General features: G+C 72.5%; 44 protein-coding genes, 1 tRNA gene and 1 pseudogene (2 of these 46 only partly in view). 16 read left to right on the forward strand and 30 right to left on the reverse strand.

Translation table 11 applies throughout. The annotated features are described in order from the left end of the window. The 6 genes from E7744_RS08325 to E7744_RS08350 form a co-directional block, all read right to left on the reverse strand. A protein-coding gene (locus tag E7744_RS08325; RefSeq protein WP_137773714.1) for a LuxR family transcriptional regulator crosses the window boundary here: on the reverse strand, positions 1-366 show its 5' end (the start). It extends 2466 nt beyond the left edge of the window; only the first 366 of its 2832 coding nucleotides appear in the window; it begins with the start codon at positions 364-366; the stop codon falls past the left edge of the window. A gap of 59 nt (positions 367-425) precedes the next feature. After that, the gene (locus E7744_RS08330; protein WP_137773715.1) at positions 426-1253 is read right to left on the reverse strand and encodes a 1,6-dihydroxycyclohexa-2,4-diene-1-carboxylate dehydrogenase; all 828 of its coding nucleotides are present in this window, start codon (positions 1251-1253) and stop codon (positions 426-428) included. Further along, positions 1253-2827, reverse strand: a complete 1575-nt coding sequence (benC, locus tag E7744_RS08335; RefSeq protein ID WP_137773716.1) for a benzoate 1,2-dioxygenase electron transfer component BenC — start codon at positions 2825-2827, stop codon at positions 1253-1255. Before benC ends, E7744_RS08330 begins: the two co-directional genes overlap by 1 nt. A gap of 174 nt (positions 2828-3001) precedes the next feature. Further along, the gene (benB, locus tag E7744_RS08340) at positions 3002-3538 is read right to left on the reverse strand and encodes a benzoate 1,2-dioxygenase small subunit (protein WP_137773717.1); all 537 of its coding nucleotides are present in this window, start codon (positions 3536-3538) and stop codon (positions 3002-3004) included. 34 nt (positions 3539-3572) lie between these two features. After that, a complete protein-coding gene (gene benA / locus E7744_RS08345) occupies positions 3573-4979 on the reverse strand; it encodes a benzoate 1,2-dioxygenase large subunit (RefSeq protein ID WP_137773718.1) in 1407 nt (468 codons plus the stop codon). A 501-nt stretch (positions 4980-5480) separates the two neighbouring features. Further along, positions 5481-6830 (reverse strand): benzoate/H(+) symporter BenE family transporter, encoded by a 1350-nt coding sequence (locus tag E7744_RS08350; protein WP_246858362.1) that lies wholly within the window; start codon positions 6828-6830, stop codon positions 5481-5483. Between the two features lie 335 nt (positions 6831-7165). Between E7744_RS08350 and E7744_RS08355 the strand changes: the two genes are divergently transcribed. After that, positions 7166-8155 (forward strand): helix-turn-helix domain-containing protein, encoded by a 990-nt coding sequence (locus E7744_RS08355; RefSeq protein ID WP_246858363.1) that lies wholly within the window; start codon positions 7166-7168, stop codon positions 8153-8155. On the opposite strand, the gene E7744_RS08360 is transcribed toward E7744_RS08355, so the two are convergent. The 3 genes from E7744_RS08360 to E7744_RS08370 form a co-directional block, all read right to left on the reverse strand. After that, a complete protein-coding gene (locus E7744_RS08360; RefSeq protein WP_137773719.1) occupies positions 8140-9351 on the reverse strand; it encodes a metallophosphoesterase family protein in 1212 nt (403 codons plus the stop codon). The two genes, E7744_RS08355 and E7744_RS08360, sit on opposite strands and share 16 nt — an antisense overlap. A gap of 145 nt (positions 9352-9496) precedes the next feature. After that, positions 9497-10366 (reverse strand): SOS response-associated peptidase, encoded by an 870-nt coding sequence (locus E7744_RS08365; protein ID WP_137773720.1) that lies wholly within the window; start codon positions 10364-10366, stop codon positions 9497-9499. Positions 10367-10426: 60 nt separating this feature from the next. Next, on the reverse strand, positions 10427-12310 hold the full coding sequence (locus tag E7744_RS08370; RefSeq protein WP_137773721.1) for a glycoside hydrolase family 15 protein: 1884 nt from the start codon (positions 12308-12310) through the stop codon (positions 10427-10429). Positions 12311-12511: 201 nt separating this feature from the next. Between E7744_RS08370 and E7744_RS08375 the strand changes: the two genes are divergently transcribed. The 4 genes from E7744_RS08375 to E7744_RS08390 all read left to right on the forward strand — a co-directional run bounded on the left by E7744_RS08375 (position 12512) and on the right by E7744_RS08390 (position 15499). Further along, positions 12512-12898, forward strand: a complete 387-nt coding sequence (locus tag E7744_RS08375) for an ester cyclase (RefSeq protein ID WP_246858365.1) — start codon at positions 12512-12514, stop codon at positions 12896-12898. Between the two features lie 184 nt (positions 12899-13082). Then, positions 13083-14174: an S-(hydroxymethyl)mycothiol dehydrogenase gene (locus E7744_RS08380; RefSeq protein ID WP_137773723.1), complete on the forward strand. Its 1092-nt coding sequence runs from the start codon at positions 13083-13085 to the stop codon at positions 14172-14174. Further along, on the forward strand, positions 14174-14821 hold the full coding sequence (locus tag E7744_RS08385; RefSeq protein WP_137773724.1) for an MBL fold metallo-hydrolase: 648 nt from the start codon (positions 14174-14176) through the stop codon (positions 14819-14821). Before E7744_RS08380 ends, E7744_RS08385 begins: the two co-directional genes overlap by 1 nt. A gap of 42 nt (positions 14822-14863) precedes the next feature. Further along, entirely contained in the window at positions 14864-15499 is a 636-nt protein-coding gene (locus tag E7744_RS08390; protein WP_137773725.1) for a uridine kinase, read from the forward strand. A gap of 6 nt (positions 15500-15505) precedes the next feature. Here E7744_RS08390 and E7744_RS08395 read toward each other — a convergent pair whose 3' ends face one another. The 9 genes from E7744_RS08395 to E7744_RS08435 all read right to left on the reverse strand — a co-directional run bounded on the left by E7744_RS08395 (position 15506) and on the right by E7744_RS08435 (position 30669). After that, positions 15506-16318, reverse strand: a complete 813-nt coding sequence (locus tag E7744_RS08395) for a lipoate--protein ligase family protein (RefSeq protein ID WP_137773726.1) — start codon at positions 16316-16318, stop codon at positions 15506-15508. Further along, positions 16311-17201 (reverse strand): thioesterase family protein, encoded by an 891-nt coding sequence (locus E7744_RS08400; RefSeq protein WP_137773727.1) that lies wholly within the window; start codon positions 17199-17201, stop codon positions 16311-16313. The genes E7744_RS08395 and E7744_RS08400 overlap by 8 nt, the downstream gene beginning before the upstream one ends. An 84-nt stretch (positions 17202-17285) precedes the next feature. After that, positions 17286-20060: an S-layer homology domain-containing protein gene (locus E7744_RS08405; RefSeq protein ID WP_137773728.1), complete on the reverse strand. Its 2775-nt coding sequence runs from the start codon at positions 20058-20060 to the stop codon at positions 17286-17288. 472 nt (positions 20061-20532) lie between these two features. Continuing rightward, positions 20533-24069, reverse strand: coding sequence for an AAA family ATPase (locus tag E7744_RS08410; RefSeq protein ID WP_210417092.1), 3537 nt, complete (start codon positions 24067-24069; stop codon positions 20533-20535). Between the two features lie 426 nt (positions 24070-24495). Then, positions 24496-25470, reverse strand: coding sequence for a class 1b ribonucleoside-diphosphate reductase subunit beta (gene nrdF / locus E7744_RS08415; RefSeq protein WP_137774945.1), 975 nt, complete (start codon positions 25468-25470; stop codon positions 24496-24498). Positions 25471-25621: 151 nt separating this feature from the next. Continuing rightward, positions 25622-27790 carry a class 1b ribonucleoside-diphosphate reductase subunit alpha gene (nrdE, locus tag E7744_RS08420; RefSeq protein WP_246858366.1) on the reverse strand — a complete coding sequence of 723 codons (2169 nt, stop codon included), beginning with the start codon at positions 27788-27790 and terminating at the stop codon, positions 25622-25624. Further along, a complete protein-coding gene (gene nrdI, locus E7744_RS08425) occupies positions 27787-28254 on the reverse strand; it encodes a class Ib ribonucleoside-diphosphate reductase assembly flavoprotein NrdI (RefSeq protein ID WP_137773730.1) in 468 nt (155 codons plus the stop codon). Before nrdI ends, nrdE begins: the two co-directional genes overlap by 4 nt. 16 nt (positions 28255-28270) lie before the next feature. Beyond that, positions 28271-28516, reverse strand: coding sequence for a glutaredoxin-like protein NrdH (nrdH, locus tag E7744_RS08430; protein WP_137773731.1), 246 nt, complete (start codon positions 28514-28516; stop codon positions 28271-28273). A gap of 455 nt (positions 28517-28971) precedes the next feature. Further along, the gene (locus tag E7744_RS08435) at positions 28972-30669 is read right to left on the reverse strand and encodes a thiamine pyrophosphate-binding protein (protein WP_137773732.1); all 1698 of its coding nucleotides are present in this window, start codon (positions 30667-30669) and stop codon (positions 28972-28974) included. A gap of 74 nt (positions 30670-30743) precedes the next feature. Here E7744_RS08435 and E7744_RS08440 point away from each other — a divergent pair, with 74 nt between their 5' ends. Together E7744_RS08440 and E7744_RS08445 are read left to right on the forward strand one after the other, a co-directional pair. Continuing rightward, on the forward strand, positions 30744-31541 hold the full coding sequence (locus E7744_RS08440) for a cyclase family protein (protein WP_137773733.1): 798 nt from the start codon (positions 30744-30746) through the stop codon (positions 31539-31541). 52 nt (positions 31542-31593) lie between these two features. Then, entirely contained in the window at positions 31594-31815 is a 222-nt protein-coding gene (locus tag E7744_RS08445) for an NINE protein (RefSeq protein WP_168199786.1), read from the forward strand. A gap of 35 nt (positions 31816-31850) precedes the next feature. On the opposite strand, the gene betT is transcribed toward E7744_RS08445, so the two are convergent. Continuing rightward, complete coding sequence (betT, locus tag E7744_RS08450) at positions 31851-34187, reverse strand: choline BCCT transporter BetT (protein ID WP_137773735.1); 2337 nt, start codon at positions 34185-34187, stop codon at positions 31851-31853. 198 nt (positions 34188-34385) lie between these two features. Next, positions 34386-35180 (reverse strand): IclR family transcriptional regulator, encoded by a 795-nt coding sequence (locus tag E7744_RS08455; RefSeq protein ID WP_137773736.1) that lies wholly within the window; start codon positions 35178-35180, stop codon positions 34386-34388. A 49-nt stretch (positions 35181-35229) separates the two neighbouring features. Between E7744_RS08455 and E7744_RS08460 the strand changes: the two genes are divergently transcribed. Further along, positions 35230-36570 carry an MFS transporter gene (locus E7744_RS08460; protein WP_371415332.1) on the forward strand — a complete coding sequence of 447 codons (1341 nt, stop codon included), beginning with the start codon at positions 35230-35232 and terminating at the stop codon, positions 36568-36570. A gap of 163 nt (positions 36571-36733) precedes the next feature. Here E7744_RS08460 and E7744_RS08465 read toward each other — a convergent pair whose 3' ends face one another. From E7744_RS08465 to E7744_RS08490, 6 genes are all read right to left on the reverse strand, one after another. Then, entirely contained in the window at positions 36734-37717 is a 984-nt protein-coding gene (locus E7744_RS08465) for a ribonuclease Z (RefSeq protein ID WP_137773738.1), read from the reverse strand. A gap of 88 nt (positions 37718-37805) precedes the next feature. After that, the gene (locus tag E7744_RS08470) at positions 37806-38390 is read right to left on the reverse strand and encodes a GTP pyrophosphokinase family protein (RefSeq protein ID WP_137774947.1); all 585 of its coding nucleotides are present in this window, start codon (positions 38388-38390) and stop codon (positions 37806-37808) included. A gap of 349 nt (positions 38391-38739) precedes the next feature. After that, positions 38740-40236, reverse strand: coding sequence for a deoxyribodipyrimidine photo-lyase (locus E7744_RS08475; RefSeq protein WP_137773739.1), 1497 nt, complete (start codon positions 40234-40236; stop codon positions 38740-38742). Positions 40237-40270: 34 nt separating this feature from the next. Continuing rightward, the gene (locus E7744_RS08480) at positions 40271-40747 is read right to left on the reverse strand and encodes an SRPBCC family protein (protein WP_137773740.1); all 477 of its coding nucleotides are present in this window, start codon (positions 40745-40747) and stop codon (positions 40271-40273) included. Between the two features lie 66 nt (positions 40748-40813). Further along, positions 40814-42448, reverse strand: a complete 1635-nt coding sequence (locus tag E7744_RS08485; protein ID WP_137773741.1) for an alkaline phosphatase — start codon at positions 42446-42448, stop codon at positions 40814-40816. 151 nt (positions 42449-42599) lie between these two features. Continuing rightward, the gene (locus E7744_RS08490; RefSeq protein WP_137773742.1) at positions 42600-43334 is read right to left on the reverse strand and encodes an MOSC domain-containing protein; all 735 of its coding nucleotides are present in this window, start codon (positions 43332-43334) and stop codon (positions 42600-42602) included. A 115-nt stretch (positions 43335-43449) separates the two neighbouring features. On the opposite strand from E7744_RS08490, the gene E7744_RS08495 reads away from it, so the two are divergent. Both E7744_RS08495 and E7744_RS08500 read left to right on the forward strand, forming a co-directional pair. Continuing rightward, the gene (locus E7744_RS08495; RefSeq protein WP_246858367.1) at positions 43450-45123 is read left to right on the forward strand and encodes an alkaline phosphatase; all 1674 of its coding nucleotides are present in this window, start codon (positions 43450-43452) and stop codon (positions 45121-45123) included. Positions 45124-45152: 29 nt separating this feature from the next. Continuing rightward, the gene (locus E7744_RS08500) at positions 45153-46466 is read left to right on the forward strand and encodes an alkaline phosphatase family protein (RefSeq protein WP_137773743.1); all 1314 of its coding nucleotides are present in this window, start codon (positions 45153-45155) and stop codon (positions 46464-46466) included. 46 nt (positions 46467-46512) lie between these two features. Here the strand turns inward: E7744_RS08500 and E7744_RS08505 are convergent, their stop codons facing one another. Next, entirely contained in the window at positions 46513-46908 is a 396-nt protein-coding gene (locus E7744_RS08505) for a hypothetical protein (RefSeq protein WP_137773744.1), read from the reverse strand. A 205-nt stretch (positions 46909-47113) separates the two neighbouring features. Between E7744_RS08505 and E7744_RS08510 the strand changes: the two genes are divergently transcribed. Next, positions 47114-47620, forward strand: coding sequence for a hypothetical protein (locus tag E7744_RS08510; RefSeq protein WP_137773745.1), 507 nt, complete (start codon positions 47114-47116; stop codon positions 47618-47620). A 136-nt stretch (positions 47621-47756) separates the two neighbouring features. On the opposite strand, the gene E7744_RS08515 is transcribed toward E7744_RS08510, so the two are convergent. Continuing rightward, a tRNA-Met gene (locus E7744_RS08515) sits at positions 47757-47833 on the reverse strand. Between the two features lie 1915 nt (positions 47834-49748). Here E7744_RS08515 and E7744_RS08525 point away from each other — a divergent pair. The 3 genes from E7744_RS08525 (at position 49749) to E7744_RS08535 (ending at position 54159) form a co-directional block, all read left to right on the forward strand. Then, entirely contained in the window at positions 49749-50285 is a 537-nt protein-coding gene (locus E7744_RS08525) for a dihydrofolate reductase family protein (protein WP_246858638.1), read from the forward strand. Between the two features lie 682 nt (positions 50286-50967). Next, a complete protein-coding gene (locus E7744_RS08530) occupies positions 50968-52992 on the forward strand; it encodes a copper-translocating P-type ATPase (RefSeq protein ID WP_246858639.1) in 2025 nt (674 codons plus the stop codon). 387 nt (positions 52993-53379) lie between these two features. Further along, the gene (locus tag E7744_RS08535) at positions 53380-54159 is read left to right on the forward strand and encodes an SDR family oxidoreductase (RefSeq protein ID WP_371415333.1); all 780 of its coding nucleotides are present in this window, start codon (positions 53380-53382) and stop codon (positions 54157-54159) included. Positions 54160-54221: 62 nt separating this feature from the next. On the opposite strand, the pseudogene E7744_RS16580 reads toward E7744_RS08535, so the two are convergent. Further along, positions 54222-54929 (reverse strand): annotated as a pseudogene (locus tag E7744_RS16580) (phosphatase PAP2 family protein); the annotation flags it as partial. Between the two features lie 199 nt (positions 54930-55128). Between E7744_RS16580 and E7744_RS08545 the strand changes: the two are divergent. Both E7744_RS08545 and E7744_RS08550 read left to right on the forward strand, forming a co-directional pair. Next, positions 55129-55614 carry a DUF2975 domain-containing protein gene (locus E7744_RS08545; RefSeq protein ID WP_137773749.1) on the forward strand — a complete coding sequence of 162 codons (486 nt, stop codon included), beginning with the start codon at positions 55129-55131 and terminating at the stop codon, positions 55612-55614. Further along, a complete protein-coding gene (locus E7744_RS08550) occupies positions 55614-55835 on the forward strand; it encodes a helix-turn-helix transcriptional regulator (RefSeq protein WP_137773750.1) in 222 nt (73 codons plus the stop codon). The genes E7744_RS08545 and E7744_RS08550 overlap by 1 nt, the downstream gene beginning before the upstream one ends. A gap of 12 nt (positions 55836-55847) precedes the next feature. Here E7744_RS08550 and E7744_RS08555 read toward each other — a convergent pair whose 3' ends face one another. Next, a protein-coding gene (locus E7744_RS08555; protein WP_137773751.1) for a hypothetical protein crosses the window boundary here: on the reverse strand, positions 55848-57671 show its 3' portion. Its footprint extends 693 nt past the window's final position; the window shows 1824 of its 2517 coding nt (coding positions 694-2517); its start codon lies off the right edge, out of view; it ends in the stop codon at positions 55848-55850.

Here is a 57671-nt window from a genome sequence, read left to right on the forward strand (position 1 = left end):
CGCCTGGGCGGGGGTCAGCTCCGGCACGGGCGCGGAGGAGGGGACGGCGCCGGCGTCGTAGGCCTTGGCCGAGCGGATCGGCGCCGTCTGCATGAGCTGGGAGTAGCCGGCCAGCGCCAGCTGCCGCTCCCAGGGGTCGCCCACGGCGCTGAGCACGCGCACGCCGCGCAGCAGCTGGCGGCAGTGCTGCAGGAACACCTCGAGCACCGCGGTCTTGCCGGAGCCGGCGGGACCCGTCAGCACGACCGTGCGCACGTGGCCGCGGCGCACCTCGCGCAGCGTCTCCTCGAGGTGCGCGAAGACGGCGTCCCGGCCCACGAGCGGCTGCTCGTGGGCCGGGTCGCCGTCGAGGGCACCGGAGGACATGGCCGAGAGCCTATCCGAGTGCGTGGGCCACCAGCGCGGCCCGGCGACGACCACGGCGGTCAGCCCAGGTCGCCGCCCGCCACCGGCAGGACGCTCCCCGTGAGGTAGGAGGCCTCGCGCGAGGCCAGGAACACGATGGGCGCGGCCTGCTCGTCCAGGGTGCCGTAGCGCTTGACGAACGAGGAGTCCACGGTCTGGTCCACGATCGCCTGGTACCAGGCGCGCTCGGTCTCCGACTCCGCCTCCGGGCCCCGCTTGACCTTCCGCGGCGGCGCCTCGGTGCCGCCGGGGGCGGTGGCCACCACGCGGATGCCGCGCCCGGCCACCTCCATGGCCAGCGACTGGGTCAGGGCGTTGACCCCGCCCTTGGCCGCGGCGTAGGGCACCCGGTTCATGCCGCGGGTGGCCACCGAGGAGACGTTGACGATCACCCCGGAGCCCTGCTCCAGCATGGCGGGCAGCACGGCGCGGCAGGACCACAGCGTGGGGAACAGCGAACGGCGGATCTCCCGCTCGATCTTGTCCTCGTCGTACTCCTCGTAGGGCCGGGCCCAGATGGTCCCGCCGACGTTGTTGACCAGCACGTCGACCCGCCCGTGGGCGGCCAGGGCCGCCTCGACGGCCTCGACGGCACCGGCGAACGTCTCCAGGTCCGCGGTCACGGCGGTGGCCGAGCCCCCGGAACCGGACCGGCCGGCCTCGCGGTCGATCTCCTCGGCCACCTCCAGGACGAGCTCGGCGCGGTCCACGAGCACGACGGCGCCGCCCTCGGCCGCGATGCGCTCGGCCACCTTCCGGCCGATCCCCTGGGCCGAGCCGGTCACCACCGCGACCTGGCCGGCGAAGCGGCCCGGCGCGATGACGTCCCCGGCATACGGTGCCACCATCAGGCGACCCCCTCCTTGGCGTCGATCGCGGTGCTCATGGTGCCCTTGGCGTCGCGGGCGTGGTCCATGATGATCGCGCGCGCCCTCTCGCGGTCGCCCTGCTCGAAGGCGGTGACGACGTCCAGGTGGTCCTGGGCCACGCGGGAGAAGATCTCCGTGCCCTTCTCGAAGGTCGCGGCCATCTGGGCGTGGATGTCCAGGCGGCGGTAGGACTCGAGCAGGGTGGGGTTGCCGGAGATGGTGAAGAGGTACTCGTGGAACTCCTCGTTGGTGCGCACGTACTCCTCGGGGTCGCCGACCCGGTCGCCCTCGACGAACGCGACCGTGGCCTCCGCCAGGCGCCGGAACTGGGCGAGCTGCTCGTCGCTGAGCCGGCCCATCATCAGCTCGGTGATGGCCAGCTCCAGGCCCATGCGGGCGTCGAGGTGGGCGAAGCTGTCCTCCTTGCGGAAGTCCAGCCGGCCCGTCTCCAGGGAGGAGATCGCCTCGGCGGCGGTGATCGTGTCCCCCTCGGCCGCGACCTTCTCGGGCGAGGCGGGGGCGCCGGTCTCGGCGTCGCCGCCGGTGGTCTCCTTCGGGGCGAAGCGCTCGAAGTAGAGGTTGGCCGGCTCGATGCCCTCGGAGTCCAGCCACTTCGAGACGGCGTTGACCATCGGCGGCGGGCCGCACAGGTAGATGTCCACGTCGCCCTCGTTGACGTGGGTCGGCTCGATGACCTGGGTGACGTAGCCGGTGTGCGGGGCGGAGGTGCCCGGCTCGGAGGCGATGTAGTCCCACGTGAAGTTCGGCAGGCGGTCCTCGTAGGCGCGCAGCCAGTCCAGGCCCACGATGTCCGCCTCGCGGGTGACGCCGTAGACCAGGTGCACGGGGTACTCGGTGGGGCCCTCGCACAGCTTCTCGAGGATGGACAGCAGCGGGGCCAGGCCGGTGCCGCCGGCCAGCAGCAGCAGCGGGCGCTTGGGCTCGCGCAGGAAGAAGGAGCCGTAGGGGCCGGTGAACTCCACGGTGTCCCCCACCTGCGCGCGGTCGCGCAGGTACTCGGACATGGCGCCCTGCGGGGAGATGCGCACCATGAAGGAGGTCTCCTCCACGTCCGGGCCGGTGCTGAAGGAGTAGGAGCGCTCCGCGTCCGTGCCCGGCACCTTGATGTTGACGTACTGGCCCGGCAGGAAGGCGAGGTCCTCGCGGTTCTCCGGGGTCAGGGTGAAGGAGATCGTGGACTCGGAGTGCTTGTCCAGCTGGGTCAGCGTGGAGGTGAACGCGGCGGCCGAGGTCTTGGCGGACTCGGCGGTGGCCGGCACCTGGATGGTCATGTCCGACTCCGGGACGGCCTGGCAGGTGAGCAGGTAGCCCTTCTCCAGCTCCTCCTCGGTCAGGGCGTCGTCGATGAAGTCGCCCGGGTCGAACGTGCCGGAGTCGCAGAACGACTTGCACGTGCCGCACGCGCCGTCGCGGCAGTCGGCCGGGATGTTGATGCGCGCCTTGTAGGCGGCGTCCATGATGGTCTCGAAGTCGCCGACCTTGACGACCTTCGTCACGCCGTCCTCGAAGCTCAGGGCTACCTTGTGTCCCATGGGTCCTCCTTGGTCCGGGCCGCGTCCTCGCGGCCCGCTGAATCGGTGGTGGTGGCCGGCCGCGCTCCGGCGGCCGCCAGGGGTGGTCCGGGCGGGCCCGGCGGGCGGGCCGATAGGGGCCCGCCCGCCGCGGATCGTCCGTGCCCGGCGCGCGCCGGGCGGTCCCGGAGGACCTCAGATCATGTAGATGTCCACCACGTGGTGGATGTAGTCGTTCTTCAGCACGACCTTCTTGCTGCGGATGACCGGCTCGGCGCCCGAGAGGTCGATCGTGTAGAAGCTGGTGCCGAAGTAGGTGTCCGTGGACTGGTACCGGTAGTACAGGGTGAACCAGTTGAACCGGACCTTGACCTGGTCGCCGTCGCGCTCCAGCAGCTCCACGTCCGTGATGTTGTGCCCGGTGCGCGGGTCCGGCAGGGAGGTGGCGGAGGAGCGGTCGGTCTTGATGCGGAAGACGCGGTCCTCGATGCCGCCCCGGTTGTCGTAGTAGATCAGGGAGATCTCGGACTGCGGGTCCTCGGTCAGCTCGTCGTTGTCGTCCCACGCCGGCATCCAGAACTCGGAGTCGGGGTGGTAGCACTCGAGCCACTCGTCGAACTTCCGGTCGTCGAGCAGGCGGGCCTCCTTGTACAGGAAGGCGCGGACGGTCTCGAGCGTGACGAGGTCCTCGGTGGTCTTGACGGTGGGCACCGCGGTGGCAGTGGTGGTCATGGGAGCAGCTCCTCGCAGTTCGTGGTGGTCTCGGTCAGGCCAGGGCCGGCTCGGCGGTGCGGGGCTCGGCGGTCCCGGACCCGTCCGCGGCGGCCTCCTCGGCGGCCACGGCCTGCTCCATGACCCCGTGCCAGTACATGTGCTGGATCGGGTAGAGGCCCTCGTCCTCGGTGCGCACACCGGAGGCGATGACGTCGTTCATGCCCAGGGCGGCGGCCTGCTCGTCCGGGCCCTCGACCTGGTGGGTGGAGCCGCGGGACATGTCGTTCCACTGGGCGGTCTTGGCCCAGTAGGTCTTGTTGCAGGAGCGGAACTCCTCCAGGTCGTCCGGGGTGGCCATGCCGGTGGCGTTGAAGAAGTCCTCGTACTGGCGGATGCGCTTGGCGCGGTTCTCGGCCGACTCGCCCTTGGGGGCGATGCAGTAGATGGTCACCTCGGTCTGGTCCGCGGAGATCGGGCGGAAGTGACGGATCTGCGAGGAGAACTGGTCCATGATGTAGACGTTCGGGTAGAGGCACAGGTTGCGCGAGATGTTGATCATGAAGTTCGCCATCTCCTCCCCGTACTTCTCCACCAGCTCGTCACGGCGGTCCCACAGCGGACGGTCCTCGGGGTTGGTCCACTCCTGCCACAGCAGCAGGTGGCCGTGCGGGTAGGAGTAGAACCCGCCCTTGACCTTGCCCCACTTGCCGGCGTCCATGGCCTTGGTGGTGTTGGCGGAGTCGCCGGCGGTGCGGCGGGCGGTGGTGGCGGCGTAGTTCCAGTGCACCGAGGTCACGTGGTAGCCGTCCGCGCCGTTCTCGGCCTGGACCTTCCAGTTGCCGTCGTACGTGTAGGTGGAGGACCCGCGCAGGACCTCGAGGCCCTCGGGCGACTGGTCCACGATCGAGTCGATCACCTTGGTGGCGTCGCCCAGGTGCTCCTCGAGCGGCAGCACGTCCGCGTTGAGCGAGCCGAAGAGGAAGCCGCGGTAGGAGTCGAAGCGGGCGACCTTGGTCAGGTCGTGGGAGCCGTTGGTGTTGAAGCCCTCGGGGTAGCCGCCGTTGCGGCCGTCCTTGACCTTGAGCAGCTCACCGGAGTTCTTGAACGTCCAGCCGTGGAACGGGCAGGTGAAGGTGGTGCGGTTGTCGGTCTTGCGCCGGCACAGCATCGCGCCGCGGTGGGAGCAGGCGTTGACGATGCAGTTGAGCTTCTCCTCCTTGTCCCGGGTGATGACCACCGGGGTGCGGCCGATGTAGGTGGTGAAGTAGTCCCCGACGTTGGGGATCTGCGACTCGTGCGCCAGGTAGACCCAGTTGCCCTCGAAGATGTGCTTCATCTCGAGCTCGAAGATCTCCTCGTCGGTGAAGATCTCCCGCTTGGCCCGGATGATGCCCTTCTCACGGTCGTCGACCACGGCGTCGGTGAGGACTTCCCGGACGTGGGACAGGTTCTCGGTCATGGCGTTCTCCTTCTGGCAGTGACACCGCGCGCCGGGCCGGCGGGCCCGTGTTCCGGCACGGTGGCGGAAAGTACGCCTGCCAGTCTGCACAACGGTGACTGCGCTCACATCAGGGGAACCCCTAGGCCTGACCAAGGGTCTGATTCATATGCCTTTCCTATAGAGTCCCGCGGGGGGCCCTCTTGGAAATCACCACGTCATCGGGCCTATGCTGGCCCGCGGGACCGCGCCGTGTGGCCCGCGTCACGGACGCCGGGATCACTCGGTCCCCCGCCCCCGCCGGGCATCCGGGGCCACCCCGGGGGTCCCCCGGGTCGTGTCCCGTACGGGACCGGGATCCCGCCCCCGGCCCGACGCCGGCCCCACCGGTGCGCGGTCGAGCTCCCCCGGCCCCCCGGGCGGCGGACACCCACGACGGACGGAGGCGCCATGACCGATCGGCACCCGGCGTGCCCCGCGCCCCGAGACGCCACCGCCCCGCGGCCCGCCGTGCACGTCCGGTCATCGGCCGGGTCCGTCGCCGGCCGCCGGCCCGGAGCCCGACGCGCGGCCCCCCTGCGCCCCGGCGACCTCCGTGGCCGACGCGACCCGCAGGCCGTCGTGGTCGCGGCGCTCCAGCAGCCGGGACACGGCGTAGCCGATCACGATGCCCCAGAAGGCCGAGTGCAGGGTGAACAGGTCCAGGCCGGAGATCGTCACCACGAAGGTCACGAGGGCGCCGAGGGTGAAGGTCGTGGAGAAGGCGGTGACGAACGCCTGCAGCAGGGCCCGCAGCATCGCGATCCCGCCCAGGGCGAGCACGAACGCCTCGGGGGTGGCCAGCATGAACCGGACCAGTGCGGGGGCGAACAGGGCGCAGGCCAGGGACAGCACCGCGTAGACGAGGGCCGCGGTGTACTGCCGGTGACGCTGCCCCGAGGCGGTCAGCAGCGCGTTCGTGGGACCGGTGACGCACGCGGACACGGCCCCCACGGCGGCGTTGACGAGCGAGAAGACGCCCGAGGCCATTGCGAACGCGGTGATCGGCGGGCGGTGGCCCGCGGCCCGCAGCACCGCGATGCCCTGGCCGTTCTGCACGAAGAGCACCGTGATGGCCAGCGGCACCACGAGCTCGAGCTGCGCGGCCCAGGTGAACTCCGGGACGGTGAACACCGGGGCGGCCAGCACGGGACCCTCGCCCCGCAGGGCGAACCGCCCGCTGACGACCACCGCGACGACGCCCACCACGAGCGTGCCCAGCACCGGCGGCAGGACCCGCCCGAGGGCCGGCACCGCGGACAGCACGAGGTAGGCGATGACCATGGGCACGGCCACCGCGGGGTCGTCCCGGCTCGCGTCCACGATGTCCGTGCCGAAGCGCAGGAAGACCGCCGCCACCATGGCCATGATGATCGGCATGGGGATCGCGGACATGACGCGGCGGACCAGCCCGGTCATGCCCAGGGCCAGCACGAGCACGCCGCAGCCGAAGAACGCGCCGACCACCTCGGCGAAGGACAGGTGCTGCAGGGACGGACCGAGCAGCACCGTGCCCGGGATCGACCACGCGAAGCCCAGCGGCTGGCGGTAGACGAGGGACATGAGGAGCGTGGCCAGTCCCGCGGACAGGAAGATCCCGAATACCCACGAGGCGAGCTCGGCCTGGGCCAGCCCCCCGGCCGTCCCGACCGCGAGCGTCACGGCGATCGGCCCGGAGGCGGAGAACACCAGCCCGACCAGGCCGTTGGCGGCGTACTCGGGGCCGAGGTCGCGCCACGCGCGGCGCAGCCCCGCCGGCCGCGTTCCGGGACGCTCGAACAGCGGCTCGCGGCGCGGTGCCGCGGGCGCCGGTCGGTCCTCAGTGGCGGTCATCCCCGCTCCTCCCCGTCCTGCTTCTCGTGCTTCTCGTGCTTCTCGTGCCCATCGCCCCGGCGGGACCGGGCTCCAAGCGCGTCACCGGGCGACGCGGGCCACGCCAGTCCATCATGCGCCGGGACCCCGGCCCCGCCGCCAGGCGTGCCCAGCGCAACCTGGGTATGGCATGCCCAGGCTCCGCCGGCGGCGCGGGCGGCGCGGGCGGCGCGGGCGGCGCGGGCGGCGCGGGCGGCGCGGGCGGCGCGGGCGGCGCGGGCGGCGCGGGCGGCGCGGGCGGCGGGATCGGCACGGAGGGTGGGGACAGCAGGTCCACGACGGAAGGCGGCAGGACGATGAGCACGGCACCGGGAACGGCGGAACGGGCGGCGATGCGGGACGCGAGGGGCGAGGCGCGGGAGGCCGGCACCGCGGCGGCAAGGGGCGCGGGCCCGGGGACGGGCCCGGCCCGGGAGGCGGGCGCGGAGCTGGGAGGGTTCCTCCGGGCGCGCCGGGCCCTGGTGGACCCGCCCCGGCACGGTGGCGGCCGGCGTCGGGTCCCGGGGCTGCGCCGCGAGGAGGTCGCCGCCCTCGCGCAGGTCAGCACGGACTACTACACGCGGCTCGAGCAGGGGCGGCACCGCCGGCCCTCGGACGCGGTGCTCTCGGCGCTCGCCGAGGCGCTCGAGCTCGACGACCTCGCCACCCGGCACCTGTTCGACCTGGCCCGGGCCGTGCCCGTGTCCGCTCGGGGCTCGGCGCCGGAGCCGGTCCAACGCGTCCGGCCCTCCCTGCACCTGCTGCTCGACTCGTTCACGGAGCACCCGGCCTTCGTCCGCGGCCGGCGCACCGAGGTGCTGGCCATGAACCGCCTCGCCGCGAGCCTGCTGGCGGACCTGCCCGCGCGCCCCGCCCGCGAGCGCGCGCTCGTCCGATGGGCCTTCCTGGACCCCGAGGCCCGGCGGCGGTACGTGGACTGGGAGGCGGTGGCCTCCTCCATGGTGGGCACGCTGCGGCTCGACGCCGGCCGGCACCCGGGCGATCCGCTGCTGGAGCGCCTGGTGGACGAGCTCAGCGCGGGCAGCGCCGAGTTCCGGGCGTGGTGGGCGGACCACCGGGTGGCCGAGCGCCGGGACGGGACCAAGCGCCTCGTCCACCCGGTGGTGGGCCGGGTGGACGTGCGCTACGAGGCCCTGGACGTGACGGGGGTGGAGGACCAGACCCTGTTCGTCTACACGACGGAGCCCGGCAGCGACTCCCAGGCCGCCCTGCACCGGCTGGCCGGCCTGGTCGCCGCGGACGCGGGCCCCGTCGCGTCCCGGAGGGGGACTCAGGCGGAGACGTAGTCCGGGAAGGCGGCCGGCTGCGCGAGCGGCTTCTTCGCGGGGTCCATGTCGATGCCCAGGTCCTGGGCGAACACGGTGTGGCTGCCCGTGTAGACGCCCTCGGCGTTCTCGTCGAGGGTGAACACCCGCGCGCCGCGCAGGGTGTGGGTGTCCGCCGTGCCGTCGTTGAGCCCGTAGGTGCCGAAGCCGGTGCCCGGGCCGTAGCCGAGCTCGATCCCGAAGTAGTTGCCGATGAACGTGTTGATGTGGTCGTGGCCGCAGTACATGCCCCGGACGTCCCCGCGCTCGAGGGCGGCCGCGTACAGGCCCGAGTTCACCAGGCCGGTGTAGATGCCCTCGTTCTTGACGCCGGTGATCCCGTGGCGCTCCACGGCGGCGGCGTGGCCGGACTCGTCCGAGGTGAACTGCTGGCCGTACCACATGTGGTGGAACTCCCACACGGGGATGTGGAAGAACATCAGGGACGGGACCGTGCCGTGGCGCTCCTCGGTCTCCAGGGAGAGCCGCCGGTACCAGTCGACCTGCTCCGGGCGGATCCAGTCGTAGCCCATGAGCCCGTCGTGGCCCTGGCCGTCCAGGGTCTCCGGGGCGTAGCGGCCCGAGTCCAGCAGCCACAGGCCGAAGGCCGGTCGGTTGGCCTTCGAGGAGCGGATGAGCAGCTGGGCGTTGGACTCGCCGGGCACGTCCGCGCCGGCCTCGCCCACCGCGGGGTTGAGGTTGTGCTCGTACTGGCGCAGGAACTCCACGATCCTCGCCTCGACCATGGAGGTGCCGTTGTCCGCGACCGAGTCCTCGTCGTGGTTGCCGAAGGTGATGGCCCACGGGATGCCCCGGGACTCCATCGGCATGACCACGTTGTTGTAGGCCTGCTTGACCTCGCGGTCGGTGCGCGGGGAGCCGTTGATGACGTCACCGTTGATGACGACGAACCCGGGCTTCTCCTTCTCCAGCACGCCCTCCATCAGCTCGATGGTCCGGCGGTCGGTGAGCGGACCGTCCTGCGTGTCGTTGAACTGCACGACGGTGAACCTCCCGTCCCGGCCGAAGGACAGCGGCATCCCCCCGGGGGCGGCGGAGCGCCGGGCGGGGGCGGCGTGCGCGGCGGAGGGCAGGGCGGACAGCAGCCCGGCGGCGGCCAGGGCACCGCCGCCGGCGAGGATTCCGCGGCGGCCGACGGAGGGGGTGGTGGGGGTCATGGACAGGCTCCTCAGGATCGATGGCGCCCGCGTCGGCACGCGAGCCCAGCGATCGTAGGAGCGCCACGGGACGGGCAGGGGGCCACCGTCCTGCCGCCGGGGGTACTGCGGGTGTCCGGCCGGTGAACGCGGCCGAAGCCGGGCCTCAGACGAGCGTGTCCTGCTGGCCGGGACCGCACGCCGGGACGAGGAGCTCCGGGCCGTTGTTGCGCACGTTGCCGACCTCGGGGCCGACCTCGTCCAGGGTCCACCCGGAGGCGGTCCGGTACGCCTGCTCCCGCACCCGGTCCACGAGCTGGGCGGCGGCCTCGGCGGAGGGCAGCTTGACCGGCTCCAGCCACGCGTCCATCGTCCCGGCGTCCATCGGCAGCGGGAGCCGGTCGTGCAGGGCGTGCAGCCGCTCCAGGGTCTCGTCCCCGGTGCCCGCCTCGGGGGACGGGCCGGTGAGGATGCTGCAGCTGAGCAGCCACCGGCCGGGCTCGCCCTCCGGCACCGACTCGTCCTTCCACCACTCGTACAGGCCCGCGAAGAAGATCAGGGACCCGTCCGCCGGGTGCACGTAGAACGGCCGCTTGCGCGCGGCCTTCCCGTCCGGGCCCTTCTCCCCCGCGGCCGGCTTGAGCCACTCGTAGTACCCCTCGACCGGCACGGCGCAGCGGCGGGCGCGCACGGCCGCGCGGAAGGTGGGCTTCTCCGTCACGGTCTCGGACCGGGCGTTGAACGCGCGCGAGCCGGTCGAGGGGTCCTTGGCCCATGGCGGGACGAGCCCCCAGCGGGCCACGTGGACCTCCCGGCGCACCTCGCCGTTCCCGGGCTGCCCGGCCTCCCGGCCGTCGTCGTCCGCGGAGCCCGGCCCTCCCGACGCCGGCACGGCGCGTTCCAGCACCACGGCCACGTCCGCGGTGGGCGCCACGTTCCAGTTCGCGCGCAGGTCGAGTCCCTCCTCGGGCTCGACCGCCCCGGACTCGGCCACCAGGTCACCGATGGCCCGTGCCATCACATACCGTCCGCACATGGGACCAGTGTGCCGCACGGCCGGGCCGCCGGTGAGTCCCGGGCGACCGCCGCCGGGGCCTCAGGCGGAGCGGGCGCCCCCGGGCCCCCGGCCGGGAAGGAGGTCGGGGGCGGCGGGCCCGGGGACGGCGGCCGGGGGCGGCCACGACGCGGTGCACCGCACGCCCGCCTCGCGCAGCGCGGCGTCGGCCAGGATCATCCCCAGGTGGCTGAAGGCCTGCGGGTAGTTCCCGGCCAGCCGGGCCGTGACCGGGTCGTACTCCTCGGCCAGCAGCCCCAGCTCGCCGCCGTACCCGACGAGGCGGTGGAACAGGGCGTCGGCCTCCGCGGTGCGCCCCGTGCAGGCGTACTGGGAGACGAGCCAGAAGCCGCAGATGAGGAACGGGGACTCCGGGCCGTCCAGGCCGTCCACGGCGGAGTCGGTGCGGTACCGGCGCACCAGGCCGTGCTCGTCCACGAGCTCGTCCTCGATCCGCCGGACGGTGGCCAGCATGCGCGGGTCGTCCGCGGCCACCAGGCCCGTGTGGGGCAGGGCCAGCAGGGAGGCGTCGGCCTCGTCGCTGTCGTAGGCCTGGAGGAAGACGCCGCGGCGCCCGTCCACGCCGTGGTGCTCGATCTCGGCACGCAACCCGTCGCGGATCGCCCGCCACCGCGTCGCGTCCCCCTCCAACCCGTGGCGCTCCACGGCCCGGACGCCGCAGTCGAAGGCTGCCCACAGCATGGCCCGGCCGTGGGTGAAGTAGCGCCGGCGCCCGCGCATCTCCCAGATGCCGTGGTCCTTCTCGCCGAGCCGCTCGGCGGCGCGCCGCAGCAGGGTACGCTGCAGGCTCCAGGAGAAGGAGTCCTCCTCCACGCCGGCCTCCCGGAGCCTCTCGAGGGCGAGCATCGCCTCGCCCACGACGTCGGCCTGGTACTGCACCGTGGCGCCGTTGCCGATGCGCACCGGGCGGGAGGACGCGTACCCGGCCAGGTGCCCGAGCGTGCGCTCCCCCTCGATCCGCTCGCCGCCGATCCCGTAGAGCACCTGCAGGTCGTCGTAGTCGCCCGCGATCGCCCGCAGCAGCCAGTCCCGCCAGGTCCGGTCGGCCACGCCGTGGGCGATCATCGCCTCGATGGTCATGGCCGAGTCCCGCACCCACACGTACCGGTAGTCCCAGTTGCGCACCCCGCCGAAGGCCTCCGGCAGGGACGTGGTGGCGGCGGCCACGATCCCCCCGGTGTCCCGGTGGGTCAGGGCCCGGAGCACCAGCAGCGAGCGGCGGATCGGCTCGGTGTGCGCGGTGGACCGGATTCCCTCGGCCCACCCGCGCCACGCGCCCACGGTGGCGGCCAGGGCCGCGGGCACGTCCACGGCGGCCAGCGGCCGCTCCCAGGAGCGCATGCAGGTCAGCGACCAGGACAGCCGCTGGCCGGCGGTGAGGGAGAAGTCCCCGACGTGCCGGTCACCGTCGGGGTGCAGGAGCGGACCGTGCAGGACCAGGCCGTTGGGCCCGGAGACGGCGGTGAGCATCTCCTCGCCGTGGGAGGTGAGCCGCCGCACCCAGGGCTTGCTCAGGCCGTAGCGGAAGCGCATGACCAGCTCGTGCCGGACGGTCACCTCGCCCCGGACGCACTCGACCTGGCGCACCACGTCCACCCGGTCCTCGGTGTCCGGCATGAACTCGGTGACCACCGCCTCGCCGCCCGGCGTGCGCCAGCGGGTGACCAGCACGAAGGTGTCCCGGAGGTACTGCCGCCACACGACCTCGCCGTCCACGGGGGCCAGGCTCCAGTGTCCGTTGCCGTGCGTGCCGAGCAGGGCCGCGAACACGGCCTCCGAGTCGAAGCGGGGCAGGCAGAGCCAGTCCAGGCTGCCCTCCCGGGAGACCAGCGCCGCGGTCCGGCGGTCGGCCAGCAGGGCATAGGAGTCCAGGGGAGGATGGCCGCCGTCGGGGGTGGTCTGCATGAGGGCCGCACCTTTCGCGCTCGTGCCGCCCCGGGGACACCCGGGGTCCCATGGTGGCCCGGCCGGGAGGGCGCTGCCCAGCCCCTGGGGCCCCGCGGGCGGCCGAAGGCGGGCTGGGGCGGCCCGGGCGGGGTCCGCGGCGCGCGGTGGGTGCGCCGGGCGCCGGGACGGGGGCATCATGACCGGGTGGAACCGTGGCAGATGCGTGAGTGGCACGCGGAGTACCTCGAGGCCTGCAACCGCCACGACCTGGAGGCGATCCGCTCGTTCCTGGACCCCGAGGTGCGGCGGGCACACCTGCCGGGCGGGGACCGGGCGTGGCTTGACGACCTGGACGCGCTCTTCCGGGCGTTCCCGGACTGGCGGTGGCGCCGCGTCCACCTCGTGGTGGAGGACGACCGGCTCGCGGTGCACTTGCGCGGCAGCGGCACCCACCGCGGCCCGTTCCGGGGCATCACAGCGACCGGGCGGCACGCCAACGTGGCCGAGTTCGCGATGTACCGGGTGGCGGGCGGACGCATCACCGAGTCCTCCGGCCTGGTGGACGAGCTCACGCTGCTCGCCCAGCTCCGCCGCGGCGTGCCCTGACCGCTCGGCCGGCCGGAGCCGGGGACGCGGAGTCACCGGGAGTCATCCCCGTCAGCCTCACCCACACCGCGCCCGGGGTGTGGTGGGATGGGGGCAACCCCCGCCCCACCGGCCGGCGGCCGGGCCGCGTGCCCGGCACCGTCCCGCGCCGGGCGGGCACCCGTGCACAGCGAGAAGGAGCATCATGCCGCAGAAGGTCCAGGGCGTCGTCGCGACCGCGAAGGACGCCCCCGTGAGCATCCAGACCATCGTCATCCCCGACCCGGGGCCGGGCGAGGCCGTGGTGGACATCCTCACCTGCGGGGTCTGCCACACCGACCTGCACTACGTCCAGGGCGGCATCGGCGACGACTACCCCTACCTGCTCGGCCACGAGGCCACCGGGGTGGTCTCGGCCGTCGGCGCCGGGGTCACCGAGGTCGCCGTCGGGGACAAGGTCATCCTGAACTGGCGGGCCGTCTGCGGGGAGTGCCGGGCCTGCAAGAAGGGCCAGCCGCAGTACTGCTTCAACACCCACAACGCCGCCCAGAAGATGACCCTCGAGGACGGCACCGAGCTGTCCCCGGCCCTGGGCATCGGCGCGTTCGCCGAGAAGACCCTCGTGGCCGCGGGCCAGTGCACCAAGGTCGAGGGCGTCACCGAGGACCAGAACGCCGCCGCCGGCCTGCTGGGCTGCGGGATCATGGCCGGCATCGGCGCGGCCATCAACACCGGCGAGGTCAAGCGCGGCGAGTCCGTGGCCGTGATCGGCTGCGGCGGGGTCGGCACCGCCGCGATCGCCGGGGCGGCCCTGGCCGGGGCGACCACGATCATCGCCGTGGACCTGGACGACCGCAAGCTGGAGACCGCCCGCGCCCTGGGCGCCACCCACACCGTGAACTCCAGGGCCACCGACCCGGTCGAGGCGATCCGGGAGCTCACCGGCGGCTTCGGGGCCGACGTGGTGATCGACGCGGTGGGCCGCCCGGAGACCTACAAGCAGGCGTTCTACGCCCGGGACCTGGCCGGCCGGGTCGTCCTCGTCGGGGTGCCCACCCCCGAGATGACCCTCGAACTGCCCCTGCTGGACGTGTTCGGCCGCGGCGGGTCCCTGAAGTCCTCCTGGTACGGGGACACGCTGCCCTCCCGGGACTTCCAGATGCTCATCGACCAGTACCACCTCGGCCGGCTGGACCTCGACGCCTTCGTCACCGAGACCATCGGGCTGGGCCAGGTGGACGAGGCCTTCCAGACCATGAAGTCCGGCGAGGTCCTCCGCTCGGTGGTGGTGCTCTGATGGCGCGCATCAACCGGCTCGTCACCTCCGGGACCTTCTCCCTGGACGGCGGCACCTGGGACGTGGACAACAACGTGTGGATCGTCGGGGACGACGAGACGTGCGTGGTCATCGACCCGGCGCACGACGCCGAGGCCGTCCAGCGGGCCGTGAACGGACGCCAGGTGGTGGCGATCCTGCTCACCCACGGCCACGACGACCACATCCGCGCCGTCGGGATGTTCCGCGCCCTCGTGGACGCCCCGGTCCTGCTGCACCCGGACGACCGGATGCTGTGGGACGCGGTCTACCCGGACCAGGGCCCCGACGGCACGATCGAGGACGGCGACGCCTTCACCGTGGCCGGCACCACCCTGACCGCGCTGCACACCCCCGGGCACTCCCCCGGCTCGGTGTGCTTCCACGCCCCCGGGCTGACCGGCGAGGACGGCGCCCCGGGCGTGGTGTTCACGGGTGACACCCTGTTCCAGGGCGGCCCGGGGGCCACCGGGCGGTCGTACTCGGACTTCGGCACGATCATCGAGTCCATCAGGGCCCGGCTGCTCACGCTGCCGGCCGAGACCACGGTCCACACCGGCCACGGCGACTCCACCACCATCGGCGCCGAGGCCCCGCACCTGCAGGAGTGGATCGACCGCGGCCACTGAGGCCGCGGTCGGTGGAGGTCACCGTCGGCTAGGGTACCGACGGTGACCTCCACCCCCCATCCCCTCACCGGGGACCTCGTCCTGCTCGGCGGGGCCTCCGGCTCGGGCAAGTCCTACCTGGCCCGCTCCTACGGCCGGCCGCACCTGCAGCTCGACGCCTTCTACCGGGAGGCCGCCGAGGACGCCGCCGCGGGCGGCCCGGGCCCGCTCTTCCCCCGGACCGCGTACGGCGAGGTCGACTGGGACCACGCGGACACCTGGAACCTCCAGGGTGCCGTGGACGCCGTGGTGGAGCTGCTGGAGACCGGCCGGACGCGCGTGCCGGAGTACTCCATCACCACCTCGTCCATCACGGGCTTCGCGACCCTCGAGCTGTCCGGGGGCCCGATCGTCGCCGAGGGCATCTTCGCGGCCGAGCTGCCCCGCGCCCTGGCCCGGCTCGGCGTCGACTACCGGGCTTGGTACATCGACCAGCACCGCCTCCCGACGGCGGCCCGCCGGCTCGCGCGCGACCTCGCGGAGCGGCGCAAGCCGGTGCCCTTCCTCCTCCAGCGCGGCTGGTCCCTGCTGCGCACCGAGCGGACCCTGCGCGAGCACTACCTGGCCTCGGGCTTCACCCCCGTGCCCAAGCCCGAGCTGCACCGGCGGCTGTCCGGGGGGCGGCCGGCCGGGGCCTGACCGGGATCACCCCGCGGCGGGGGCGCTCGCTGCCGGGACCGCGCCGAGCAGCTGCGCCCAGTCCCGGTCCACGATGCCGCCCGCCGCACTCGCGTGCCGCGCATAGGTGCGCCGCAGGCCCGCGGCCACGTCCTCGACGGTGAGTCCGGGGACCGCGTCGCTCGCGGCGCCGGCGGTGTCCGGGTCCCAGTCCAGCCCGAGGGCCTCGTAGACGTCCACGAGCACCGCCCGCACCGGCCCGGGGTCCTCGACGACGAGCGAGGACGAGAACAGCCACGCCCCCTTGACCACCCGCTGGGCCGTGCCGGCCAGCTTGACCGGCGTGCGCGCCGTGCCGTCGGCCGCGGCCGGCAGGGGGGTGTGCACGCTGAACTCGCCGGGGCAGTACTCCCCCGGCACCTCGCCGACGGCGGCCGGGACGCCGGCGGCGCGGAACACCTCCACGAACAGCCCGCCGAAGGCCGCGAACCGCTCGCGGAACCCGCGCATCGCCTCGGCGTCGCGCTCGAGGTGGTCGACCACGAGACTGCCCGGGTGGTAGGCCGCCGCCCGGCCCCCCGCACGCCGCACCACGGGGGCGAAGCCGTGCGCCCGGCAGGCCTGCCGGGCGCGCTCGAAGCCCGGCAGCCGCGCGTCGCGCTGGCCGAACGCGACGGTGGGGGCGGGCCGGTAGAGCCGGACGAGCGGGGCCGGCGCGGCGCCGGACTGCACCCCGCGGAGCAGGGTGAGCCCGTGGTCCAGGTCCTCGGCGGCGCCCAGGGAGGCGTCCTGGTGCACCCAGTGCAGGGGTTCCCCGTGCGGGGGACGGCGCTCAGTCATCGTTCCCGGGCATCCTCCGCACCGTCTGGACCTGCTCGGAGCGGCCGAACGGTCCGAGCGCGTCGTGCAGGACGGCCGAGGTCAGGCCGACGCCGTCCGGGCCCACGTGGGAGGTGGTGGCCAGGCCCAGCCGGGTACCGACCGGCTCCCGGTACAGGTGGACCTGCAGGTCCACGTTGGCGTAGCCGTAGCCCCCGGGGCCGGTGGGCAGCACGGGGGCCACGCCGTTGGCGACGTCCACCATGCCCATCAGCCGGGCGACGTCCGTGGTGGGCTCGCCGGCGATCATCTCCACCTCCGAGCTGGTCCAGCACCGCCCGTGGCCGGGGGCGTGGTCCGGGGCCACGTGGATGTCCAGGGCGCGGATGAAGCCCCCGGGCCAGCGCTCCCCCATCTCGGCGTAGTGCTCGCACTCCTCGAACGGTGCCAGGGCGGCGTCGTTGGCCAGGGCCCGGTCCGCGGTGTCCGAGGTCACGAGGCGCCAGGCGCGGGCCACGAGGGCGGCCCGGCCCTGTGCCTCGAGCGTGGCCTCCACGAGCTCGATCGTGCGGCCGGGGCGGATGGTGCGCGTGGTGACCGTCAGCGGCCCGTAGTGCAGGGTGCCGAGGATGTCGAAGGAGATCCGCGCCAGCCGCAGGTCCTCGCGGGGGGCGTGGGCGAGCAGCTCGGCGGTCACCAGCCCGGAGACGGGGGCCATGTGCAGCTCGTCGTCGCGCCACGCGCCCTGCGCGTGGATCACCGAGTCGAAGGCGGACACGCGGGTCCCGTCCTCCACCCGGGGAGGCGCCGTGCGCCGGAAGTTGGCGGCGCCGACGTCGGGCTCCCGCGGCTGCGCGGACGGACCGGTGGACGCGCGGACGGGGGACGCGGGACGGGAGGTCATGCAGCCATGATGCCAGAGGCCAAGGGCCCGGTGGTCGTCTCCACCGGGCCCCTGGCCGTCCTCGTCAGCGCCGGGGGCGCGACGTCATCGCCGGTCGTAGCGGTACAGGATGGCCGCCACCTCGGCGCGCGTGATGTCGCGGTCCGGACGGAAGGTGCCATCGTCGTAGCCGCCCGCGAGACCCTCGCTCTCCATCCACGAGATGGCCGCGTGGTGGGCGCTCCAGGTCGGCACGTCCGGGAAGGACCGCGTGCGCGGCACGGTGTAGCCCGGACGGGCGGCCCGGTACAGGAAGGAGGCGAACTCGGCGCGGGTGACGTCCTCGCCGACGCCGAAGGTGCCGTTCCCGTAGCCCTTGGCGATCCCGCGGTCCCTGGCCCAGCTGATGGGCTCGTAGAAGGTGTCCCCCTGGCGGACGTCGGAGAACGGCCGGGTGGAGGTGGGGGTGTAGGCGGGGTCCATGTACCGGTACACGAAGGCCACGGACTCGCCGCGGCTGATGCGCCGGGTCTTGCCGTACGTGTTCGTGGCCGCGTAGCCCTGGGACACGCCCGCGGTCTGCATCCAGTCCACGGCGTCGTAGAACGAGCTGCCCGGGGGGTTGTCCGCGAAGCCGCGGACGCAGCGGTCCGCCGTGTCCAGGTACGAGGTCTGCCCCTGGCGGTTGAGCAGCAGCCGGGTGATCGTCACCGGCGTGCTCGAGCGCGACACGAGGCGGACGTTCGATCCGCCCGGCAGGGACAGGGCGCAGTGGGCGGATCCCGACTGCAGGATCTTGATGGTGCCGACGTACCGGTAGTCGTCCTGGTACACGTCGAGGTGGGCGTAGCCGCCGGAGGGGACGTAGGTGGCGAAGGAGACCCGCCGGACCTGCTCGGTGTCCTCCACGCGGATCACGGAGTCCTTGCCCTGCGTGCGCACGGCGCGGCCCTCGATGCCGCTGGGCGCGGAGATGGAGGTCATCCGGGCGGTGTACAGGTCGTCGTCGTCCCAGGCGATGGGTCCGGTGTGCTGGCCGAGATAGGCCTGTGGCCCCACGGCTCCGTTGGCGACCGCGCGCACGGCGTACTGGGCGGTCTCCCCCGGCTCGTTCGTCAGCGTGGTGCTGGTGGTGGAGACCGTCTTGCCCGCGATCCACGGCTGGTTGCCCACGGCGCCGCCGTCGTGCGGCACGGCCCGGTACATGATCTGGTAGCCGGTGGCCCCGGGGACCGCGTTCCAGCGGGCGGTGGCCTTCAGCCCTGGCGTGCTCAGGACGTAGCGGTTCCACGGCAGGGTGGGCGCGGTGAGCGGGGTGGCCTGGCCATAGCGCGTGAGGGCGGCGTTGACCCGCTGGTCCACGCTCGAGCGGATGGACGGGATCTTGGCGTCCAGGTACTGGCCCGGGCAGGAGGTGAAGTTCGTGACCTTGTGCCCCAGGATGGTGGGGACCGTGACCGTCGTGCCCGAGGTCCACCGTGCCGTGCCCTTGCCGCTCTGGGTGAGGCGGGTCGTCCCGGTGGGGTCCACGCCGTAGCGGTAGGCCTGCCAGGCCAGGACGCGTTCGATCGCGTCCACCATGGCCGCCGGTGCGGCGGCCTCCTGGTAGTTGCCCATGGCTGAGACGCCGATGGTGTCCGTGTTGAACCCCCCGGCCTGGGCCCCCATGACCGGGGCGTCGATCGAGCCGCGGCGGCCCTGGTAGATGGTGCCGTACTTGTCCACGAGGAACTGGTAGCCGATGTCCCCCCAGCCCAGGGTCTTGGCGTGGTAGGTGAAGATGCCGCGGATCTGGGCGTAGGCACCGGAGGGGGTATAGCTGTTCGAGCCTGCCGTGTGGTGGATGTACAGCGCCTTGAGGTCCGTGGACGGGGTGCCGAAGTCCCGGACGATGGACTCGTCGGCGCCCCACTGGGCACGCGTGACGATCGCCGGCTTGAGCGCGTCCGCGGTGGAGTCGGTGTTGTACGCGACCGGCTCCGCGGCGGCCGTCCCGGTGAGCAGCCCCTGCTGCCCGGCCAGGGCGGGGGCGAAGGAGGCCTCCGCGCCCGTGGCCGGGGACGGCCCCGATGCCGGTGCGGCCTCGGGCACCGAGGAGGCGGCCTGCGGGGCGCCGGAGCCTGCCGCGGCCCGGCCGGCTGGGGCGTCCAGCGGCGCGGCAGCACCGGCGGGCGAGGCCGGCGCGAGCTCGCCGTCGGTCTCGGAGGTGCCCGGGTCGATGAGGGCGACCTCGAGGCCGGCAGGCGTCTTGCCGGAGGCGGTCAGCACGCGCACCTGGATGCCGTCGGCGCCGTTCGTGACGAGCGGCTCGGTGCCGGTGCGGGCGGCGCCGGGGCGCTCGTCGCCGTCGTGGACCTCCAGGGAGGACCAGTCCGTCCACTCCCCGCCCTCGCGGACGCGGATGGAGGCCTCGGATACGGGGTCGGTGCCGTCGATGTCCCACGTCAGGCCAGCGATGAGGAAGTCCTTGGTGGCGGTCGGCTCGCTCAGCGCGGCGAGCTCGTCCACGTCGTCCTCCGGCAGGGCGGTCTCGGCCAGTTCCTGCTCCACGGGCTCCGCCTCGGCCGAGGACGACGGCGAGGGGACCGGGGCGCCGGCCCGGCCGGTGATGGCCTCCTCCGGCAGCTCCGCGGGGACCTCCTCCGGGAGCGCGTCGGCACTGATGCCGTCCACGGGGATGGACTGCTCCGCCTTGCCGACGACCGGGGCGGCCTGCCGGCCGGGGGCTGTCGTCGAGGGGGTTGCCTCGACGGCCGGTGCCGCAGGTGCCTGGGGCAGTCCGGGGGCTGCCGTGGCGGGGAGGACGGTGGTCGCTGCCAGCGTGGCCGCCAGGGCGGTGGCGGCGCAGGTACGCAGGGCAGGGCGAAGGGCCAAAGGCATGACGGTTTCCCTCAGAGAGACGCGCGGTGGTGGGCGCCTCTCGGGCGCCGCGACCCACTCAGGATAGCAATCATTGGTTGCATTTGGGTTACTCCAGTCACATTTTCACCACTGTTCACGTGAGCTACGCGTGTCGTTCGTGTGCGTCTCGAGACCTGTGACGTAGGCCTCCATCGGGTCCCAAGTGGCCCATGACGAGGGACGTTCTGGCCGGATGCCGGGGCCTTGAGGTAAAGGCAGCATCACGGTGCGGGCACGGATCCCCCGTGCCCGGCCTCTCGCGAGGACGGGTCGCTTGAGCCAAAACTGAGGATCTCGCGGGAAAACTGCAGGGCCGCTGCAGCGGGACTGCCGCGCATCCACCCCTGATCCCGATCTCTCAGCCGCAGGCACCACCGTGGCGACGAATGCTACGGCTACCCGTCAATGCCGGCGGTAGGACATCGGATCAGGGAACAGCACGCCTGATGCCTTATGTGCAGAGGATCGTGTCAACCAAGGCCTCGATCTCCGCCGAGGAGATTGATCCGTCGGGGCGGTCCCTGGTGATGATGAGACGCCCGTCGGCCCGCTTCGTTGACCCCTCACCCCACGGGTGAATGCCGTGGTCGCGGTACCAGCGCAGTTTCTCCTCCCATTTCCTCCGGTAGGAGTCGTTGTTCAGCATGCCGAGGTGTTCCCAGTAGTAGGTCTCGCCGGTGTCGGCATCCTCGATGGTGAAGTCAGGGAGCCGCGTCATCCCTCCGCGGACCAATGGTTGCTCGTAGGCGAAGTCGATTCCCTTCGAATAGAGCAGATCGGCGATGATGACCTCGGATTTCGATCGGACGTGGATGCCCTTTCGAGCGTGGTGGATCAGCCCCTTCTCCATGTACCGCCCATCGACCTCCACCGGCTGGGGGTCGCTGAACAGGTTGGTCATCCTCGCCGCGGTCTCCGAATAGCGAGGCGACGCGTAATCGCGCAATTCGCTCAGATTCCCCTGCAGGAGCAGCACGACACGGTGTTGGTGCCTTGTCAGGGCGGTGTAGAGGAGCTCCCGACTCAGCAGGCGACAAGGGCTGGGAATGACGATGAGCGTCGTCCCGAACTCACTGCCCTGGGCCTTGTGGACCGTCAAGGCATAGGCCAGTTCCAGCCCCGGGCTGCCATCCTCGTCCCCCAGGTCTGATCGCCAGTACTTGTAGGCGACGTCCGGTTGGGTGGCGAACTCCACCTCCCACTGGTTGAGCGAGATCTTGGCTCCCTTTCGCCTGAAGGGACCAACGACGACGCCGATCTCGCCATTGGCCACGTATTCCAAGGCCTTGCCCTCAGGAGGGTAGAAGTGCTTTCGTGCCTTGTTCCGGACGTTGATGACCTTGTCCCCATAGACAATCTCCTGGGGTCCAGTCGGGGCCGGAATCCTCCGCCTCCATGGCGTCTGTTCGTGGGCCAACTCGCGGACGGAGGATCGATACGTGTGCTGGAGGTAGCGGTTCAACTCGTTGACACCGCCAGCGACGCTACGGACCGGCGAGAGTACTTGCCACGATTCGGCGCATTTGGCGCTGCCCCTGTTGAAATACGCGTAATCACCGATGACCGTGCCGCCATAGGACTCCTGGAACCCCAACTCATCGTCAGGGTCCTTCATCAGCTCCAGGGAGTTCGCCAACTCGGTCCGCAGCAGATCGTGCAACTCAGACGGGGTGGACCACTGGCGAACCGCCAAGGTCTCGAACTCGGTCCGGCGTTGCAGGTCGTCCCACACGCTGTCCGATCCCGGGGGTACATCCGCACCGGAGAACCAGTCAGCAAGCACCATGTCCGGCCGTTCGGTATCGCCGTCCCCCCTGGCATCGACCTTCGTGACGGAATTTGCAGGCGGTCCACTCTTCTTCTGGACGTGACGACGCTTGATGGTGAGTTCGGCAAATGACGCGTCAACGAGGGGAAAGCCGGTCACATGATGCGCGGAACGGAGGTATTCAACGATGTCCACGAAGGGACGGCCTACGCCGATGGGTGGCAACTGACGAGGGTCCCCCACCAAGACGAGTCGCTTGTAGCCGGCGAGCCCGTCCAGGAGGGCATCGAGTTGTTCCTCCGTGAGCATCGAGCACTCATCGATGATGACGGTGGCGAATCCCCGGCGGGGCGGGGCATCGGACCGCCGATACCGTCCGGTCTCGGGGTCGTACCTTCCCGACTTCACGAGGAATTGGGCGATCGTCTGTGCCGACCGCCCGATCGCCGACTGCATGCGCACGCGTGCCTTGCCGGTGGGCGCCAGGAGGAGGATGTCTTCGTTTGCAATCCCCGTCAGGGAACACAACACTTCCAGCAGCGTCGTCTTCCCGGTCCCCGCCGGTCCGATGAGGACGGACAACCGTGACTGCGCCAGCGACTGCAACGCGCGCGCCTTCTCGCGACGGGCGTTTTCCTCGTCCACGTCACCCTTTGGAAAGTCCCCCAGCCGACGGTCGATCTCCCCGCGCCAGTCGGCTTCGACGGGTAGCGACTTCGCCTCCAAACGTTTCCGCACGAGGGTGGAGATCTTGTCGCGCGCGGCGTGCAGGCGGGACAACTGGTAGGCAGGCTTGCCGTCGCCCATCATCACCGTGGTGATCTCTGGGGCGAAGTGACCTTCCGCCACGGCCATGACGTCCTCCGTGACCGGGCAGGAGGGGTCCAGGGGGGCATCCCTGACGGCCTGAACCAAGCGGGCCTGGGACATGAGGGAATGGCCCTCGTTGCCGGCGCGTTCGAGCTGGTCGATCGCCATCGCCCGGACGCGGCGTTCGTCCAGGCCGTCCTTCACGCGGGCCTTACCGGCCACGGGATGTGCCTCCCGGAGGGAGTCGGTGGGGAAGACTCCTCGATCGATCGTGGAGAACGCCGTGGGATCGGGGCGGAAGCGATCAACCTCGAAGATGCGATACGGGTTGTCGAGCAGTTCCCCGTCGCTGATGTCGATCCCCGCCGTGATGCGTTCGGAGCCGACGAACATCCGCGTAGCCTGCTCGATCGTGAGGTCGAATCGCGAGAGCAGCATGAGCAGGTCTCGCCGGTCCTGACGAAGAGCGAGCCACGTCTTGCACAGCATCTGGCTCGGGACGGGGTGCAGGTTCAGGAACTCACTGGGGTCGCGGAATATCCGGTCCACGACGTCCCACGGATTATCGCCCTCGTGAACCATGCTCCGGACGGCGTACGAGAGCAGGACGCCCTGCGGCATGCCGAACGCCGTCAGGGCCGCTCCCAGGCCGGGAAAGGCGCCGCGCGCCCGCCATGCTGCGGCGACCTCGGCGTTCAACCAGGACCGGACGCGATCCCACTCGCCGGGCACCACTTGGGCGAATCGCTCGACGCTCGCCGTCAGGGCCAGCAGCAGGTTCAGGGCCGCGTCATGGGTGACGTGCTCGGTGGCGTACGAGAACTGCTCCGTGAACTCCTCGGGGACCAGCACGACGTACTCACTGGGATCGAGGCCCCGCTGTTGAGACACATCCATGAGGTGCTGGTACGGCAGGAGGAAACCGTCCTCCATCGTGGGACGGATGGAGTGTTGGACGGGGGTCTCCCACGTCACCGACTCGAAACCGCCGCGGCGGTTCCCATATGCCTGGCTGGGGGTCCAGCCCGTCACACGGCCGACGCCCACCAGGACGCGCCGCGGATCGTCGGACAACGGAGTGTCCTTCGCGTAGAAGAACACCAATGACGCACCGGGCTCGACCGCTGAGAAGAAGGTGTCCAGCATGGCCCGCTGGTTGCGCCCGTGCTGGATCCAGGCGGGGTCGTTCAACTTCGCCTCGGCGTCCACCTGTTCCTCCAGGCGGTATTCGAAGTCGATGCCGTGCACGTCAGCAAGTCGCACCGCATTGTCCCGGAGCAACCAGCGGAACGGCACGCAATCCGCGGAGTACGCCGGCAGGTCGAGCCGGACAGGCTCGAACTTCCGGTAGACCTCGTTCCATTCCGCGTACGGGTGTTCCTTGGAGACGCTCCGGGACCTGGCGGACATGAATCCGGCGCGTTCCAGGTGACAGGGCGGCAGTTCCGCTCCTGGCAGTTCTGCCCACGACTTGCCGGCGTGCGCTACCTCTAGTGCGTCACAACGCTGTTCGGCGATGCGCTTGAGGCGTAGGCACGAGCCGTTGTTGAGGGGGTCCGCGCAGACATGCCCGTTCCACCCCGAATCGTGCCAAGGTATCCGGACCGACAGGTGCTGATATGGCAAGGATCGTGCTTTCATGTGGCCCCCGCACGGGTCATAGGCGGGGACCGGATCGCGCTGCCATCACGCCCGAATCCCCCGTTGACGTGGACTTCTCCTGAGGCCAATATCCCAGACGGCCCGGGCGAAATGAAGGGGAGCCGCCTGATCTCTCAGGCGACTCCCCTCGGGACGTGTCACAAGGACAGCGATTCGGATATCACTGGAGCGGGATCAGAAGTCCCAGTCCTCGTCCTCGGTGTTCTCGGCCTTGCCGATGACGTAGGAGGAGCCCGAGCCGGAGAAGAAGTCGTGGTTCTCGTCGGCGTTCGGGGACAGGGCCGAGAGGATCGCCGGGTTCACGTCCGTGACGCTGGACGGGAACATGGCCTCGTAGCCGAGGTTCATCAGCGCCTTGTTGGCGTTGTAGTGCAGGAACTTCTTGACGTCCTCGGCCAGGCCCACGGAGTCGTAGAGGTCGTGGGTGTACTGCACCTCGTTCTCGTAGAGCTCGAAGAGCAGCTCGAAGGTGTAGTCCTTGAGCTCCTGCTGGCGCTCGGCCGACTGGGTCTCCAGGCCGCGCTGGAACTTGTAGCCGATGTAGTAGCCGTGCACGGCCTCGTCGCGGATGATCAGCCGGATCAGGTCCGCGGTGTTGGTCAGCTTGGCGTGGGAGGACCAGTACATGGGCAGGTAGAAGCCCGAGTAGAACAGGAACGACTCCAGGATGGTGGAGGCGACCTTCTTCTTCAGCGGGTCCTCGCCGTGGTAGTAGTCCAGGATGATCTGGGCCTTCTTCTGCAGGTTGGGGTTCTCCTGCGACCAGCGGAAGGCGTCGTCGATCTGCTTGGTGTTGGACAGCGTGGAGAAGATCGAAGAGTAGCTCTTGGCGTGGACGGACTCCATGAACGCGATGTTCGTGTAGACCGCCTCCTCGTGCGTGGTCAGCGAGTCCGGGATGAGCGAGACGGCGCCCACGGTGCCCTGGATGGTGTCCAGCAGGGTCAGGCCGGTGAAGACGCGCATGGTCAGCGTCTTCTCGTCCTCGGTGAGCGTGGCCCAGGACTGGATGTCGTTGGACAGCGGCACCTTCTCCGGCAGCCAGAAGTTCGAGGTCAGTCGGTTCCAGACCTCGACGTCCTTGTCGTCCTGGATGCGGTTCCAGTTGATCGCCTCGACGGTTTCGAGGGTCTTGACAGCGTCGGCCATCATCGTGGTGTCGTCCTCACTCAAGCGGTGGTGTGGTGGTCTGGGATGGGGGTCGACGCCGGCTGGGCACCGCGGGTGCTCGGGGCACCTCCGGTGCCGGGCCGGCGTCGGGACGCGGGTCCGGGTCCCGTCCTGCGGACGGGCCCGGGCCCTACAGCATGCAGGACACGCAGCCCTCGACCTCGGTGCCCTCGAGGGCGAGCTGGCGCAGGCGGATGTAGTAGATCGTCTTGATCCCCTTGCGCCAGGCGTAGATCTGGGCCTTGTTCAGGTCGCGCGTGGTGGCGGTGTCCTTGAAGAACAGCGTCAGGGACAGGCCCTGGTCCACGTGCTGGGTGGCCGCGGCGTAGGTGTCGATGACCTTCTCGTAGCCGATCTCGTACGCGTCCGCGTAGTACTCGAGGTTCTCGTTCGTCAGGAACGGCGCCGGGTAGTAGACGCGGCCCAGCTTGCCCTCCTTGCGGATCTCGATCTTCGAGGCCACCGGGTGGATCGAGGAGGTCGAGTTGTTGATGTAGGAGATCGAGCCGGTCGGCGGCACCGCCTGCAGGTTCTGGTTGAAGATGCCGTGCTCCATGACGGAGGCCTTCAGCGCGCGCCAGTCGTCCTGGGTGGGCACGGCCACGCCGGCCTCGGCGAACAACTCGGCCACGCGGGCGGTCGCCGGCTGCCAGGGCTGCTCGGTGTACTTGTCGAAGAACTCGCCCGAGGCGTACTTCGAGTCCTCGAACCCGCCGAAGCGCTGGCCGGTCTCGATCGAGATCCGGTTGGAGGCGCGCAGGGCGTGGTAGAGCACCGTGCAGAAGTAGATGTTCGTGAAGTCGATGCCCTCCTCGGACCCGTAGTGGACCCGCTCGCGGGCCAGGTACCCATGCAGGTTCATCTGGCCCAGGCCGATGGCGTGTGAGGAGTCGTTGCCCCGCACGATGGAGGGCACCGAGTCGATCTGGGACATCGTGGACACCGCGGTCAGGGCGCGGATGGCGGTCTCGATCGACTTGCCGAAGTCCGGCGAGTCCATGGTCTTGGCGATGTTCATGGAGCCGAGGTTGCAGGAGATGTCCTTGCCCACGTGGGCGTAGGACAGGTCCTCGTGGAACTCGGAGGCCTCGGAGACCTGGAGGATCTCGGAGCACAGGTTGGACATGGTGATCCGGCCCTTGATCGGGTTGGCCCGGTTCACCGTGTCCTCGAACACGATGTACGGGTAGCCGGACTCGAACTGGATCTCGGCGAGGGTCTGGAAGAACTCGCGCGCGTTGATCTTGGTCTTCTTGATCCGCGCGTCGTCGACCATCTCGTAGTACTTCTCCGTCACCGAGACCTCGGAGAACGGCTTGCCGTAGACGCGCTCGACGTCGTACGGGCTGAAGAGGTACATGTCCTCGTTCTTCTTCGCCAGCTCGAAGGTGATGTCCGGGATGACGACGCCCAGGGACAGGGTCTTGATGCGGATCTTCTCGTCCGCGTTCTCCCGCTTGGTGTCCAGGAAGCGGTAGATGTCCGGGTGGTGGGCGTGCAGGTAGACGGCACCGGCACCCTGGCGCGCGCCGAGCTGGTTGGCGTAGGAGAAGGAGTCCTCGAGCAGCTTCATCACGGGGATGACGCCGGAGGACTGGTTCTCGATCTGCTTGATCGGGGCGCCGTGCTCGCGGATGTTCGTCAGGGACAGCGCCACGCCGCCGCCGCGCTTGGACAGCTGCAGGGAGGAGTTGATGCCCCGGGCGATCGACTCCATGTTGTCCTCGATGCGCAGCAGGAAGCAGGAGACGAGCTCGCCGCGCTGGGCCTTGCCGGCGTTGAGGAAGGTGGGGGTGGCCGGCTGGAAGCGGCCGCCGATCATCTCGTCCACCAGGTCCACGGCGAGCTGCTCGTCGCCCTGGGCCAGGTGCAGCGCGACCATGCACACGCGGTCCTCGTAGCGCTCGAGGTAGCGCTTGCCGTCGAAGGTCTTCAGCGCGTAGGAGGTGTAGAACTTGAACGCGCCGAGGAAGGTGGGGAAGCGGAACTTGGCCTTGTAGGCCCGGTCCCACAGGGAGTGCTTGAACTCGGCGGAGTACTGCTCGAGCGTCTCGGCCTCGTAGTAGTCGTTGTCCACGAGGTAGGTGAGCTTCTCGTCCAGGTCGTGGAAGAACACCGTGTTGGTGTTGACGTGCTGCAGGAAGTACTGGCGCGCCGCCGCGTGGTCGGCCTCGAACTGGATGCGGCCGTCGGCGCCGTAGAGGTTCAGCATGGCGTTGAGCTCGTGGTAGCCCAGGTTCTGCCACGCCGCCGGCAGCTGCTTGGCCGACTTGATCATGTCCTGCTCCGTGACTGTCATGCCCAAAACCTTTCCAATCCTTCACGCACGGCCGTGACGTCCTCCGGCGTGCCCATGAGCTCGAATCTGTACATCAGGGGGACCTGGCACTTGCGCGCGATGATGTCCCCGGCGAGGCCGTACGCCTCGAAGAAGTTCGTGTTCCCCGCGGCGATCACGCCCCGGATCAGGTCCCTGTTCGCCTTGACGTTCAGGAACTTGATGACCTGCTTGGGCACGGCGCCCCGGCCGTCCCCCCCGCCATAGGTCGGCACCACCAGCACGAAGGGCCGGGTGGCCAGCAGCGTCGGCTCCCGGGTCATCAGCGGGAGCCGCGCGGTGTCCTCCGGGTCCAGGCCCAGCTTGGTGACGAAGCGGTGGGTGTAGCCGGAGGCCGAGGAGAAGTAGACCAGGCGGGCGTCGGTGGGCCGCGGCGCCGGGGTTCCCGCCGCCGCGACCGTGCCCTCGCCCGCCACGCTGGTCATGGGGACCGCCGGGACCTCAGGCCACCGAGGAGGCGGCCGTGGCGGCCAGCTCCTCGATCTTGTCCGGGCGGAAGCCGGACCAGTGATCGTCGCCGGTCATCACCACGGGGGCCTGCATGTAGCCGAGGGCCCGCACCCGCTCCAGGGCCGCGGGGTCCTGGGACATGTCCACGACCTCGTAGGCGATGCCCTTCTTGTCCAGGGCCCGGTAGGTCGCATTGCACTGGACGCACGCCGGCTTGGAGTAAACGGTGACGGTCATGGTCATTCCCCTGTCCTCGGTTACCGCCTCCGGAGACCGGGCCGGCGGGCATCGATGCTGTTCGTGGATGTCTGTGCTGTGTGGTGCGATGGACCGCTCCGTTGCCCCGGAAGGGGGCGGATCCGGCCCGTCCCGGCCCCCGGGCCGCACGCGGGGCCGAGAACCGAAGTCATGGCCTCAATACTACATCTAGTGGTCTGCGCATGCACCAACCACAAGATCCTGTTCCCTCCCCGCGCTCGCGCGTTTCCCCACGCTGTCCACAGGCCCGGTGGACGGACGCCGTGGGCACCATGCGCCCGGAACGCCGGAAACACGCGGCTCGGGCCGCGCGCCCCCGCGGTCGTCCACAGGTGTGGACCACCGCGGGGCGCTTCGTGCACAGCCGGGAACGGGACGGGAATCTCCCGCGGCGGCGGCGTGTCGTCGGCGCGTCGCGGCGGACGGCACCCGGCTCAGTGCCCGGAGAACGCCTCCGCGAGCCACCACGCGCCGCGGTCGGAGGCGATGCGCGCGTCGATCACCAGCGGGGCCTGCCGCGGCCCGTCCACCCAGGCCCGCACCGCGGCCAGGTCGGCCACGGAGCGCACCACCACGCCCTCGGCGCCGTGGCCGCGGGCGATCGCGGCGATGTCCGTCACGGGGAACACCACGGTCTCGTAGTCGAAGGGCTCGCCCTCGAAGTGGTGTACCTCCGCGCCGTAGGCCGCGTCGTTGTAGACGATGACCACGAGGGGGATGCCCAGGCGCACCACCGTCTCGAGCTCGGCGATCGCCATGAGGAACCCGCCGTCACCCGTGCCGAGCACCGGCAGCCGGTCCGGACGGGCCGTGGCCGCCCCGATCGCCGTGGCCAGCCCGAGCCCGATCGACTGGAATGCCTGGGTGAAGCAGAAGCCGGCCTCGTCCGGCACGCGCAGGTACGCGCTCGGGTAGCCCATGAAGTTGCCCGAGTCCACGGACACGATGCGCTCGTCCGGCAGGATCGCGTCCAGCTCCCGGGACAGCACGCGGGGGTCGATGAGCCCGCCCCCGGAGAGGTCCTCGGTGGCCACGCGGTTCCACCGGGCCTCGGCCGCGATGCGCGCGGCCATCCGCGGCGTCCGGTAGCCCTGGCTGCGGTAGCCGGCCCCACCGCCCGCCGCACCGGCCATCGCGGCGATCGCGTCGCCGTCGCCGCCCAGCACCGCCAGGACCTCCCGCGCCGTCTCGGCGCAGTCCCCCAGCACGCCGAGGTCCACGGGGCGGTGGGCGCCGAGGGCGGCGTGCTCCACGTCCACCTGGACCACGGTGGCCTCCGGGCCGATGAGCCGGCCGTGGCGCATGGTCCACATGGACAGCGCGCAGCCCCAGCCCACCACCAGGTCCGCCCCCGCGATCACCTCGGCGGTGAACGGGGAGGAGAACCCGCCCGAGATGCCCAGGTCGTACGGGTCGCCCTCGAACAGTCCGTGGGCGACGGCGGAGGTCGCCAGCAGCGCGCCGGTCGCCTGCGCGAGGGCGGCGAGCGGCTCGCGGGCCCCCCGGGCGCCCCGGCCGGCCACGAACACCGGCCGGCGCGCGGCGCGCAGCAGCCCGGCCAGCTCCGCCACCGCGGCGGCCCCGGGGCGGACGGGCACCGGGGCGGGCACCGGCCCGACGTCGGCCCCCTCGGCCGGCGCGGGCTGGGCCTGGACGTCGATGGGCAGGGACAGCACCACGGTCCGCCGCTCGTGCACGGCGGTGCGGTAGGCGCGCACCGTGTCCGCCACTGCCGTGGCGGCGGAGTGGACGCGCTCGGGCACCGCGCCGACGCTGCGCGCCAGGGCGTCCTGGTCGATCCGGAAGTTCGAGCGGACGGCGCCGGCGGCCACGTCCGCGGTGAGCACGATCATCGGGGTGCGCGACTTCGCGGCCTCGCCGATACCGGTCACCGCGTTGGTCAGCCCGCAGCCCTGGTGGGTGGAGACCACGCCGACCCGTCCGGACATCCGGCCGTAGGCGTCGGCCATCGTGGCGGCGCCGCCCTCGTGCCGGGCCGCGGTGAAGGGCACGCCCGCCCGGCGCAGGGCGTTGGTCACGGCGAAGTTGCCGGAACCGACCACGCCGAACACGTGCCCGGCCCCGAGCCGGGCCAGGGCCTGCCCGACGACGTCCGCCACGGTACCGGTCATGATGCCTCCACTTCCTGCCAGGGGTGTCCACTCGTGATGGTATGGCCTGGACACGACCCGGGAGGACCACCACCATGACCGCCGACTCCGGCACCGCCACCGCCCTGGACGGGCTGCTCACCGACCTGGCCACCGGCCGGGTCGAGATCGTCGACCTGACCAACCGGCTCAGCAGCGCCACGCCCACGCTCGAGCTGCCGGCCCCCTTCGCCAACCTCATCGACTTCTCGCTGGAGACGGTCAGCGAGTACGACGAGCCGGGGCCGTTCTGGAAGCACGCCAACATCCACACGGGCGAGCACATCGGCACGCACATCGACGCCCCGATCCACTGGGTCTCCGGCCGGGACAGCCACGACGTGGCGGACATCCCGCTGCCGCGGCTCATCGGCCCCGCCGTGGTGCTGGACTTCTCGGCCGAGGCCGCCGCGGACCCGGACTTCCTGCTGGAGGTGGAGCACGTGCGGGCGTGGGAGGAGGAGCACGGGCCGCTGCCCGCCGCCGGCTGGGTGCTGTACCGCACGGGCTGGGACCGGTTCGCGCAGGACCGCGAGCGGTTCCTCAACGCGGACGCGGCCGGCTCCCACACCCCCGGCGTCTCGGCCGCGTGCGCCGAGTGGCTGGCCGGGACCGGGATCGCCGGCTTCGGCGTGGAGACCGTGGGGATCGACGCGGGCAACGCCGGGGTGCTCGAGCCGCCGTTCCCGGTCCACTACCACCTCATGGGCTCGGACAAGTACGGGATCACCTCCCTGCAGAACCTGTCCCGGCTGCCGGTGCGCGGCGCCGTCATCATCGTGGCGCCGCTGCCGATCGTCGGCGGCACCGGCAGCCCCGCCCGCGTGCTCGCCCTCGTGCCGCGGGGGTCCTGAGGTGCCGGCCGCCGGCGGGCCGGGGCCTCAGGGCCGGGTGAAGGACCTCGGGGTGGCCTACGCCCTGTGCGCCTTCCTCGGGCTCGTGGGGGCGCACCGCTTCTACCTCGGCCACCTCGGCGCCGGCCTCGTCTACGCGGTGCTGACCGTGACCGGCCTGGCGAGCGCGCGGTGGGGCATCGGCTTCCTCTTCGGCGCCCTCGTCATCCTGCTCGTGCTCGTGGACCTCGTGCGCCTGCCCGGGCTCGTCCGGCGCGCGAACGGCGGCCTGTAGGACGCCGGCCCGGAGGACGGCCGGGGCCGGCCCGGTCAGTCCTGATCGGCCCCGTGGTCCTGGGCGTGCGGGTCCGGAGCCTCACGGATCTCCACGGCGTCCTCGGCCGCCTCCGGGGTGGTCGCGCGCACGTCGACGGCCGCGATGTCTCCGGTCGTGGGCGGGGCGGGGGTCAGGACGGAGGCGTAGTCGTGCTCATGCGAGTAGGCCAGGAAGCCGAGGTGCGCCTCGTAGCGGTCCAGGACGTCGTCGATGACCTGCTGGCGGGACACCCCGTAGAGGTCGTAGCCCTCCGAACCGGTCTGGGCGAACACCTCCACGCGGTAGTACACGTCGGTGGCCCGGGACATGGACCCGCGCCCCCCGAAGTTCGGCACCGGGGCCTCCACCACCTGGGCGTGGTACTGGAACGCCCGGTGGTCCGGGATGGTCACCGTGAGCCGGTGACCGGCGATCGTGGAGTCCGGGTCCGGGGTCACGTCCAGCGTCGCCACGTAGCCCTGCGCCTGGAACTCGCGCAGGACGTCCGCCAGGGCCGGCTGGACCGTGCGCTCCATGAACTGGGCGACCTGCCGCTTCGAGGGGTAGGAACGCATTCCCGCGAGACGCTGGCGCCACGACCGCTCGGGGACGTGGCCGCCGTGGGCCGCCGTCGTGGGCCGGCGCAGGACCTGGCCCTCGCGCTCGGCGCGCTCCATCCGCAGCACCTTGGAGAACGACAGCATCACCAGGTAGGCGATGACCGTGAACGGCAGGGCGAAGATGAGCGTGGCGTGCTCCATGGTGGTCACGCCCCCCGCGATCAGCATGGCGATCGTCAGCAGCGCGGTGACCAGCGCCCAGAACACCCGCAGCCACTTGGCGCCGTCATCGGACGGGTTGGGGATGGAGGAGGAGAAGTTCGCCATCACCATGGCACCCGAGTTGGCGCTCGTGAGGTAGAACAGCAGTCCGGACAGCGTGGCCAGGCCGATCAGGAAGGCCGCGCCGGGAAACATCTCCAACAGGGCGTACCAGCCCCGTTCGGGACTGTCGATCGCCAGCCGGGCGAAGTCCGTGTTCCCGTTGAACACCTGCCACAGGGCCGAGTTCCCGAAGATGGACACGATGAGGAAGTCGCACAGCACCGGGGCGGTGATCGCGGCGATGACGAACTCCCGGAGCGTCCGCCCGCGGGAGATGCGGGCCAGGAACAAGCCGACGAAGGGCCCCCAGGCGAGCCAGAAGGCCCAGAAGAAGAGGGTCTGCCCGGCCATCCAGGCGGCGCCGTCCGATTCGTAGGCGAAGGTCTGCAGCGTCCGCTCGGGCAGCGTGAAGACGAAGCGCCCGATGTTCTGGACGATCCCGTTCAGCAGGAACGAGCCCTGGCCGGTGACGAGGATGTACAGCAGCATGGCGGCCGCGGACCAGATGTTCAGCTCGGAGATCCATCGGATGCCCTTGTCCACGCCGGAGGTGGACGCCGCCACGGTGAGCACCACGGCCACCAGCACCAGGGCGATCTGCAGGGCCAGTCCCTCCGGCAGGCCGAAGATCCACGCGAAGCCGATGTTCAGCAGCACCACGCCGATGCCCATGGACGTGGCCACGCCGAACATGGTCCCGAGCAGGGTGACCACGTCGATGGCATCGCCCACTCCGCCCTTCACGCGCTTGCCGAGCAACGGGTAGAGGGCGGCCCGGATGGACAGGGGCATGCCCCAGCGGTACGCGAAGTAGCCCATGGCCATGCCCAGCAGCGCGTACATGGACCAGCCGGCGATGCCGTAGTGGAACATGGTCCACACGACCGCGTCCTGGGCGGCCTCGGGGGTCCCGCCCTCACCGGCCGGGGGCTGGAGGTAGTGCTGGATCGGTCCCGTGACCGAGTAGAAGAGCATGTCGATGCCCACGCCGGCGGCGAACAGCATGGCGACCCAGGTGAACAGCTTGTACTGGGGGCGGGAGTGGTCCGGCCCGAGGCGTACGCCGCCCTCCTTGGACAGGGCCACCCACAGGACGAAGACGATCACGGCGACGACGGTGACGACGTAGTACCAGCCGAGGTTCGTGGAGATCCAACCGACGACGGACTGCATGACCGCCGAGGCGTTCCCGGGCAGGAGCATCGCCCAGAGGGAGAACAGGATGATGATGGCGGAGGAGATCGCCAGGACCCGCCAGTTCACCCGGGGGCGGTCGTCGATATTGATCTCGGCCGGACCGCGGACGAGTTCGCTGCTGGTGACCGGGGCGCGCAGTTCCTCCTCACGGCTCTGCCGCTGCCTTCGGCGGTCGACCGCCGGGTCGGTACCCCCCAGGCGGGTGCGCTCGAGGGAGGACTCGGTGGATGGTCGGCGCGGTGCCGATGAAGTGCCGTCTGCGTCGGACACGGGGGTGCTCCTCTGCTGGGGTACGGGAATGATGCAACATCACCCGGCCACCCGGAACCGCCAGGGTTCCCGGCGCACGCCGGGCGTCCGGGCCGGCGGAATGCAGCCGGCGCATCCTGACTCTATCCCCGCTCCCGTGACGTGGCGCCGGCCGAGGTCACGTCCGGGGCGGCCGCGCGGGGCGCGGACCGGCAGTGGCTACCGGGCGGCGAGGAAGTCCGCCAGGTCCGCCTCGAGCGCGGCCCGGGCGCGCGTCACCTCGGCCACGAGGCCGTCGTCGAGCGCCTGGCGGAAGCGCTGCTGCGGGACCGCCACGCTGATCCCGGCCACGACGGCTCCGGAGCCGTCCCTGACGGCCATCCCGACCGCGCTGATCCCCTCCTCGGTGCCCTCGTCGTTCGTGGCGTAGCCGCGGATGCGCACCGCGTCGAGCTCCACGGATAGCCGGGCGTGCCCGCGCGCGTCGAAGGCGTGGCCCTCCTGCTCGGCGCGGCGCCGGTAGGCCCGCTCGACCTCGGCCGGGTCCATGCCCGCCAGCAGCGCCTTGCCGCCCGAGGCCCCGGAGGCCGGCAGCACCACGCCCTGCCGGTCGCCCACGCGCACGGGGCGCTCGCCCTCAACGGAGGCCAGGAAGCGCACGTCCGTGCCGGCCAGCACCAGCAGGTTGGACGTCTCCCCCGTCCGTTCCGCCAGGGCCTCGAGATGCGGGTGGGCCAGGCGCCGCAGCTCCACCGTCCACGCCACCCCGGCCGGCGGCAGGCCCATGGCGGGCCCGGGCACGTAGCGGCGGGCATGGTCCTGCACGGCGTAGCCGCGGTACACGAGCATCGCCATCAGCCGGTGGGCCGTGGAGACGGAGACGCCGAGCAGGTCGGCGGCCACGCTCAGGCGCACCCGGCCGTAGTCGCGGACCATCTCCATGAGGGCCAGCGCATGGTCCACGGAGTCGATGGGGTACTTCGGCTTCTGCCGCAGGGGGGTGTTTTTCTGCACGGTAGAACAGTCTGGCATTTCAAGCATTGCCTACCTCACAGTTGTCGCTATGATCCAGCACACTTCCGAGCCGTCGTCCGCCCCCGGGCGACCGGCATCCTCCTCCACGGCACCGGCGGGAACCGGTCCGCTCACGCGCCGGCAGGCGATGATGGCCGTCATCGTCTGCTGGCTCCTCGTCGTCTTCGACGGCTACGACCTGATCGTCTTCGGCACCGTCCAGACCTCCCTGCTCCAGGACACCGACTGGGGCCTGACGGACGCCGGCCTCGGCGTGGTCGGCTCCATGGCCTTCGTGGGCATGATGCTCGGCGCCCTGTTCGCCGGCCGCCTCGCCGACGCCCTGGGCCGGCGCCGCACCATCCTGGCCTGCGCGGTCACCTTCTCGGTCTTCACGATCCTGTGCGCCTTCGCGCCGAGCGCCTGGGTCTTCGGCGCGTTCCGCCTCGTGGCCGGCATCGGCCTGGGCGGTCTCGTCCCCTCGGCCAACGCGATGGTGGCCGAGCTGGTCCCCGCCCGCTGGCGCTCCTCGATCGCCACCCTGATGATGTCCGGCGTGCCGATCGGCGGCACCCTGGCCGCCCTCATCGGCATCCCCGTGATCCCGGCCTTCGGCTGGCCCGCCATGTTCCTCGTGGCCCTCCTGGCGCTCGTCGTGGTGGTCCCGCTCGGCTTCGCCTTCCTGCCGGAGACCCTGGCCTCGGAGCAGCGGTCCTCCCGCGCCCCCGCCCGGGGCGCCGGGGACGCCGAGCCCCGGCGCGCCGGCGGCTTCGCCGGGCTGCTGCGCCCGCCGTACCTGCTGGTGTCCGTCATGTTCGCCCTGGCCACGCTGGCCACCCTGTTCGCCTGGTACGGGCTGGGCACCTGGCTGCCGCGGGCGATGGAGTCCCTCGGCTACGACCTGGGCTCGGCGCTGACCTTCGCCCTCTCCCTGAACATCGGCGCCGTCGTGGGCTCGGTCGTCACGGCCTGGGCCGGGGACCGCTACGGCAGCGTGAAGGCCGGCGTGGTCGCGGCCGCCCTGGCCGGCGTGGCCCTGCTCGCCCTGCTGCTCTCCCCGCCGGTGTGGCTCGTCTACGTGATCCTCATGGTGGCCGGCGTGGGCACCCACGGCACCCAGTGCCTGATCATCGCCGCCGTCAGCAACCACTACCCTGGCTACCTGCGCGGCACCGCCCTGGGCTGGGCGCTCGGCGTGGGCCGCCTGGGCGCCGTGACCGCCCCGCTCGTGGCCGGCTTCCTGCTCAACAACGGCTACGGCGCGGGCTCGCTGTTCGTGGCGTTCGGCATCGCCGCCGTGGCGGCCGCCGTCCTGCAGGTGATCATCATCGCCCAGGGCCACGGTGGGCGCAGCACCGACCGCGGCGTGGCGGCCCCGGCCGCCTCCTGAGCCTCCCCCCTGGCCCCGGCACCTGGCCGGAGGCCCCGCCCGCGGGACCGCCGCCCCCTCCCCCAGCGCCCGGCCGGATCCCTCCGGCCGGGCGCTGTCGCGTCTCGCGGAGGACGCCGGCCGCCGGCCACGGTGGTCCGGCGGGGTCCCGCCCGGGGGCCGGTCAGCCGGTCCCGCCCGGGGGCGGCGCCGGGCCATCGGACGGCGCTCCCGGACGGTCCGGACGGTCCGGGCGGTCCGGGTGGACCCGGCCCGCGGGGCCGCGCACCCGGCGGCGCGGCAGGCGGAAGCGGTCCAGGTCCCGGGCGGCCACGACGTCGGCGCCGCCGGCCCGCGCGAGGGCCTCGAGGCGCAACGGCTCGACGTCCTGGTACCGCGAGGAGAAGTGGGTGAGCACCAGCCGCCGCGCCCCGCCGGCGGCGGCGAGGTCCCCGGCCTGGCCGGCGGTGAGGTGCCGGTAGCCGCGGGCCAGCGCGGCCTCGGCCTCGGCGTAGGTGCACTCGGCCACCAGCAGGTCGGCACCCTCGGCCAGCTCCTCGGCGCCCGGGCACGGCGCCGTGTCCATGACGAGGGCGAAGCGCTGGCCGGGCCGGGACACGCTGACCGCGGCCACGTCCACCCCACGCAGGCTCCCCTCCCGCACCAGGCGGCCCACGTCCGGGCCGCGGATACCGGCGCGCTCGAGCAGCTCCGGCACCAGGGTGAGGCCCGCGGGCTCGGCGAGCCGGTAGCCGTAGGTCTCCACCCGGTGGTGCAGGGGGCGCACCTCCAGGCCCGGTGCCACCGGGCCTGCCCGGCCGTGCGGGTGCCGGCGCAGGTCCAGGTGGCCGGTGACCACGGAGACCAGCGCCCGGACCACATCCTCGCCGGAGGCCGGATAGTGCAGGTGGACGGGGTGCTCCACGCGGTCCAGCGCCAGGCGGGACAGCACGCCGGGCAGCCCGAAGCAGTGGTCGCCGTGGACGTGGGTCAGGCAGATGCGGTGGATCCGGCTCGCCGGGACCCCGGCGTGGATCAGTTGCCGCTGGGTGCCCTCGCCGGGGTCGAAGAGCAGGGCCTCGCCGTCCCACAGCAGCAGGTAGCCGTTGTGGTTCCGCTCCCGGGTGGGCACCTGCGAGGACGTGCCGAGGACCACCAGTTCGCGCATGGACCCGAGGCTCCCACCGACGGCGTCGCGACGGAAGGCCTCCGCGCTGGCCCACGCCCACCCCCACGCGGGCCGGGCGCGCTCCGGGCTAGACGACCGGGCCGTGCAGCTCGCGGTGCAGGCGCTCCATCTTGCCGTCCAGCTCGGCGGCCGTCAGGGCGGCGTCGTGGAGCTCGCGGAGGATCCGGTCGGGGACCTTCGCGTCGTACTTGTAGTAGATCTTGTGCTCGAGGCTGGCCCAGAAGTCCATGGCGATGGTGCGGAACTGCACCTCGATGTGGACGTCGATCCGTCCGGTGGACAGGAAGACGGGTACCTGCAGGATGGCGTGCAGGCTCTTGTAGCCGTTGGGCTTGGGCTCGGCGATGTAGTCCTTGACGTGCACCAGTTCGACGTCGTCCTGCTCGGTGAGCAGGTCGAACATGCGGTAGGTGTCCTCCACGAAGCTGCAGGTCACGCGCGCCCCGGCGATGTCCGTGATCTCGGTGCGGATCCGGTCCATGTCCGGCAGCAGGCCCTTGCGGGTGGCCTTGGCCAGCAGGCTCTCGGCCGTCTTCACCCGGGAGGAGACGTGCTCGATGGGGTTGTAGTCATGCAGGTGCATGAACTCCTCGCGCAGGATGGCGATCTTCGTCTCGATCTCCCGCAGGCCGAACTCGTGCTCCAGCAGCATCTGCTGGATGTCCTGGCGCAGCCGGACGAGCTCCTCGGGGGTGAACGTCAGCGGCCCGCTGCCGGTCTGCACGGTGAGCCCGCCCGAGCTCGCGGAGTGCGGCCGCGTCTCCAGCGCCGTGCCCGCGGGCGGCGCGTCCAGCGACGGCAGGGTGCCCTCGAGGGGCGCGGCGTCCAGGGCCGAGGTGGGGTCGAGGGCCACGGCGGTGTCGAGCGGCGGAGGGGTCGCCACGGCTGGAGCGGTGCCCTCGGGGTCGGAGGGGTCCTGGTCGAGGGGCACGGTGCTTCCTGTCTGTCGTGGGCCGCTCCAGCCTAGCGGCACCGACTGGGGAGACCCTGGAGGACCGAGGTCAGGACGCGGTGGCCTTCATCTCCTCGTAGGCGTCGAGGGCGTGCCGGCGAGACTGCTTGAGGTCCACGATCGGCTCCGGGTACCCGCTGAGCGGCTCGAGGGCCTCGGGCAACCACCGGCGGACGTAGGCGCCGTCCGGGTCGAAGCGCTCGCGCTGGGTCTCGGGGTTGAACACCCGGAAGTACGGGGCGGCGTCCGCCCCGCAGCCGGCCACCCACTGCCAGGACACCGGGTTGTTGGCCTCGTCCGCGTCCACGAGGGTGTCCCAGAACCACTGCTCCCCGTCCCACCACGGGTGCAGCAGGTTCTTGGCCAGGAAACTGCCGACCACGAGCCGGACCCGGTTGTGCATCCACCCGGACTGCCAGAGCTGGCGCAGGCCCGCGTCGACGAGGGGCACCCCGGTCCGCCCGCGCTGCCAGGCCCGCAGCGCGCCGTCGTCGGGCTCCCAGGGGAAGGAGCGGAACTCGGGGCGCAGCGGCTCGCGCTCCAGCGGCGGGCAGTGGTAGGTGAGGTGCCAGGAGAACTCGCGCCAGTAGAGCTGGCGGACCCACGCCCGCCGGCCCTCGTGGTCCGGGGCGGCGGTGCGCGGGTCCGTGGTGACGGCGTGGACGAGCTGGCGCGGGGAGAGCTCACCGAAGCGCAGCCGGGGCGAGAGCCGGGAGGTGCCGTGCTCGTCCGCGGGCCGGTCGCGGCCGTCCGCGTAGCCGTCCACGGTCCCGGCCACCTCGTCCAGTGCCGCCTCGGCCGCCGCGCAGCCGGGCTCCCAGTGCCGGGCGATGGTCTCCTCCCACCAGCGCGGCGTGTCCGCCGCCGCGGTGGCCCCGGAGCCGGTCCCGGTGCCGTCCAGCAGGCCCAGCCCCGCCAGCGGGAGCACGACGCCGGCCTCCTCCAGTTCCGTGATCCGCCCGCCGAGGCCGGGGGCGTCCCGGTCCGGGTCCTGTTGGGCCGGGGCGGCCAGCGGTGCGCCCACCGGCAGCTCCGCCGCGGCCTTCCAGAAGGGGGTGAAGACCCTGTAGTGGCTCCCCGAGCCGGTGGCGACCTCCCACGGCTCCACGAGCAGCGAGCCCGGGTGGCTGTGCACCTCGAGCCCCGCGCCGCGCAGCGCGTCCTTGAGCGCCTCGTCCAGCGCGCGCGAGGCCGGCGCGTACCGCCGGCTCCACCGCACGGCCGTGGCGCCCAGGCCCTCCGCCACGGCCGGCAGCACGCGGGCGGCCGGCCCGGCGGCGAACAGCAGCGGGATGCCGAGCCCGTCCAGCCCGGCGGCCAGCGCCTCGAGGGAACGGTGCGCCCACCAGCGGGCGGCCCCGCCGAGGGGCCGGGGGCCGCGCCCCTCGGCGTCGCGCTCCTCGCGGATCCAGAGCCCGACGACGGCGCCGGCCTCGCGCGCGGCCACCAGGGCCGGGTGGTCGGTCACCCGCAGGTCGTCCCGGAACCACAGGACGGTGAGCGGGGCGGGGGCGGAGGTGCCGGAGGTCTCGGGGGTGTCGGGCATGGGGCCAGCGTACGGCGCCCGACCACGGCGCGGGTCAGCGGGCCTCGAGCACCGCCTTGAGCCGGTCCAGGTCCCTCCGGTTCTCGCGGCGCATCATCCGCGCCAGGACGGGGGCGAGCAGGCGTCCGGGACCGGAGGGGCCGCCGTCGTTGCGCAGCTCCATGACCGTCGCCGCCACCGGGGCGCCCGGTCCGCTGGGGCCGCCGGGGGCGGCGGGGGCGGCGGCGTCGCGGAACCGGTAGGTGGTGCGCATGGGGAAGGGGCCGTCGTCGGTGGACATCACCAGCAGCTCCCCCGGGACCAGCTCCCGGACGGCGTACTCGTACCGCAGCGTGCGGCCGGCGAAGCGCGCCTGGAAGGCCAGGCGCGAGCCCACCGCGAGGGGCCCGGCGGTCAGCACCGAGACCCGGTGGATGTTGGCGTACCAGGCCGGCACGTTCTCCGGGTCCATGGCGAAGGCCGCGACCTCGGGACGCGGCCGGTCGATGACGACGTGGGTGGTGACGTCCATGCCGCCAGTGTGCCACGCGCTCGCGGCCCGTCCCCGCGGCGGTGGGAGGCGGGGACGGGCCGGGGGTCAGCGCTCGGGGCGCAGCACCTTCGAGTAGACCGTGGTGCCGTTGGCATCGCGCAGGCTGACGGTGAAGGTGTCGTCCTCGTCCAGGTCCACGTGCCCGAAGAACTGGCCCTCGCCGTCGCGCGGGGACTCGTTGGCGTAGTCCCCGGACTTGGCGAACACGACCTCCGGGCCGAACGTGCCGTCCATCGTGTTCGGCCCGAAGCTGCCGGCGTTGATGGGGCCGGCCACGAACTCCCAGAAGGGGTCGAAGTCCGTGAACGCGGCGCGCTCCGGGGAGTAGTGGTGCGCGGCGCAGTAGTGGACGTCGCCGGTGATGAACACGACGTTCTTCACGCCGTGGTCCTTGAAGGCCTTCAGCACGCGGGCCAGCTCGAGCTCGCGGCCCAGCGGGGCGCCGTGCTCGGCGTTGGAGATGGACTCCTGGCCCTTGCCGTCCGGGACGATGATGCCCAGCGGCAGGTCGCACGAGATGACCTTCCACGTGGCCTTCGAGGTGGTCACCTCGCGGATGAGCCACTGCACCTGCTCCTCGCCGAGCAGCGCGGTGGCGTGCGGCTCCAGGCCGTCCGTGTTCTCGCCCTTGTGGGTGCGCATGTCCAGGGCGAAGAGGTCCAGCTGGGGACCGCGCTCGATCTTGCGGTAGATGCGGGCCGGCTCGAAGCCGGTGCCCGGGCGCAGGGCGCGGGCGTCCGCGATCGGCATGTACTCCTGCCACGCCCGGCGGCCGCGCGCGGCGAGGGTGTCCACGTCCCGCACGGTGTAGCGGGGGTCGTCGATGGTCTCCCCGTGCCACCAGTTGTTGGTGGTCTCGTGGTCGTCCCACTGGGCCACGAGCGGGACCTGCGCGTACATCGCGCGGACGTTGGCGTCCATCATCGTGTAGCGGTGCCGGCCGCGGAACTCGTTGAGCGTCTCGGCGACCTTGGAGACCTCCTCGGTGACGAGGTTGCGCCAGACCTGGCCGTCCGGCTCCACCACCTCGGCCTGGATGGGGCCGTCCGCGTAGACGGTGTCCCCGGCGTGGACGAAGAAGTCCGGGGCGGTCTCCAGCATGGCCCGGTAGCCGCGCATGCCGCCGATCTCCTCGTTGATGCCCCAGCCCTGGCCCGCGGTGTCCGCGGTCCAGACGAAGGACTGGCCGCGCCGGCCCAGTCCGGCCCCGCGCCCGCGGGACCGGCCGTGCGCGGCCGCTCCGGGCGCCGTCGAGAACGTGCCGGTGCCGGACTCGGAGAGGTTCCCGTCCTCGTCCTCGAACCGCAGGGTGTACTGGAAGCGGGTGCCGGCGGGCAGGTTGCCCGCGCTGATCTTGGCCGTGAAGTCCGTGGCCTCGCTCGCCCAGGAGCCGCGCAGCACGCGCTCGAAGCCGTCCTTCCGGGCCAGGGGCCGACCCTCGGCGTCCACGGCGCGGACCGTGGCGACGAGACGACCGGCCCCGGAGGCGCGGGACCAGAGCACGGCCGAGCGGGAGGTGACGTCGCCGGTGGCGATGCCGCTGGGCAGGGTGAGCCGGGAGGAGCGGACGAGGGCGGCGGCGGGACGCGGCGCGGCCGTGGCCGGGGCGGCGGCGAGCGAGGCCGCGGCGGCGGTGGCGGCGGATCCGAGCAGGAGGGAACGACGGGAGATCTGGGTCATGGACCCTGATGATGGCCATGCCGGGCGGGCCGGTTCCTGCCGATGGACGACGGCGAGGTGAACGGCGCGGGACGATTCGGTGGTGGCCCGTGATCCCGGTCGCAGGCCGGGGTTCCCGCTCCGCGTCCGGCCCGCGGTCCGGGCCGGCGTCTCAGGCCTCGGCGCCCGGGGCGTCGCCCGGCGCGCCCGCGAGGCGCCGTCGCAGCTGCGCCCGCCAGGGAGCGGGCAGTTCCGGGGAGGCGAGCACGCGGGCGATGCCCACGCGGTCCCCCCGGTCCACGTTCATCACGCGGTGGATCTCGGCCACGGACACCGATCCGCCGGGCCGGTCCACCAGCGCCATGGCGTCCCCGGCGCCGATCCGGCCCTCCCGCAGCACGCGCAGGTAGTAGCCCGCGCGTCCGGTCCGCTGGACCTCGGCCACGAGGTCGGGCATGCCCCACCGGTCGGACAGGGTGCGGCACGGCCGACGGGGCTGGGTCACCTGCACCAGGGCCTCGCCGATCGCGAAGACGTCCCCGGCGTGCACGCGCGCCCCCGGCCAGCCGGTGACGGTGAGGTTCTCGGAGAACCCGCCCTCGGGGATCTCGCGCCCCTCGGTCCACCAGGCCGCGTAGTCCTCGCGCGCGTAGGCCAGCAGTGCCTTGTCCGGGCCGCCGTGGTGCCGGCGGTCCCCCTGCTCGTCCCCGGGCAGGCCGAGGACACCGAGGGGAACGGGGCCGGCGAGCAGGTGCTTCACGGCCGCGGTCGCGACCTCCCGCCCGCACCAGTGCTGCCGGCGGACGGGCCCTGCGCGGACGGCGACGACGGTCCCCGCGGGGGCATCATCGCCGGCGGCCGAGCCCTCCGGCACGGGCCCCGGCGAGCGGATCGGCTGCGCGTCCATCCCCCCATTGTGGTCATCCCCTCCGGGAAGCGCACCCTGAATCGCTACCGAACAGTAGGTGAACACGGCCGCGCCCCTCCCCGTCCGCCGGCGCCCCCGTCTACGCTCGGTGCCCGTGCACGCATCCCAGATCCCCCCTGTCACCGCCCAGCCCACGCGGCGCGCCGTCGTCCGCACCGGCGCGCTCGCGGGTGCCGCCGCCCTGGCCGGCGCCGCGCCCCTGATCTCCCCCGGTCCCCGGCCCGCCGCGGCCGCCACGGGGCCCTTCCGCCACGGCGTCGCCTCCGGGGACCCCCTCCCGGACGGGATCCTGCTGTGGACGCGGGTGACCCCCACCGAGGACGCGGCCCCCGGCTCCGGCCTCGGCGCGGACGTCACCGTCTCCTGGACGGTCGCGCTGGACCCCGGGTTCACCCGCGTGGTCGCCCGCGGCACCGTGCGCACCGGCGCGGACCGCGACCACACCGTGAAGGTCCCCGTGGCCGGGCTCGCCCCGGCCACGGACCACTGGTTCCGGTTCGGACTGCAGGGCGCCGTCTCCCCCGCGGGACGCACGCGGACCGCACCGGCCGCCGGCGCCGCCGTCGAGCACCTGCGCTTCGGCGTGGTGTCCTGCGCCAACTGGCAGGCCGGGCACTTCTCCGCCTACCGGCACCTGTCCCGCGAGCGCCTGGACGCGGTGCTGCACCTGGGCGACTACCTCTACGAGTACGGCCCCGGGGAGTACCAGGCGCGCGACGTGGTGGTCCGCCCGCACGAGCCGGCCCGCGAGATGACCACGCTGGCCGACTACCGGGTGCGCCACGCCCAGTACAAGACGGACCCGGACCTGCAGGCCCTGCACGCCGCCGCGCCGTTCATCGTCACGTGGGACGACCACGAGTCCGCGAACGACGCCTACGACGACGGCGCCGAGAACCACACCGAGGGCACGGAGGGCTCCTGGCCCCAGCGCCGGGCGTGGGCGCAGCGGGCCTACGCCGAGTGGATGCCGGTGCGCTACGAACCGGGCGGGGAGCTGTACCGCCGGCTGGGGTTCGGCACCCTGGCGTCCCTGTCCATGCTGGACCTGCGAACGTACCGGGACCGGCAGGCCTCCTCCCAGCTCGCCGGGGAGGTCGACGACCCGGACCGGTCCATCACCGGCGCCGCGCAGATGGACTGGCTGCTGGCGGGGCTCACGGAGCAGGGCCCGCAGTGGAAGCTGGTCGGCAACCCGGTGATGATCGCCCCGGTGCGCTTCCCCTCGACGCTGAGCACCGCCGAGCTGGCGGGCATGCACGAGCTGCTGGGCACCACCACGATCGATGGCGTGCCGTACAACGTGGACCAGTGGGACGGCTACGTGGCCGACCGCACCACCGTGGTGCGCCACCTGCGCGACCACGCGGTGAAGGACACCGTCTTCCTGACCGGGGACATCCACTCGGCCTGGGCCTGCGACCTGCCCGCCGACCCGCTGACCTACCCGGTCACCGGGGACTCCGTGGCCACGGAACTCGTGTGCACGTCCGTGACGAGCGACAACCTGGACGACATCCTCGGCGTGCCCCCGCGCACCGGCTCCCTGGCCGTGGAGGCCGCGATGAAGGCCGCGAACCCGCACGTGCGCTACCTGGACTTCGACTCCCACGGGTACTCGGTGCTGGACGTGACCCCCTCCGGCGTCCGGATGGACTTCCACCGGCTCGCCGAGCGCACCTCGCCGGGCTCGGGGGCCTCGCGGACGGCGTCGTACACGGTTGCCGCCGGCACCCAGCGCGTGCGGTCCACCGGGGGCGTGCTGTGAGGGCGCGGGGCGGCGGGGCCCGGGCGGACGTGTCACCGGAGCGGGGCGCCGGGGCGGCGCCGCACCGACCCTCGGCGCCGGGGACCAGCCGGCGGTCCTTCCTGCGCGCGGCGGGCGCCACCGGGGCGGGCGTGCTGCTCTCCGCGGCCGCCTCGGCCGGGTGGGGCGGCACGGCCGCGAGCGCGGCGGGGCGCACCCGCGTGCACGTGCTCGTGGTGGACGGCTGCGGGCCGGACGAGATCACGGCGACGGGCACCCCCCGGCTGGCGGCCCTGCGGGATGCCGGCACGTGGTTCCCCCAGGCCCGGTCCCTGCCGGTCATGGAGACGATCCCCAACCACGTCATGATGATGACCGGTGCCCGGCCGGACCGCACCGGGGTGCCGGCGAACGCCGTCTTCGACCGCGCGCTCGGCGAGGTGCGCACCCTGGACCGCGCGACGGACCTGCGCTTCCCCACGCTGCTGGAGCGGGTGCGGGAGCGGGGGCTGACGAGCGCCAGCGTGCTGAGCAAGGAGTACCTGTACGGCGTCTTCGGGGACCGGGCCACGTTCCGCTGGGAGCCGGAGCCGATCGTGCCGGTCAGCGGACACGCCCCGGACGCGTCCACGATGGACGCCCTGCTGGCGATGGTGGACGCCGCCGACCCGGACCTGTGCTTCACCAACCTCGGGGACATCGACCGGATGGGCCACAGCGACCTGACCGGCACCACGCTGCGCGCGGCACGCGGGGCCGCCCTGCTGTCCACGGACCGGCAGGTGGGGCGGCTGGTGGACCACCTGGTGGGGCGCGGACTGTGGGAGAGCACGGTGCTGGTGGTCCTGGCCGACCACTCCATGGACTGGTCCTATGCCTGGAAGACGGTGTCCGCGACCGAGGTCCTGGCCGCCGATCCTGAGCTGGTCGAGCACCTGGCCGTGGCCCAGAACGGCGGGGCGGACCTGTTCTCCTGGACCGGGCCCGACGTCGGCCGGTCTGCCGCACTCGAGCGCGCGGCGGCCCTGCTGCGCGCCCACCCCGGGGTGCTCTCCGTCCATGCCCCGGCCGAGCTGCGGCTCGGCGCCGAGGCCGGCGACCTCGTGGCCTACTGCCGGGCCGGGTGGCGGTTCACGGACCCCACCGTGGTGTCCAATCCGATCCCGGGCAACCACGGGCACCCCGCGACCGAGCCGATCCCCTTCATGGTGACGGGCGGGTCCCCGCTGGTTCGCCGGGGCCACGTGTCCTCGGAGCCGGTCCGGACAGTGGACGTCGCGCCCACGGTGGGCTCGCTGCTCGGGCTCGGCGCGCCCGCCGGGGGCTACGACGGGACGGCGCGGACCGCGGCGTTCGTGGGGTGAGCCGGGCGGCGGGGCGCTCTCCGCACGGGGCGCCACCCAGGTGGGGTCATCCGACGAACGCGTCGGCGATGGAGACCACGAGCCCGACCAGCCCGGCGGCCACGAGCGTGGCGCCGAGGGCCAGGGACACCGTGGTGATCGGCAGCCGCCGCTCCAGCCGCATCTGCGCCGGATTGGTGGGGCTGACGTAGGCGAGCGTGAAGTCCCGGCCGTCCAGCCGGGAGCGTTCCCCCGGGCGGAGCGGCCGTTCGTGGATGTCCTCGGCGTCGAACCAGCGGGCGCGGGGGTCGTCCGGCTGGCCCACGATGACGACCTCCGTGGTGACCAGGTCACGCTCCCGGGCCCGCAGGACGATCCCGCCCACGAGCAGGGGCAGCCCGATCATCGGCCCGAGCCAGGCCATCACCTCCGCGGCGAGGCCGAGGACTTGGAAGCCGTTCACGCTCCCAAGGCTAGACGGGTCCTCCGTGGCGTGGGTCAACACCGCAAGGGTCCGGGCGGGCGGGACATCGGGGCGCGGGTGGCGGCAAGATGGCGTCACGAGCAGAGGGGGGCCCACCATGCGACCTGCGGCGACCACCCCGGCGAATCGAGCCGCGGAGCCGGCCCGCCGCGCCCGGGCAGGAGGGCCCGCGAGGAGCGCGGGGGTGGCGCTGCGACGCCGGTGGGACTGCACGGCCTCCTCGGTGATGGTCGGTGCCCTGCTGTCGTCCTGCGGGGTCGGCGATCCGCTCGCGGCGACCGGGTCCGTGCCTCCCCCGGAACCTGCGGTGACGTCGTCATCCCCTCACGAGACTGCAGGGCGCTTCGCCAGCCTGGACGAGCTCTTCCGGGAGGTGGACGGGCAGCTGGGCTGTCCCGAGGACAGCGCAGACCACTACTTCATGGTCGACGGCGCGCCGACGGGGCTGCCGGGACGACAGTGCGGGAGCGGCGTGGTGATGGCCTGGTCCGAGAACCCAGCCATGGCGGACCACGCCGAACAGGTATTGCGGGACGCCGGCGGCCCCGTGCCGCGGGCCACGGGCCCGGGCTGGTTCGTGGCCGACGTGTCCGCCGTGGTCGAGACGGGCGGTCTCGAACCCTCCATGCCGGACTCCACGGACCTGCGGAACCTCGCCGGAAGCCTGGGCGGTCGGTACACGGCAGGATAGTCCCGCCTCGGCCGCGAGGGCCGCTGAGCCGGCCCATTCCCGACGACGGCAGCCCGGGCAGGCGGTGGTGCGCAGCGGGTGGGGAGGGCCCGCTGGGGAAAGGCAAAGCCCCCGGCCCTGGGGGCCGGGGGCTGCATGGTTGCGGGGGCAAGATTTGAACTTGCGACCTCCGGGTTATGAGCCCGGCGAGCTACCGAACTGCTCCACCCCGCGTCGGAGACATTGATCCTACAGGCCCGTGGAGAGATACCCAAATTGACGCTCCTGTCGGGACGCACCTGCCATCCTCGAGCGGCCTGCCGCACGATGCCCCGCTCGCCCCGGGCGCCAGCCCCGAGACGCAGCACGAGGCCAAGGCCACCGGCAGGCCCATGTGCGGCATCTTCGCGGGAACGGCCGAGTTCGAACGCCAGCTGATCCCCGAACGCCCGAGGGCCCGGCTGGCCGGCGGCCGCGATCGGGTTCGCCCGGACGGCCTGCCGTACGAGATGCTCACGACCATGATCCTCCCGGCGCCGGTGAACACGCCGAGGCACGGTTCCCGTGGACGCCGCCTCCAGGCTGCGGGTTGGCGACGACCGATCGCGGGACGTGTCCGTTTGGCACCCCCCACCGGCCAGACCACCGGACCGGTCCTCTGGGACGCTGGCCAAGGGGCTGCGACCTCGGTCCACGTCGACTCGGGAAGGTCCGGTGGGGGTTCGTCTCCTGAAACGTTGGGCACAGGGTGGCCTGGTCACTCGGAGGGTCACGATTTCCAGGACGCCGAGATCCTCCCGCCGTCTGATCTTCGTGACTCGCTCACCCGGGTCACGAGAAGGCCGGGCACGGACCATTCATGAGACCACCCCTGCAGGAGTTGTCAGAAACTCTTGCTGGCCGGGCAAGGACATCGTTCCTTGCATTCCTCTCACCCTCTTCGACTCCATTCAAGAACCGGCGAGCCGAACGCTGGATCGTGGACGACCAGGACCATTGTCCGTAACGGGCTCTCCGCGGCTCGCGCCTGGGCTTGCGAGGGATCACTGATGGCGGGAGCGGTCCAGGTATGGTCCATGACCCTCAGAGCGAATTTCCTGACCTAGGTGTCAACGACAGTCGTAAAGGGGGCGGTGCACGACTACAGGGCGTTGACTGAGGCGTCTCCTGCTGATTGGTTATTCCCGTCACTCGCACCAAAGCACAGGGGGAACAGTGAAATTTCGTGGAATAGCCACCGGACTGGCCGGCCTTGCCCTGGCGACAGGGATGGTGGCGGCCGGGCCAGCACCTGCAGCCCAGGCGGTGCCCTATGCCTGCACGATGACCGTGAGCGGCCGAGACCTGGGGTGGTACGGCGACGTGAGGTGCTACCAGGGATATGGGGGGTATCGAGCCGTCGCAAAGTGCAATGGCTTCGGCGGGACCGCCTATGGCAACTGGGTGGGAGTCGGACAGCGTTCCAGCGCGTGGTGCGGGTGGTGGGGCGTCAGCTCGGTCTGGTATCAGACGCGCTAGGGCTGACCTGGGGCCTCAGGAAGTCCTAACGCGGAGCCCCGGACTTCGACTCACGGCGCCATGCCTCCCAGAGCGAGGCGCCGTGAGTCGCCTCTGCCTAGGGCAACACTCTTGAGTAGTCCTCCAACCCCGTCAGGTTGGGGGGGCACCCGGTCGGACCCGGTCTAGCTGACGTCATCGTCGAACGCTGAGCACGTCGGCGTTGGTTCGCGTCGACACGGCAGTCGACTAAGTCGAAGGCCACCCGTAGGGGATCCCGCCCTGGTCCTCACCGTCCAGGACTTCCCGGCAACGGCCATGGTCTCCAGACCGAGGTGGTCGCGGACGTGCCTGGGCCGGTTGACGCCCCCGGTGAGGGCGCCGCGCAGGTCCACGTCCGCCAACCCGGTGATGGCGACGGGCTTGTCATCCTTGGTGAAGGACTGGACCTGGCCGATGGGTCGGGGTCGGCTGGTCGGTCGTCGGAGCTTGGGTTGGCGTAGCATCGCTGACGCGAGCGTCCTTGCTCAGTGAATGGAGCAGTCATGATCCTCCCAGCACCGAAGCCCGTCACCAGGAATCCGGGCCGCCTCGCCCCCGGCGCCAAGGCCCTCGTCGTGGTCGTGGCATCGTGACTAGGATCGTCGTGTCGATGTGGACCACCCTCGACGGGTACGTGGCCGGCCCCGCCGACGAGATGGACTGGCTGGAACCCGACGACCGCATGATGGCCTACGAGACGGCCCTCGTCGCCGACGCCGACGCGCTCCTGCTGGGTCGGGTGACCCACGGGGATTTCGCCGGAACGTGGCCCGCGGTCGCCCGGAACGAGGCGGAGCCACCGGCGGTGCGCCACTACGCGCGGCGCGTGGACGAGATGCCCAAGATCGTGGTCTCGGGATCGGGACAGACCACGGCCTGGGCCAACACCTCGCACCTGGAGGCCCTCGATGCCCAGACCGTGGCCCGGATCAAGGACGGGGACGACGGCTACCTCGTCGTCTACGGCAGCCTGACCCTCATCGCTTCCCTCCAAGGACTCGACGCCATCGACGAGTACCACCTGCTGGTGCACCCCACCGCGATCTGCCAGGGCAAGGCGTTGTTCGCCTCACCCACCCGGTTGCGGCTCCTCTCGGCCGAGACCTTCCCCTCCGGTGTGACGTTGATGCGCCACACCCCGCGCTGAGCGCACCAAGCGAACCGGAGGCGCTGGTCGACGGGCCGCCTCCATCGAAGGGCGATCGCCCTTGGCGCTGCCCGAGTACCTGGCCGCCGTCGAGGCCTAGACCGACGTGTGGCTGAACTCCCTGTGGAACTCCGTCGGCGGTGGATACACCGACGAGGCCTCCTTGCGTCACCTCGACCTGGGTGGCAGGCCCTGGTGGACAGGAGCGCCGATGGTGGATGCGTGCGACCTCGACGGGGCGCACACGGGTGATGACAGCAGCGGGGCCGGCCTCAGACACCGGCCCCGCTGCAAGGTCCGAGCGCCTGCCGCCTCCGGGATCCTCCCGGGCCGCGAAGGCCGCGGCGACGGTCGTGGCCAGGGCTCCGGAGGGGGACGGCCGGCATCCCCCTCGGGGGTGGGGCCACCCTTGCGCTATACCCCCAGGGGGTATATACCGGGAGGGAGGACATGACCCCGGCACCGAACCGCAGTCCTGATCAACGACCATCGTCTCGGCTGGCCGGCAACCGAGTGGAAGGAAGCCATGAGTACCGCGCCTCATCACGATCCGCACGAGCACGCACACCACGCCGACCACGACACGCACGGCCAGGCGATGCCGGAGGGGCACTTCCACTCCGCCGTGGACGAGGAGCACCAGGTCCACTCCCACGGGGAGCACGCCGGGCACAGCGTGGCCATGTTCAAGAACAGGTTCTGGCTCTCGCTGGCACTGTCCGTCCCCGTGGTGGTCTTCAGCCCGATGTTCGCCCACCTGCTGGGCTACCACCTGCCCGAGTTCCCCGGCTCCGCGTGGATCCCCCCGGTGCTCGGCACGGTCATCTTCGTCTACGGCGGCACCCCGTTCCTCCAGGGCGGCTGGCGTGAGCTGCGCTCCCGCCAGCCGGGGATGATGCTGCTCATCTCGCTGGCCATCGCGGTGGCCTTCCTCGCCTCCTGGGTCACCACCCTGGGCCTCGGCGGGTTCGACCTCGACTTCTGGTGGGAGCTGGCCCTGCTGGTGACCATCATGCTGCTGGGCCACTGGATGGAGATGCGCGCCCTCGGGGCGGCCTCCTCGGCACTGGACGCCCTGGCGGCGCTGCTGCCGGACGAGGCCGAGAGGATCGTGGACGGCAACCCCGTCACCGTGCCGATCTCGGCCCTGGCCGTGGGCGACGTGGTGCTGGTCCGGGCCGGGGCCCGGGTGCCGGCCGACGGTCAGATCGTGGACGGGTCCGCGGAGTTCGACGAGGCGATGATCACGGGCGAGTCGAAGGCGGTCTCCCGCGGCGTGGGGGACACCGTGGTGGCCGGGACCGTCGCCACGGACAACACCGTGCGGGTCCGCATCGAGGCCGTGGGCGAGGACACGGCGCTGGCCGGGATCCAGCGGATGGTCGCGGAGGCGCAGGAGTCGTCCTCGCGCGCCCAGGCCCTCGCCGACCGTGCCGCCGCCCTGCTGTTCTGGTTCGCCCTGGTTGCCGGCATCCTCACCGCGATCGCCTGGACGTGGCTGGGCAGCCCGGATGACGCGGTCACCCGGACGGTCACCGTGCTGGTCATCGCCTGCCCGCACGCGCTGGGCCTGGCCATCCCGCTGGTCATCGCGATCTCCACGGAGCGCGCCGCGCGGGCGGGGGTGCTCATCAAGGACCGGCTGGCCCTGGAGCGGATGCGCACCATCGACGTGGTCCTGTTCGACAAGACCGGCACCCTCACCGAGGGCGCCCACGCGGTCACGGGCCTCGCGCCCCGGCCCGGCGTCTCCGAGGCCCGCCTGCTGGCCCTCGCCGCCGCGGCCGAGGCCGACAGCGAGCACCCGGTCGCCCGCGCCATCGTCACCGCGGCCGCCGACCACCCCGAGGCCTCCGCCCAGCGGCTGCACGGCACCGGGTTCACCGCGGCCAGCGGCCGCGGGGTCCGTGCCACCGTGGACGGGGCCGAGGTGCTCGTCGGCGGGCCGAACATGCTCCGCGAGCTGGGTCTGGACACGCCCGCCGAGCTGCGGGCCGACGTCGAGGGCTGGGTGGGCCGCGGGGCCGGCGTCCTGCACGTCATCGCCGACGGCGAGGTCCTGGGCGCCCTGGCCCTGGAGGACCGGGTGCGCCCCGAGTCCCGGGCCGCCGTGCTGGCCCTGCAGGACCGCGGGCTCAAGGTCGCGATGATCACCGGGGACGCGCAGCAGGTGGCCCGGGCCGTGGGCGCCGACCTGGGCATCGACGAGGTCTTCGCCGAGGTGCTGCCCCAGGACAAGGACGCCGCGGTCGCCGAGCTGCAGTCCCGCGGACTGGGCGTGGCCATGGTGGGCGACGGCGTCAACGACGCCCCCGCCCTGGCCCGCGCGGAGGTCGGCATCGCCATCGGCGCCGGCACCGACGTGGCCATGGAATCGGCCGGCGTCGTGCTGGCAGGCAATGACCCGCGGGCCGTGCTGTCCATGATCGACCTGTCCCGGGCCAGCTACCGCAAGATGATCCAGAACCTCGTCTGGGCCGCCGGGTACAACGTCATCTCGGTCCCGCTGGCCGCCGGCGTCCTGGCCCCGGTCGGGTTCCTGCTCTCGCCGGCGGTCGGGGCGATCCTCATGTCCGTCTCCACCATCGTGGTGGCCCTCAACGCCCAGCTCCTGCGCCGGATCGACCTCGCCCCGGCCCACCTGGCCCCCCTCGGGTCCGAGGACCGGAGTGGCGCGGCGCGGCCCACGGCGGCCGCCGCCCGCTGACCCCTCCCCCGGCCGGCGCAGGACCACGAGCGGGGCGTCGAGGGCGAGGTCGAACCCACCCCTGGCCCGAACGGGCCGGCGCCCGGGAAATGTGGACGAAAGGCCACTACCGCAGCCCGGGCCCCCTTCAGTACGGTGAGAGGGCCCAGTGAGACGGTGCACGCGGATCACCAGATGGATCAAGCCCGGGGGGATACGGGCCCATCGCATGACGATCTGCGGAGAGGCGGTGGCGTCAGCCACCGCCTCTCCTTCGTCCCGGGCCAACGACACCGGCCCCTTTTCCCGGGCCCGCGGGCGGCGGCACCGGGACGAGGCGGGGTATGCCATACCCCGGATCGGCCGGGCCGGGCTCGCGGCCCCCTCCGGCGGGCGGGAGCTGGTGGGATGGGGACCATGACGAACAGCACCGAGCACACTCCCTCCCCTGACCGCCGGCGTGCCGTGGTGACCGGTGCGAGCACCGGCATCGGGGCCGCCACCGTGCGGCAGCTGGCCACCGTAGGCTGGTCCGTGCTGGCCGTGGCCCGCCGCGGTGACCGCCTCCGGGCCCTCGCCGGGGACACCGGCTGCGACGTCGTGACCGCGGACATCACCTCCGAGGACGACGTCGCCCGCATCGTCGAGGCGGCCGGCCCCGTCCACGCCGTGGTCAACAACGCCGGCGGGGCACGCGGCGTGGAGACGATCGCCGACGCGGACCTGGGCAAGTGGTCCTGGATGTACGACGTCAACGTCCTGGGCACCGTCCGGCTGACCAAGGCCCTGCTCCCGGCCCTGCGCGCCTCCGGGCGCGGCGACATCGTGATCGTGTCCTCCGTGGCCGGCCGGGTCACCTACGAGGGCGGTGGCGGTTACGCGGCGGCCAAGCACGCGGAGCGGGTGGTCGCCGAGACCCTGCGCCTGGAACTCAATGGCGAACCGATCCGGGTGATCGAGATCGCCCCGGGGCTGGTCCACACGGAGGAGTTCTCCCTGCGACGGCTCGGCGGGGACCGGGCCGCGGCCGACGCGGTCTACGCCGGGGTGCCGGGCCCGCTCTCGGCCGACGACGTGGCCGAGTGCATCGCGTGGACGCTCTCCCGGCCGCACCACGTGAACATCGACCAGCTGGTGGTCAAGCCCCTGGCGCAGGCCGCGATCCACAAGATGCACCGCACCCCCTGAGCGGGGCCACCGCCGACGGGTCCGGCCCGGCGGCCGGGTGAGCGGGCCGTGCGCCAGGTGTCCAGCGCGATGACCGCGGCCAGCACGACCAGGGACAGCGACACCGATGCCACCGCGTCGGTGATCCAGTGGTACCCGAGGTACACCCTGCTCACCGCCACGAGGAGGACCCCGAGGGACGCGGCGGCGAAACCGGGGGCGGCGGCCCTGCGCCATCGGCCCCGGGACACGAGCAGGAAGGTCGTGACCAGCAGGAAGTCGGCGGCGCCGAGGACATGGCCGGAGGGGAAGGAGAACGTGTGGTCGGCCCCCAGCATCATCTGGTCCACCGGGGGGCGCCGCCGCTGGACGGACCGCGCGATGACCTGGGCGAGACCCACTCCCACCATCATGGCCCCGGCCAGCAGCAGCGGCCGCCACGCGTGCCGGGCGCGCACCCCCCAGGCCACGGTGAACACCAGGACGATGAGGGGCATCACCACCGGCCCGAAGACCACGGCGATGGCCATCATCACGGCGGTCAGCGCGTCCGAGCGCACGGTCAGGAACCAGTGGCGCGCGGGCCCGTCCACACCGGCCAGGCCGTCGTGGTCCACGACGCCCACGAGCGTGGCGGAGAAGACCGACAGCCCGGCGACCGCCAGCAGCATCGCGGTCAGGTACAGCGCCCTCCTCGCACCCGTCGCGAGGCATCGTTGCTCCACCACGACCTTCTCGTGGAGGATGCGCCGCCAGTCCCGGGGCCCACCGCCGCCTGTCCCTGCCGCCATCGGTCGTACCGCCCGTCCTGGGAGAACGCCCCCGTGGGAGCCCGTGCATGATCTTCGCCCCGGACCCCGTGGCCTGCCAGAGCCGACCGGCGGCAGGGTCGCGGCCCATGCGACAACCGTGGCGGCACCGTGGGACCGGCCTGGCCATTGCTATCGTTTAACGATAGATTTGCATCGTTCATCGACCGAGGGAGCCGTCATGCGCGCCATCACCATCATCGTCCTGCGGGGCATCCTCGCCCTGGCCCTGCTGGGGTCCCTGGCCGTCCAGCTCCTGCTGGTCCCCCTGTTCTGGGCGGACCTGCACGGCGCCCCGGACGGCCTGCGGGTCACCCTGGTCATCCTCGTGGTCCTGGGGGTCGTCAGCCTCCAGGTCGTCGGGGTGTGCGTCTGGCGCCTGCTCGCCATGGTCCGCCGGGGCACGGTCTTCACCCGCGCCGCGTTCGGCTGGGTGGACACGATCATCGGGGCCATCGCGGCCGGTGCGGTGATCGTGTTCGCCGTCGCGGTCGCGCTCGCGCCGACCACGGTGGCCCCCGGCGTGGTCGGGCTCGTCTGCGGCGCGGCGCTCGTCGTGGCAGGCGTGGCCCTCGTGGTCTACGTCCAGCGGATGCTGCTGGCCCAGGCCGTGGACCGGGACGCCGAGGCCCGGGTGATGCGCGCCGAACTCGACGAGGTGATCTGATGCCGATCGTGGTGGACATCGACGTCATGCTCGCCCGGCGCAAGATGGCCGTGGGCACCCTGGCCGAGAGGGTCGGCATCACCCCGGCCAACCTGGCCGTGCTGAAGAACGGCCGGGCCAAGGCCGTGCGCTTCACCACCCTCCAGGCGCTGTGCGAGGCCCTGGACTGCCAGCCGGGTGACCTGCTGCGGTGGGAGCCGGACGGCGATGCGGCCGGCTGATCCCGCCGGCTGTCACAGCCTCCCGGCCACGTCCCGGACGGCCCGGGCATAGGCCGCGGACTCCAGGTAGGCGTCGTGCGTGGCGACCGTGAACTGGTAGGCCCCGCGCACGAACTCCTCGGCCTGCACGTCCATCCCGTCCGCGGGCCACGCGGCGCCGTAGCGGACGGTGAACCCGAGCGGGTCGTTGGGCCGGTAGAGGTTGGTCCAGCGCTCCCCCAGCAGCTCCCACAGGTGGCCCGGCACCGGCCCGGGGCTGCCCGGTGCGGGCGTCCACCCGGCGTCGGCCTCGCGGCGCACCTCCCCCGCCAGCAGCGGCGGCCACGGGTCCCGGCCCGCGGCCGAGGGCGGCGGGGCCGGCACGGTCGACAGCACCGGCGCGCCCAGGACCTCGGGGAAGAAGCGGCCGAAGTAGCGCCGTACCTGCGTCCCGTAGCTCACCAGCCCCAGGCGCCGGAACCGCGCCGCGGGCATCCCGCGCGCGGAGAGGTGGAACAGCACGCAGAGCGCGAGGACCAGTCCCATGGAGTGGCCCGAGAGCAGCACCCGACGGCGGCCGGCGCCCTCCGGCCGCAGCCAGTCCTCGATCCGGTCGACCACCTCGGGGACCACCCGCTCGGAGTAGCACGGCGGCCCGTAGGGGTGGGCCTGGGTGGGCAGGAAGCACATGAGGTCCCACAGCAGCCCCACGGGCCGGCCCTGGTCGCGGGCCGAGAGGACCGCCGTGGTCACCACGAGCGCCACCGCCGCCCACAGCCCCGCCTGACCGGCCGCGCGCAGCACCGGCCACGCCTGCTCCAGCACGGGCCACCCGGCCAGCCACGCCCCGCCGAGCACCGCTGAGGCGACGAGACCGGCGAGCACCGCCGCGGCCGCCCATCCGGCGGTGACCTCGGCGCGCCGGAACAGCGAGGCGCGCCGCCGGGAGGCCCACACGGCACGGGCGGCGGTGCTCACCACGGGGGCCTCGTCCCATGCGCCGGCGTCCGTGACGAGCCGCTCGCGGACGGCGGCCAGCTCCGCTGCGGCGCCCTCCCCGCCGGCGCGCCAGGCCAGTACGAACTGGACGCCCAGGGCGAGCAGCGCGGCCAGGGCCAGCAGCGTGAACCCCGCGGCGAAGACGACGTAGAGCACGGGCGGGGCGGTGTCCCCGAGCACCCAGCCGGCCACGATCACCGCGGAGAAGGACAGGACGAGCGCGAAGCCGCACGCCAGGGCGGCGAAGACGAAGGGCCCCTGGCCGCGCCACGCCACCGCGTCGCGGCGCTCCCGCGGGACGGCGCCGGCCCCCTGGACCAGCAGGACCCCCAGCAGCAGGACCAGGGCCACGGTCACCCCGACGACGGCCAGCCCCCCACCGCCGCCCTCCACCGGCGCGGCCGGGGTGCCGGTGGGCGGGCCGGGAGGTGAGCCGGGGAGGACCGTGCTCCCGGCCCGGTCGGGCAGCCGGCCGTCCAGCAAGGAGCAGGCGACGCCGGCCACCAGCACGCCGGCCCCCGCCGCCAGCAGCACCCAGTGCAGGACCGGCGTGCGGGAGCGCGGGTCGTGGACCTGGGGACGCAGGATCCGGATCCCGACGGCGGCGGTCACCACCGCGCCGAGGACGACGACCACGACCCAGGACCTCGCGAGCGGCTCGGCCGGCCAGCCGGCGGCGAGGACCCAGGGCACCCGGCCCAGTCCCAGCACGGTGCCGGTCCAGGCCAGCGCCGCGGCCCCGTGCAGCACCCCCAGTCGCCGCATCCCCGCCCCGACGCGCCACAGGCCCCGGCGGGCCAGCGCCGGCGGCGGACCGGCCGGGCCCGCGGCGGCGGGTGCGGGGGTGGCGTCGCCGTC

It is taken from the genome of Citricoccus sp. SGAir0253 (genome assembly GCF_005877055.1).
Taxonomy (GTDB): Bacteria; Actinomycetota; Actinomycetes; order Actinomycetales; family Micrococcaceae; genus Citricoccus.

Coding starts and splice junctions, on each gene's coding strand:
- E7744_RS08330 (WP_137773715.1), bottom strand. CDS start 1,253: ATGGTGGCACCGTATGCCGGGGACGTCATCGCGCCGGGCCGCTTCGCC.
- benC (WP_137773716.1), bottom strand. CDS start 2,827: ATGGGACACAAGGTAGCCCTGAGCTTCGAGGACGGCGTGACGAAGGTC.
- benB (WP_137773717.1), bottom strand. CDS start 3,538: ATGACCACCACTGCCACCGCGGTGCCCACCGTCAAGACCACCGAGGAC.
- benA (WP_137773718.1), bottom strand. CDS start 4,979: ATGACCGAGAACCTGTCCCACGTCCGGGAAGTCCTCACCGACGCCGTG.
- E7744_RS08350 (WP_246858362.1), bottom strand. CDS start 6,830: ATGACCGCCACTGAGGACCGACCGGCGCCCGCGGCACCGCGCCGCGAG.
- E7744_RS08355 (WP_246858363.1), top strand. CDS start 7,166: ATGAGCACGGCACCGGGAACGGCGGAACGGGCGGCGATGCGGGACGCG.
- E7744_RS08360 (WP_137773719.1), bottom strand. CDS start 9,351: ATGACCCCCACCACCCCCTCCGTCGGCCGCCGCGGAATCCTCGCCGGC.
- E7744_RS08365 (WP_137773720.1), bottom strand. CDS start 10,366: ATGTGCGGACGGTATGTGATGGCACGGGCCATCGGTGACCTGGTGGCC.
- E7744_RS08370 (WP_137773721.1), bottom strand. CDS start 12,310: ATGCAGACCACCCCCGACGGCGGCCATCCTCCCCTGGACTCCTATGCC.
- E7744_RS08375 (WP_246858365.1), top strand. CDS start 12,512: ATGCGTGAGTGGCACGCGGAGTACCTCGAGGCCTGCAACCGCCACGAC.
- E7744_RS08380 (WP_137773723.1), top strand. CDS start 13,083: ATGCCGCAGAAGGTCCAGGGCGTCGTCGCGACCGCGAAGGACGCCCCC.
- E7744_RS08385 (WP_137773724.1), top strand. CDS start 14,174: ATGGCGCGCATCAACCGGCTCGTCACCTCCGGGACCTTCTCCCTGGAC.
- E7744_RS08395 (WP_137773726.1), bottom strand. CDS start 16,318: ATGACTGAGCGCCGTCCCCCGCACGGGGAACCCCTGCACTGGGTGCAC.
- E7744_RS08400 (WP_137773727.1), bottom strand. CDS start 17,201: ATGACCTCCCGTCCCGCGTCCCCCGTCCGCGCGTCCACCGGTCCGTCC.
- E7744_RS08405 (WP_137773728.1), bottom strand. CDS start 20,060: ATGCCTTTGGCCCTTCGCCCTGCCCTGCGTACCTGCGCCGCCACCGCC.
- E7744_RS08410 (WP_210417092.1), bottom strand. CDS start 24,069: ATGTCCGCCAGGTCCCGGAGCGTCTCCAAGGAACACCCGTACGCGGAA.
- nrdF (WP_137774945.1), bottom strand. CDS start 25,470: ATGGCCGACGCTGTCAAGACCCTCGAAACCGTCGAGGCGATCAACTGG.
- nrdE (WP_246858366.1), bottom strand. CDS start 27,790: ATGACAGTCACGGAGCAGGACATGATCAAGTCGGCCAAGCAGCTGCCG.
- nrdI (WP_137773730.1), bottom strand. CDS start 28,254: ATGACCAGCGTGGCGGGCGAGGGCACGGTCGCGGCGGCGGGAACCCCG.
- nrdH (WP_137773731.1), bottom strand. CDS start 28,516: ATGACCGTCACCGTTTACTCCAAGCCGGCGTGCGTCCAGTGCAATGCG.
- E7744_RS08435 (WP_137773732.1), bottom strand. CDS start 30,669: ATGACCGGTACCGTGGCGGACGTCGTCGGGCAGGCCCTGGCCCGGCTC.
- E7744_RS08440 (WP_137773733.1), top strand. CDS start 30,744: ATGACCGCCGACTCCGGCACCGCCACCGCCCTGGACGGGCTGCTCACC.
- E7744_RS08460 (WP_371415332.1), top strand. CDS start 35,230: ATGATCCAGCACACTTCCGAGCCGTCGTCCGCCCCCGGGCGACCGGCA.
- E7744_RS08465 (WP_137773738.1), bottom strand. CDS start 37,717: ATGCGCGAACTGGTGGTCCTCGGCACGTCCTCGCAGGTGCCCACCCGG.
- E7744_RS08470 (WP_137774947.1), bottom strand. CDS start 38,390: ATGCTGCTGGAGCACGAGTTCGGCCTGCGGGAGATCGAGACGAAGATC.
- E7744_RS08475 (WP_137773739.1), bottom strand. CDS start 40,236: ATGCCCGACACCCCCGAGACCTCCGGCACCTCCGCCCCCGCCCCGCTC.
- E7744_RS08480 (WP_137773740.1), bottom strand. CDS start 40,747: ATGGACGTCACCACCCACGTCGTCATCGACCGGCCGCGTCCCGAGGTC.
- E7744_RS08485 (WP_137773741.1), bottom strand. CDS start 42,448: ATGACCCAGATCTCCCGTCGTTCCCTCCTGCTCGGATCCGCCGCCACC.
- E7744_RS08490 (WP_137773742.1), bottom strand. CDS start 43,334: ATGGACGCGCAGCCGATCCGCTCGCCGGGGCCCGTGCCGGAGGGCTCG.
- E7744_RS08525 (WP_246858638.1), top strand. CDS start 49,749: ATGTGGACCACCCTCGACGGGTACGTGGCCGGCCCCGCCGACGAGATG.
- E7744_RS08530 (WP_246858639.1), top strand. CDS start 50,968: ATGTTCAAGAACAGGTTCTGGCTCTCGCTGGCACTGTCCGTCCCCGTG.
- E7744_RS08535 (WP_371415333.1), top strand. CDS start 53,380: ATGGGGACCATGACGAACAGCACCGAGCACACTCCCTCCCCTGACCGC.
- E7744_RS08545 (WP_137773749.1), top strand. CDS start 55,129: ATGCGCGCCATCACCATCATCGTCCTGCGGGGCATCCTCGCCCTGGCC.
- E7744_RS08550 (WP_137773750.1), top strand. CDS start 55,614: ATGCCGATCGTGGTGGACATCGACGTCATGCTCGCCCGGCGCAAGATG.